The sequence below is a fragment of the Burkholderia sp. AU16741 genome (assembly GCF_002223345.1).
GTDB classification, from domain to species: domain Bacteria; phylum Pseudomonadota; class Gammaproteobacteria; order Burkholderiales; family Burkholderiaceae; genus Burkholderia; species Burkholderia sola.
In genome coordinates this window covers 1,089,838-1,147,508 of record NZ_NKEZ01000008.1, presented here as the reverse complement: position 1 = coordinate 1,147,508, position 57,671 = coordinate 1,089,838, and the positions used below count along the sequence as shown (strand labels likewise).

Here is a 57,671-nt window from a genome sequence, read left to right as displayed (position 1 = left end):
TGGCCGTCGTCGCGTGCGCCTGGGCCGCGGCGGCGGCCGCGATCGTCGTCCATGGCATGCGGATGCCGAGCGCCCCGGCGGACGTCGCCGTGATCTTCGGCAACGCGCTCGACGAAACCGGCGCGCCGAAGCCCGTGCTCGCGGCCCGGCTCGATGTCGGCGTGCGTTGTTACCGCGCGGGGCAGTGCCCGGCGTTTCTGGTCAGCGGCGCGATCGACGGCCCCGGGCTGAACGAGGCGACGGCCATGCGCGACTACCTCGTGGCGCGCGGCGTGCCGGCGGACCGGATCGCCGTCGACGACCAGGGCGACAACACGCTCGCGACCGCGCAGCACACGCTGGCCTACCTGCGCGCGCATCGCCTGTCGCGCGTGCTGATCGTCAGCCAGTATTACCACCTCGCGCGGGCGCGCCTCGCGTTCGAGCGCGTCGGCATTGCGCCGTCGAACATCTCCGCCGCGTATCCGCGCCGCTTCCAGTGGCGCGATGTCTATTCGAGCTGGCGCGAGGTGCCGGCCTACGCGGTGTATGCGGTGCGGTTGTGGGTGAATCCCGAGGCGCGGCCGGTTTCGTTTCGGCCGATGCTTTATCTGATGCGCCTGTTTTCGTGACGGGGCGGCCCGCAAGCGTGCGCTTCCGGTGCGGGCGGTTTCGTTGTTTTTTCCGGTTTCCTGTCGTCTCGCGCCGGCCGCGCGAATTTCATCGGCACCGAATAAATAATAACGATTCGCGTTTCAGATTTCTTGCGAGTCGAAAAATCAAAACAATTCCGCCGACAGTTCCATAATCCGGATCCGATCGATTAATTAAGTGGATGTGGATTATCTGAATGGATCATTCATCGCGGTAAAAATATTGCGCCGCAAAATCCGCGTGTATTGAATCAGGGCGATATATCGGTGTTTCCACCGATGCGGTACGGCCGTTGTCTTTGCGAAAAATCAAGGAAAGCCGGCGGAGAGCGTGTCGCATGTCATTGCTGCGCATCTGTCAGAAAGTAAAAAAAGTACATAATCGTCGGCCATTGATCCGATGGGAAAATATCGACTGGAAAACGGTTCGGGTTTGATATAGCCTAGTCTGACGAAAGAGGGTAGTAATCAAATCAACCAGAAAGTCGCTGCATAAACCAGGGGCCGTCGGCATGTCATTCGACTAGTTTCGCAGCTGCATTCCCGGGCCGATCAAAAAATCATCACGAATAAACCGACAGCGCATCGCGATTGCCGGGGAGGACGCTTTTATCCGCGATTTTCTGCTGCGTGCCGTTCGCTGCGGCCGCAATACCAATACCAAATCCGAAATCAATAAAGAGGGAAAGCATGAACCCTGTCCGTCAGAGAAAAGCGATTGAGCCGTTTCCGCGACTGTTGTTGCCCACCGGCGTGTTTCTGGCGCTGTCGGGCGCGGGCATTGTCCCCGCCTATGCGGTCTGCAGCACGGCGGGCACCACGGTGACCTGTTCCGGCGTCGCGAATCCGCTGGCGCCCAGTTATTCGAACAGCGCCAACAACGTGAACGCGACGGTCAATCCCGGTGCAAGCGTCGGCGTGCTGCTGGGCGTCGGCGGCACGGCGATGTCGTTGACCGGCAGTAACGTCACGCTGACCAACAACGGCACGATCGACCCGTCGGTGCTCGGCTCGGGGCTCGGCGTGCTGTCGAGCGGTGCGGTGGTCGGGAACGCGGCGGCGAGCACCACGACCGTGACCAACAACGGCACGATGAAGGGCACGACCGGCGTCGCGATCAGCGGCGTGACGGGCATGGCGCTGGCGGTTCAAAACGGCACGGGCGGCACGTCGACCATTTCGAACACGGGTACGATCGGCTCCTCCGCACTGGTCGGTGCGACGCTGACTGGCGCCGATGCGCCGGTGGTCGCCGCCTACGGCGGCGGCACGGTCAACATGACGAACAGCGGAACGATCACCGGTCGCGTGTCGCTGGGTTCGAGCGGCACACCGGGGCAGGGCAATACGTTCACCAACTCGGGCACGATCAACGGCAGCGTGTCGATGGGGGCGAACAGCACGAATACGTTCAATGCCGTGACGGGCTCGGCGGTCAACACGGCCGGCGGCACCGGCGTCGCGTTCAACATCACGGTCGGCCCGGTCACGCTCGGCGTGGCGGCAACCGGCGTCGTCGACGGCGGCGCGGGCGGCAACAATACGCTCAACCTGCAGCAGGGCGTCGCGGCGAACGGCACGATCGCGGTCAACAACTACATCAACTTCAATCACCTCGACGTCACGAGCGGCAACTGGACGATCAACGGCGCGTCCACCGCGCAGGACGCGACGCTGACGGGCGGCGTGGCGATCATCAACGACAACGCGTCGCTCGGCACCGGTACCGTCACGGGCAACGGCGGTGCGTTGCAGGCCGGCACGGCAGGGCTCGACGTGTCCAACAACGTGTCGCTTGGCGCGGGCGGCCTGACGGTGCAGGGCGCGACCGGGCTGACGCTGTCCGGCGCGGTGTCGGGTGGCGGTGCGCTGACGAAGAACGACGGCGGCACGCTGACGCTGTCCGGCGCGAACAGCTACACGGGCGACACGAACCTGAATGCCGGCGGCCTGGTGGTCGGCAACAATTCGGCGCTCGGCACCGGCGCGCTGAACGTCAACGCGTCGGCGTCGCTCGACGCGAACACGAACGTGACGCTCGCCAACACGGTCAATCTCGCGACCGGCTCGACGCTGACGCTCGGCGGCAGCAACGATCTCGGCCTGACCGGCACGATCAGCGGAAGCGGCGGCCTCACGAAGGACGGCGCGGCAACCACGACGCTGAGCAGCGTGAACACGTATACGGGCGACACGACCATCAACAGCGGCACGCTCGCGCTGAGCGGGGCCGGCAGCCTGTCCGCGACCGGCACGGTCAATCTGACCGGTGCGGGCGCAACGTTCGACCTGAGCACTGCGTCGGGCGCGCGGACGATCGGCGCGCTGGCCGGCGCGGCCGGCACGAACGTGGACCTCGGCGCCAATTCGCTGACGCTCGACGGCAGTGGCAATGCGACCTATGCCGGCACGATCGGCGGATCCGGCAGCGTGACGCTGTCGGGCAGCGGCACGCAATCGCTGACCGGCACGAACACGTACACGGGCGGCACGAACCTGAACGGCGGCAACCTCGTCGTCGGCAGCAATACGTCGCTCGGCCTCGGCGCGGTGAATGTCAACGGTTCGTCGACGCTCGATGCGACTGCCAACGTGTCGCTCGCGAACGGCGTCAACATCGCGACGGGCACGACGCTGACGCTCGGCGGCAGCGCCGATCTCGGCCTGGGCGGCCTGGTCGCGGGTGGCGGCGGTCTCGTGAAGAACGGCGCCGCGGCGCTGACGCTGTCCGGCGCGAACACCTATGCGGGCGGCACGGCGCTGAACGCGGGCAGCCTCGTGCTCGGCGACAACGGGGCGCTGGGCACCGGCGCGCTGAGTGTCGGCGGCGCGGCGACGCTCGATACGACCACGAGCCTGTCGGTCGGCAATGCGATCACCCTCGGCACGGGCGCCGCACTCACCCTGGGCGGCAGCAACAGCCTCACGCTCGGAGGCGCGATTTCCGGCGTGGGCAGCCTCGTGAAGGACGGCGCCGCGACCACGACGCTGACCGGCGCGAACACGTACACCGGCGGCACGACGATCAATGCCGGCACGCTCGCGCTCGGCGCGGGCGGCAGCCTGTCGTCCACGGGTACGGTGAACCTGGTCAACCCGGGCGCCGCGTTCGACATCAGCGCGGGCAGCGCGCAGTCGATCGGCGCGCTGTCGGGCGGCGTGGGCACGAGCGTGAGCCTCGGCGCCAACGCGCTGACGCTGGGCGGGACGGCCAGCGGCACGTTCAGCGGCACGATCGGCGGCACCGGGAGCCTGACGCTGGCGGGCACCGGCACGCAGACGCTGACCGGCGCAAATGTCTACACCGGCGGCACGAACCTCAATAGCGGGAGCCTCGTGCTCGGCAACGGTGGAGCGCTCGGTTCCGGCGCGCTGACCGTCGGGGGCGCGGCGACGCTCGATACGAATGCCGCGTTGTCGGTCGGCAACGCGGTCAATCTCGGCACGGGCGCCGCGCTGACGCTGGGGGGCAGCAACAGCCTCGCGCTCGGCGGGGCGATTTCCGGCGCGGGCAGCCTCGTGAAAGACGGTGCGGCGACCACGACGCTGACCGGCGCGAACACCTATACGGGCGGCACGACGATCAACGCGGGGACTTTGGCACTCGGCGCGGGCGGCAGCCTGGCATCGACCGGCACGATGAACCTTGCCGGTGCCGGTGCAGCGCTGGACCTGAGCAGCGCGACAGGCGCGCAAACGCTCGGCGCACTGTCGGGTGTCGCTGGAACGAACGTCAACCTGGGCGGCAACGCACTGACGCTCGGCGGCACGGCCAGCGGCACGTTCGGCGGGGTGATCGGCGGCACGGGCAGTCTCACGTTGTCGGGTACCGGCACGCAGACGCTGACCGGCGCGAACACCTATACGGGCGGCACGAACCTTAATAGCGGGAGCCTCGTGCTCGGCAACGGTGGAGCGCTCGGTTCCGGCGCGCTGACCGTCGGGGGCGCGGCGACGCTCGATACGAATGCCGCGTTGTCGGTCGGCAACGCGGTCAATCTCGGCACGGGCGCCGCGCTGACGCTGGGGGGCAGCAACAGCCTCGCGCTCGGCGGGGCGATTTCCGGCGCGGGCAGCCTCGTGAAAGACGGTGCGGCGACCACGACGCTGACCGGCGCGAACACCTATACGGGCGGCACGACGATCAACGCGGGGACTTTGGCGATCGGCGCGGGCGGCAGCCTGGCGTCGACCGGCACGATGAACCTTGCCGGTGCCGGTGCAGCGCTGGACCTGAGCAGCGCGACAGGCGCGCAAACGCTCGGCGCCCTGTCGGGTGTCGCTGGAACGAACGTCAACCTGGGCGGCAACGCACTGACGCTCGGCGGCACGGCCAGCGGCACGTTCGGCGGGGTGATCGGCGGCGCCGGCGGTCTCACGTTGTCGGGTACCGGCACGCAGACGCTGACCGGCGCGAACACCTATACGGGCGGCACGACGATCGGCGGCGGCAGCACGCTGGCGCTCGGCGCGGGCGGCAGCCTCGCGTCCGGCAGCGCGCTGAACCTCGCGGGCGCGGGGGCGACGTTCGACGTGAGCGGCGCGACGGCCGCGCAGACGCTCGGCACGCTGACCGGCGCGGCCGGCACGAACGTGAACCTCGGCGGCAACGGGCTGACGCTGAACGGCAACGGCAGCAACACGTTCGGCGGCGCGATCGGCGGCGCCGGCGGCCTGACGCTGGCCGGCAGCGGCACGCAGACGCTGACGGGCGCGAACACGTATACCGGCGGCACGACGATCGGCGGCGGTGGCACGCTCGCACTCGGCGCGGGCGGCAGCCTCGCATCGACCGGCGCGATGGACCTCGCCAGCGCCGGTGCGACGCTCGATCTGAGCGGCGCGACCGGCGCGCAGACGATCGGCACGCTGACCGGTGCGGCAGGCACGAACGTCGACCTCGGCACGAATGCGCTGACGCTGAATGGCGGCGCCAACGGTACGTTCGGCGGCACGATCGGCGGGACGGGCGGTGTAACCGTCGCCGGCACGGGCACGCAAACGCTGACGGGCGCGAACACGTATTCCGGCGGCACGACGATCAACGGTGGCAGCACGCTCGCACTCGGCGCGGGCGGCAGCCTCGCGTCCGGCAGCGCGCTGAACCTCGCGGGCGCGGGGGCGACGTTCGACGTGAGCGGCGCGACGGCCGCGCAGACGCTCGGCACGCTGGCCGGCGCGGCCGGCACGAACGTGAATCTCGGCGCGAACGCGCTGACGTTGAACGGCAGCGGCAACGGGACGTTCGGCGGCGCGATCGGCGGGACGGGCGGCGTGACGTTCGCCGGCACGGGCACGCAAACGCTGACGGGCGCGAACACGTACACGGGTGGCACGACGATCGGCGGCGGCAGCACGCTGGCGCTCGGCGCAGGCGGCAGCCTTGCGTCGACCGGCACGGTGAATCTGGCGGGCGCAGGCGCGACGTTCAACCTGAGCGGCGCGACGGGTGCGCAGACGATCGGCACGCTGACCGGCGGGGCCGGCACGAACGTGAATCTCGGCGCGAATGCGCTGACGCTGAACGGCAGCGGCGACAACACGTTCGGCGGCACGATCGGCGGAACGGGCGGCGTGACGCTGGCCGGCAGCGGCACGCAGACGTTGACGGGGGCGAACACGTACACGGGCGGCACGACGATCAACGGCGGCAGCACGCTCGCACTCGGCGCGGGCGGCAGCCTCGCGTCGACCGGCGCGGTGAATCTCGCGGGCACGGGTGCGACGTTCGACGTGAGCGGTGCGACCGGCGCGCAAACGATCGGCGGGCTGTCGGGTGCGGCCGGCACGAACGTGACTCTCGGTGCGAACGCGCTGGCGCTGAACGGCAGCGGCAGCAGCACGTTCGGCGGCACGATCGGCGGCTCGGGCGGCGTGACGGTGACGAGCGGCACGCAGGTGCTGACCGGTAGCAACACGTACACGGGCGGCACCACGATCGCAGCGGGCGGCACGCTGCAACTCGGCAACGGCGGCACGTCGGGCAGCGTGGCCGGCGACGTCGTCGACAACGGTGCGCTGATCGTCAATCAATCGGGCAACGTGACGATCGCGAGCGTGCTGTCCGGCACCGGCTCGCTGACCCAGGCCGGCAGCGGGCAACTGACGCTGACCGGCACGAGCACGCTGAGCGGTCCGACTACGGTCGGCGCGGGCACGCTCGCCGTCAACGGTTCGCTCGGCCAGTCGACCGTCACCGTGCAGAGCGGCGCGACGGTGACCGGCACCGGCACGATCGGCGGCCTCGTGGTGCAGGGCGGCGCGACGGCGGCCGCCACGCAACCGGGCGCGGCGCTGAACGTGGGCGGCAACGTCACGTTCCAGCCGGGTTCGACGTTCCAGGTCGCCGCCACGCCGCAGCAAAGCGGCAGCCTCGCGGCCAGCGGCACGGCGACGCTGAACGGCGGCACCGTGCAGGTGCTCGCGAACCAGAGCACCTATCAGCCGGGCACGACATACACGATCCTGAGCGCGTCGTCGGGCGTGCAGGGCGCGTTCACCCAGGTGAGCGCGAACTACGCGTTCCTGACGCCGACCCTCCGCTACGATCCGGGTCACGTGTATCTGCAACTGGCGCAGAACGGCACGTCGCTGCCCGACGTCGCGACGACCCCGAACCAGCGCTCGGTCGCGACCGCGGTGGCTGCACTCGGCACCGGCAATCCGCTGTACGACACGGTGCTGACGACCGACGCGCCGACCGCACGCCGCGCGTACGGGCTGCTCGGCAGCGAATTGCAGGCGAGCCTGAAAAGCATGCTGCTGCTCGACAGCCGCTATGTGCGCGACGCGGTGACCGATCGCGTCCGTCAGGGCCTCGCGCCCGGATCGGGCCCGCTCGCGGCCCTGTCGTCGGGCGGCGCCGCGCTGTGCGGCGACAACACGGCCGGTGCGGTCGATCCGACGTTGCCGCCGGAACGCCGGATCGGTTCGCGCGCCGGGTGCTACGGCGGGACGCCCTATCAGCCGGTCGTCTGGGGGCAGGCGTTCGGCGGCCGCAGCCGGCTCGCGGGCGACGGCAACGCGTCGTCGATCAACCGCAGCATGACGGGCTTCATCGCCGGCGCCGACATGGCGCTCAACGACAAGTGGCGCGCGGGTCTGGCCGCGGGCGTCACGCACAGCTCGCTCGACAACGACCAGAGTTCGTCGGCAGCGGTGAACAGCTACTACGTGTCGCTGTACGGCGGCGCGCAGTATGGCGCACTCGGCGTGCGCGGCGGCGCGTCGTACACGTGGTATCGGATCAACAGCGACCGTTATCCGGGCTTCGCGGGCTTCTCCGATCACGATTCGGCCGGCTACGACGCGAATTCGGCGCAGGTGTTCGGCGAAGTCGGCTACGCGCTGCCGGTCGGGCCGGTCGCGATCGAACCGTTCGCGGGCCTCGCGTACGTGAACCTGCATACCGACGGCTATACGGAAACCGGCGGCGCGGCCGCGCTGCGCGCCGGCGGCGAGACGACCCACGTCGGCTTCTCGACGCTCGGCTTGCGTGCGGCGTCGCAGCTCGGCTCGATCGCGAGCGGCACGTTCACCGCGCGCGGGACGGTCGGCTGGCGGCATGCGTTCGGCAACGTGCGGCCGTCGTCGGCGTTCACGTTCGCGAACGGCGGCACGTCGTTCCAGGTGTCGGGCGTGCCGATTGCTCGCGACAGCGCGGTGCTCGAAGCCGGCATCGACGCGAACATCACGAAGCGCCTGACGCTCGGTCTCACGTACAGCGGCCAATACGGCAGCGGCGTGCGCGACAACGCGATCCTCGGCAACATCCTGTGGAAATTCTGACCGGCAACTGACGTGGCCGTACGCGGCGCGAGGCGACGAAGCAACGTCGTCTCGCGCCGCGGCCGTTTCGTCGCTGCGCACGTTCGCCGTTCTGGCCTATCCTGTGCGAAACACGCGACGCGCGCCGCGCGTTGCGCCTCGACACAGGAGCATCGATGCCGAATCACGCCGAAGCCACGACGACGCAGGCGCCGCAAGTCGCGCCGATTGCCGCGACCCCCGCGTCGGGTCCCGCCTTCATCGCGCCCGAAGCCGATCCGCAGGTCCTCGCGCGCAACAACCAGTACGTACTGAAATCCGGCGACGCGTTCGTGGTCAGCGACGCGCTCGGCGACATCGGCGGGCATGACGACGGCCTGTTCGTCGACGACATGCGCGTGCTGTCGACCTGGCGCCTGACGTTCGGCGGCCGTGCGCCGTCGCTGCTGTCGGGCGCGACGAGCGCCGACAACGCGTCGTTCACCGCGCACCTGACGAACCGCCCGCTGCCGCCGCTCGGCGGCAAGGAGACGCCCGAGGGCGTGATCCATATCGAGCGCATGCGCGTGCTCGCGGGCGACGTGCTGTACGAAGCGCTGACGCTGACGAACTACGGCGCGAGCGAAGCCGAGGTGCCGCTGTCGCTGTCGTTCGCGGCCGATTTCAAGGACATGTTCGAAGTGCGCGGCACGCGGCGGCCGAAGCGCGGCACGGTGGGCGCGCCGCGCGTCGACGCGGGCGCGGTGCGGCTGCGCTACGACGGTCTCGACAGCGTGGAGCGCAACGTGACCGTGCATTTCTCGCCGGCGCCCGACGCGCTGTCGGTCGATCGCGCCGACTACACGCTGACGATCGCCGCGCAGGCGTGCGTGTCGATCTACCTGACCGTCGATGCGACGCTCGGGCCCGCGGAGGCCGAAGGGCCCGGATGCGGCCGCGTCGCGCTGCGCACCGCGCTCGTCGGCGTGCATCGCGAGATGCGCGCACGGCGCGAATCGATGGCACGCGTGAACACCGGCAATCCGCTGTTCGACGCCTGGCTCGATCGTTCGCTCGCGGATCTCGGGCTGCTCACGACGCAGCTCGACACGGGGCCGTATCCGTATGCGGGCATTCCGTGGTTCTCGACGCCGTTCGGGCGCGACGCGATCATCACGTCACTGCAGATGCTGTGGCTGCAGCCGTCGCTCGCGCGCGGCGTGCTGCGTTTTCTCGCCGAGCATCAGGCGCGCGAGACCTCCGCGTTCCGCGACGCGGAGCCCGGCAAGATCATGCACGAGTTCCGCCGCAGCGAGATGGCCGCGACGGGCGAGGTGCCGTTCGCGCTGTACTACGGCGGCGTCGATACGACTCCGCTGTTCATCGTGCTCGCGGGCGCCTATGCCGAACGCACCGGCGACGATGCGCTGATCGACGAGCTATGGCCCGCGCTCGAGCGCGCCGCGCAATGGGTGATCGACAAGTGCGACCGCAACCCGTACGGGCTGCTCGATTACCAGCGCACGTCGGAGCGCGGCCTCGCGAACCAGGGCTGGAAGGACAGCCACGATTCGGTGTTCCACGCGGATGGCCATTTCCCGGACGGGCCGATCGCGCTCGTCGAAGTGCAGGCCTATGCGTGCGCGGCGCTCGACGCGATGTCGGCGTGCTCGCGCCGGCGCGGCCATGCGGCCGACGCGACGCGCTACGCGTTGCGTGCGAAGACGCTGCGCGAGCAGGTCGATGCGCTGTTCTGGATGCCGGAAGGCGATTTCTACGGGATCGCGCTCGATGGTCATGGCGAGCTGTGCCGTGTGTTCGCATCGAACGCGGGCCACCTGCTGGCGTTCGGGCTGCCCGACGCCGAGCGCGGCGCGGCGGTCGCCGGCGTGCTCGGCTCGGCGCTGTTCCAGACGGGCTGGGGCATCCGCACGCTGGCGGCCGGCCAGCCGCGCTTCAACCCGATGGCCTATCACAACGGTTCGGTATGGCCGCACGACAATGCGCTGATCGCGCGCGGCCTGGCGCGCTACGGCGACAAGACGGCCGCGGTGAATCTGCTGCGTGCGCTGTTCGAGGCGGCGGTGAGCTTCGAGATGCGCTTGCCGGAGCTGTTCTGCGGGTTCCCGCGCCGGCGCGGCGAACCGCCGACCGCGTATCCGGTGGCCTGCCTGCCGCAGGCGTGGGCGGCCGGCGCGCCGTTCATGATGCTGCAGGCATGCCTCGGCGTGAGCATCGACGCGTCGCGCCACGAGGTGCGCGTCGAGCGGCCGGCCTTGCCGGAAGGCGTCGACTGGCTGCGGATCGATGCGCTGCGCGTCGGCGACGAAACCGTGTCGCTGACGTTCCGCCGGGTCGACGGCCAGGTCATCGCGGCGGCGGAGCAGCCGGGCCGCGTGCAGGTGGTCGCGGTGCTGTAGCGCGGGGCCGCGCGAACGTTGCGCGATGTCGCGCCACGTTCGCGCGCGGCGGCATAGAATCGTGACATGACCCTTGAACGATGGCGGAGGTAGACGATGACGACCGACAACCGGCCCGACGACGGCGAGCACAAGCTCGAGAATCTCGAAGCGGCGGTCGACCACCTGCACAAGTCGATCGAATCGCAGAGCATCGCGGTCGGCGCGGCGAAGGGCATCCTGTTCAGCCTGATCGAAACGCTCGGCGCGCTGATCGGCGATCCCGATCTGCCCGAGCATGCGCGTTCGGGCTACGAAGCGCTGCGCGACAAGGCGAGCGAATTGCGCGGCGGCCTCGACCGTCACTGATGCAAGGGCGGCGCACGCGCTGCCCGATTCGGCGGACGCGGCACAAAACCCCGTGCGCTCAATCAGTTAGGTGCCCGATACGCAGGATATCCACAAGCTTGCCAACACAATCTGTGGAGAACCGCCCGGCTTTGGGCCGGGCGCGTCGCACGTGCACGGCGTGCGGTTCGGCAACCGTTCCGGTGCCACACCATTGACCGGTCAAGGTCCGTGAATCGAATCCCCTTGTGTATCAAGATGTTACGCGTCCGATCTGACGGATATCCACAGGCTTGCCAACAAAATCTGTGGACAACTTGCAATCGATTGCGTCGCCATGGTTGACGATCCGATCGGCGGGCAATGCGTGCGCGAGGCCCGTGCGCCGGGGCTGCCCGCCGCGTGCACCGGCACGCTAATGCGTGCGGGATCAAGGGCTTAGGCTCCGGGTACCCAGGATATCCACATCCTTGCCAACACTTTCTGTGGACAAGCGAGGCCGCGTTACCCGGCCGCCGCCGCGCCGGCCGCTTCCGCGAGGATCCAGTCGCGAAAGAGCGTCATCGCGGGCGTCAGCGGTTTCGATTTCAGCGACGTGAGCCAGTAGCCGCCCGCGCGCACGTCGATGTCGAGCGGCCGCGCGAGCTGGCCGAGCTGCAGTTCGCGCGCGAACATGCACGCGGGTGCGAGCGCGACGCCCGCCCCCTGCATCGCGGCCTCGACCATCAGCCGCGACGAATCGAACACGGGCCCGTTGACGGCCCACGGTTCGAGCTGCGCGGCGTCGAACCAGCCGAGCCACTCGTCGGTGCGGTACGAGCGCAGCAGCGTTTCGTTCGCGAGATCGACCGGCTGCGCGATGCGCCGTGCAATGTCCGGCGTGCACAGCGCGGTGAGCGGCGCATCGAGCAGCCGCTCGTTGCGTGTTGCGGGCCAGTTGCCTTCACCGAAGCGGATCGCGAAATCGAGGCCCTCGGCGGCGAGATCGACGACGTTGTTGTTGGTCCGCAGCCGCAGCTCGACGAACGGGTGCGTGTCGCCGAACTGCTTCAGCCGCGGCATTAGCCAGCCTAGGGCAAAGGTGCCGACGACGCCGAGCGTCAACACCTCGTGGAAACGGCCGCCGTCGAACTGCTTGAGCACCGTCTCGATGCGGCTGAACGCGTCGCTCAGCACCGGCAGCAAGGCGCGGCCCTCGTCGGTCAGCCCGAGGCCGCGCGGCAGTCGCGTAAACAGCGCGCAGCCGAGCCGCTCCTCGAGCGAGCGCACCTGTTGGCTGACGGCGGCCTGGGTCACGCTCAGCTCGAGGCCGGCGCGCGTGAAGTTCAGGTGGCGCGCCGACGATTCGAACGCGCGCAACGCATTGAGCGGAAGATGAGGGCGGAGCTTAGTCATAAGAATTTCTTTTGTCAGCGCTCAATTATCGTTGCTTGTCGGGCAACCGTAAAGTCTCGATAGTGCTGTCTCGGCGGCCGGCTGTTTCCAACACGTCGACAACGTTGCGCCGCCATTCCACCACGAGACAACCGACATGACCTATTCATCGAAACGTCGAACCCTGTTGCTGGCCGCCGCGACGGCGCCGCTCGTTTTCACCGTCACCGCGTGCGCGTCGCGACAGGCCGCCGCGCCGGACGACGCCACGGTGGCAGCGGCGGCTGCCGCGGATGCCATCGCGCCCGCCGCGGCGGCGGCGACGCTTGCCGACCTCGAACGCGACGCGGGTGGCCGTCTCGGCGTGTGTGCGATCGACACGGCGAGCGGCCGGGTCATCGAGCATCGCGCGGGCGAGCGCTTCCCGTTCTGCAGCACGTTCAAGGCGATGCTGAGCGCGGCGGTACTCGCGCGGAGCGTCGAGCGGCCGGGTTTGCTGCAACAGCGCGTGACGTATACGAAGGCCGACCTCGTCAACTATTCGCCGGTGTCGGAGAGGCATGTCGGCGCGGGCATGACGGTCGCCGCGCTGTGCGAGGCCACGATCCAGTACAGCGACAACTCGGCCGCGAACCTGTTGATGAAGCTGATCGGCGGCCCGCCGGCGGTGACTGCCTACGCGCGCTCGATCGGCGACGACACGTTCCGGCTCGATCGATGGGAGACCGAACTGAACACCGCGCTGCCGGGCGACCTGCGCGACACGACGACGCCTGCCGCGATGGCGGCCAGCCTGCGCGTGTTGACCCTCGGCGACGCATTGCCCGCCGCGCAGCGTGCGCAGCTCGTCGCGTGGCTGCGCGGCAACAAGGTCGGCGACAAGCGGATTCGTGCGGGCGTGCCGGCCGGGTGGACGGTCGGCGACAAGACCGGCACCGGCGACTACGGGACCACGAACGACGTGGGCGTCATCTGGCCGACGTCGCGCGCGCCGATCGTGCTGGCCGTGTACTACACGCAGGCTCGCGCCGATGCGCGGGCGAAGGACGACGTGATCGCGTCGGTCGCGCGCATCGTCGCGCAGACGTTCGGTTGAGCCGCGCGGCACGGCGCGCGTGGCGAGATCCGCAGGCGCGTCGTGCCGCAGTCGTGACCCGCGCGATCAAACGTTGTGCGATCAACGACTTAGGTCGCGCATGCTCAGGATATCCACATGCTTGCCAACAAAAATTGTGGACAAGCACGCGCGCCGCGGCGCCCGGCATCGCTCGCGCCGTCGTGCCGCGATTGAAGCAGCGCGAACAAAGTCTTTTGGATCAAGCGCTTGGCTGCGGTATGCGCAGGCTATCCACACGCTTGCCAACAAAAATTGTGGACAAGCCCGGCAGGCAGTGTGGCAGGCGGCGCGTCGCGCGCCGAGGCGACACGCAACCGGCGCTTGCGCGGCCGTGTGCCGTTTTCGAGGCGGCGCGAACAAAGTCTTTCGGATCAAGCGCTTGATCGCGGTATGCGCAGGCTATCCACATGCTTGCCAACACAATCTGTGGACAAGCTTGCGTGCGGCTGCGGCCGCAACAGTCAGGGCCGCCGATCGTCGACGGCGGGCCAGCGCGCAAACGCGAACACCCACAGCATGACGAAGTTCAGCACGGGGACGAACATCGTCAGGATCCACCAGCCCGAATGCCCGGTGCGCCGAACGATGCGGACGTACGGATAGACGACGATGGCGACGAGCACGAGCGAGACGAGCAATTGCCACGCGGTGAAGTGTTCCATGGTCTTCCTCGGATTGAAATGTCGTGATGCGGCGCGCTGCGATCGCACCGAATCGTCCGTGTTCGCGCAGGCTGATGCCGGGCGCTGCCGAAACTGTGACACGTGGCATGAACCCTAGGCCGATCAATGCGTTAGCGCAGGCTTGCGCAGGATATCCACACGCTTGCCAACACAATCTGTGGGTAAGTGGCGCGGCGCGAAGTCAGGCCGGCGTGCTGCGGTTAGGGCGTGCATCGGCCTCACATCGGCGTGGCGTCGTGGCATCGTGATGCGAAGTGCGGCGAAGCGGTGTGCGCGATGGCCATGACGCGCGCCGCGTCTGCATCACGCGTGCCAAAGTCCATCGGATCAAGGGTTTAGCGTCGCGGTGCGCAGGATATCCACAAGCTTGCCAACATTTTCTGTGGAGAAGTCCGCGTTCGCGATTCGGCGGGATGCCACGCGCTGCCACGATTCGCACGCGGGCTTGCGCGGTGCAGATACCGGCCACACCGACCTTCTGGAACAGGTGCGGGCTGACGACCGCGGACGACGGAGAGGCCGACAGCTTCGCGACGAATTCCGGATGCGTGAAGGCTGCGCGAAACGCGGCCGTCGATTCCCGGATCGCGTAGTTCAGGCAGGTCGGGCTGTCGCCGAGCGCGCGATGAAGCTGCGTCGAGATGAATCCCGGCTGCCGCTTCATGAATGCCGCATCGTCCTTCCAGACGGCGAGAAAGTCGGCTTCGTCGGCGGCCGCCAGCGTAAACACGTCGACGAGCACGACCGGCTGCGCGTCGATCGCGATCTGTTGCTGGATCGGACAGGCCGGATCCATTGGCTTGAACTGACGCATGGGCACTCCGGGCGGGGTAGAGGTGAGGGGGCGGTCACGCGCGGCCGTCGTGGCCGTGCACGCCCGACATCGCCGACAGCACGCGAAGCGCGGCGTCGAGGTCGGCGGAACTGAAGCCGCCGGCGATGTCGCGGACATGCCGCTGCCACTGCTCGACCACGGCCTGATAGGCCGCTTCGCCACGCGGCGTCAGCGCATACAACGGCGAGCGCTTGTGCGCCGGATTGGGCAGCGACAGCACCAGCCCTTCGTCGGTCAGCACGTTGATCTGTTTCAGGACAGCCTGCCGCGTGATGCCCATCGCATCGGCGATCTGCGGAATGTTCGGCGCGTCCGGCGCCATCGCGATCGCGCCCAGCACCTGCCAGCGCGCACTGGTCAAGCCGTGCGGCCCGGCGAAGGCGTTGCCCCATTCGATCAGCAGGCCGTTCAACCGGAATACGGACAGCGCGACGGCGGTCAACTTGTCGGATTTGGTCATGTCCGGCTCGAGTCGTAAATTGACAACTACTTTACGTAATGGACAACTGGTTGTCAGTATGAGGGTGCGAGCGGATCGACGACGACAACTGACGCGAGCGCGTGCATGCCGCGGTCCGGCGCATTTGCCGCGCACGCACGACAAACCCTTTCCGATCAAGGGCTTGGTGCGGTTAATGGAAGCTTGTCCACAAGCTTGCCAACATAATCTGTGGACAAGCCGCCCGCCGCGCGCATCAGGCCGGTCGTGGAAAGCGCACCGTGACGGTCAGCCCGCGGCCGCCGCGCGTGGTGCCGAGCGCGACGGTCGCGCGATGCTGTTCGGCGATCCGCTTGACGATCGACAACCCGAGCCCGCTGCCCGACGACGTGACCGCCTGCGCGCCTTCGCCGCGATAGAAGCGTTCCCACACGTCCGTGCGTTCGGCCTCCGGAATGCCGGGGCCGTCGTCGGCGACTTCGAGCATGGGCGTCTCGCCGTCGATGCGCGCCGACACGTCGACGCGCGCGCCGTCGCCCGCGTAGCGGATCGCGTTGTCGACGAGGTTGTTCAGCAGCACGCGCAATGTGTCGGCGTTGCCCGATGCGATCACGGGAGTGTCGACGAGCGCGCCGAGATCGATCCGGTGCGCATCGGCGACGCGCGCGCGGTCCGACACCACCGAGCGGCACAGCGCGGCGAGATCGACCGGCGCCGACGCAGCGGCGGCCGCCTGCGCATCGGGTTCGAGGCGCGCGAGCGTCAGCAACTGTTCGGCGAGGTGGCCGAGGCGTGTCGTGCCCGCCTGGATTTGCGCGAGGATGTGCTCGCGTTCCTCGGCGGTCGCCGCGCGTCGCAGCAATTGCGACTGGATCGATAGCCCCATGATCGGCGTGCGCAGCTCGTGCGCGGCATCGGCGATGAAGTGCCGCTGCAGCGTGAACGAGCGGTCGAGGCGTGCGAGCAGGTCGTTGATCGCCTCGGCGAGCGGGCGGACCTCGTTCGGCATCGACGCGACGTCGACCGGCTCGAGGTTGTTCGCATTCCTGCGTTTCAGGCCGGACGCGATCGCCCGCAACGGCCGCAGCCCCGCGCCGATGCCGAACCACAGGGCGAGCGCGAGCAGCGGCAGCATCGAGAACACGGGCCACAGCAGGTGGACGGCGATGCCCGCGATCGCTTCCCAGCGCGCATGCCGCGCCTGCGCGAGCCGGATCGTCGTGCCGCCGCGCTCGGTCACATAGGTGCGCCACGGCTGGCCGCCGACGTCGACGCTCGCGATGCCCTGCTGCGCGGGCGGCGGCAGTTTCGAATCGCGGTCGGTCGAATACACCAGTGTGCCGTTGCGCCATACCTGCAGCAGCACCGCATCGGGGTCGCTCGCTTCGAAGCCGTGCTTGCCCTCGGCGTCGTTGCTGAACGACAGCTCGCCGTTCGGGCCGACGACGATCTGTTTCGACATGCTGCGCATCTGGTCGTCGAGCAGGTCGTCGAGTTCGCGCAGTGCGCCCCAGTAGGTGCCGGCGCTCGCGACCAGGCCGATCACGCAGGCGGCCGGCAGCAGCCACGTCAGCAGGCGCCGCCGCAGCGACGCGTTGCGCCAGCGCGCGGCCGCGCGTTGCATGCGCGTCACGTGCCGTCCCCGATCCGGTAGCCGACGCCGCGCACCGTGCGGATCATGTCGTGGCCGAGCTTTTTACGCAGGTTGTGGATATGCACCTGCACCGCGTTGCTCTCGATTTCCTCGCCCCAGCTGTACAGCCGTTCCTCGAACTGTTCGCGCGAAATCACCGCGCCCGGTTCGCGCATCAGCTCGTGCAGCAGCACGAATTCCTTCGGCGACAGCGGCACTTCGTCGTCGTCGAGCCAGACGAGATGCTTGACGGGATCGAGCCGCAGCGGGCCGATCGCGAGCGTCGTCTGCGCGCGGCCCGCATGGCGGCGGGTGACCGCGCGGATGCGGGCGAGCAGTTCGTCGAGCTCGAACGGCTTGACGAGATAATCGTCCGCGCCGCTGTCGAGGCCCACGATGCGGTCGGGCACGCCGTCGCGCGCGGTGATGATGATCGCGGGGAGGTTTTCGTCGCGGCGGCGCAGCGCGGCGAGCACCGACAGGCCGTCGCGGTTCGGCAGCCCGAGATCGAGCAGCAGCAGCCCGTAGCCGGTCGTACGCAGCGCGAGCGACGCGGCGTCGCCGTCCTTCACCCAGTCGACCGCGAAGCCTTCCTGTTTGAGGCCCTGTTCGAGCCCGCTGCCGATCAGCGGATCATCCTCGACGAGCAGTACGCGCATGGCTTTCGTGTCTCTCCGACGGGGGCGCTCGCGGCGCCCGGGGTACTCATGATAAGCGCACGCGTCTTAGGCGAAGCTTAAAGGCTGCGGTACGCGGCCCGCTTTCGTACTCGTCCGATGAGGCACCGTGTCACGTCGGCATGCCGTTCAGGTTTGCTTAAGCTTACGGTCCGTAATCTGGCGCCGTCGCGTTCAACGGAGCGCGGCGCCACACCGAAGAAGAGGACCGAGATCATGAAATACCTGGCCAGAATCCTGGCGGTTGCGCTCGTTGCGCTGCCTGCCGCCGTCCACGCGCAATACACGGGGCCGTCCGCGCTGACCACGACGACCGTGAAGGAACTGCTCGCCAACGGCCGGGACGACCAGCACGTGCAGTTGCAGGGGCGTATCGTCAAGCACGTCGGCGGCGAGGATTACGAGTTCGCCGACGCCACCGGCACGATCCGCGTCGAGATCGACCACAAGTTGTGGGCGGCAGGCCAGCCCGTCAGCGATCGGAACGAAGTGAAGCTGACCGGCGAATTCGAGCGCAAATGGTCGGGCCGCGTGAAGGTCGACGCCGATCACGTCGAAGTGCTGCGCTGACCGGTGGGCGCGGGGCCGGTGATACCATGGACGACCGGTTCCCGTTCCCACCAAGATGGCCGCCAATTTCGACGAACTCGCGTCCCGGATCCGGGCGCAATTTTCCGAGCTGAGCCCGCAATTCCAGGCGGGCGCGGCCTTCCTGCTCGATCATCCCGACGAAGTCGCCACGTCGTCGATGCGCAAGGTCGCGCAGCGCGCGCAGGTGCAGCCCGCGTCGCTCGTGCGGCTCGCGCAGCAATTCGGCTTTCCCGGCTGGAACGAGCTGCGCGACCTGTGCGTCGCGCGCGTGCGCACGCGTCCCGAGCCGCTCACGCAGCGCGCGCGCTCGCTGGTGCGGCCCGACGCGAAGGCGTCGCTCGCGCACGATCTGCTCGCCGCGCAGCAGCACAACCTGTCGGCGACCGCCGCGCAGAACGAGCACGCACTCGCGGATGCCGCCAAGCTGATCCGCAAGGCATCGCACGTGCACGTGGCGGGGTTTCGCTCGTGCTATCCGGTCGCGTTCGGTTTCGTCTACGGCTACCGGCTGTTCCGTCCGACGGTGTCGCTGCTCAACGGCGTCGCCGGTTCGCTCGAAATGGAGTTGCGGACGATCGCGAAGCAGAGCGTGACCGTGATCATCAGCTTCGCGCCGTATTCGGCCGAGGCGACGCGTGTCGCGCAGGCGGCGAAAGCGCAGGGCAGCAAGATCGTCGCGATCACCGACAGCGCCGTGTCGCCGATCGCGCTGCACGCGGACGCGCAGCTGATCTTCACGCACGACAGCCCGTCGTTCTTTCCGTCGCTGGTGGCCGCGCATGCGATGGCCGAGGCGCTGGTCGCGCAGTTGCTGGCGCTGGAAGGCGGCGATGCGGTCGCGGCGCTCGAGCGGACCGAGGCGGAGCTGCACGCGAAGGGCGCGTACGTCGTTTGACGGGCGCGAACCATGCAGCTTGTTGGGCCCACATTCATTGACGACCCGATGCAACCGATGACGTTGACCTACGCCGTGACCGACACGGCCGACGCGGACGTGCGCAAGCAGATCGTCGCGCCGCTCGTCCGCTTCAACGAAAGCCAGGCCGGGCCGGTCGATTTCCGGCCGCTGGCCGTGATCGCGACCGACGCGACCGGCTCGGTGGTCGGCGGCCTGTGGGGCGGCACGGCGTTCGGCTGGCTGCATGTCGACCTGCTGGTGGTGCCCGAGGCCGCGCGCGGCCAGGGCGCCGGCACGCGCATCATGGATCTGGCCGAACGAGAGGCCGTCGCGCGCGGCTGCCACAGCGCGTGGCTCGATACGTTCGACTTCCAGGCGCGGCCGTTCTACGAGAAGCGCGGCTATGTGCGTTTCGGCGAGCTGCCGGATTATCCGCTCGGGCACACGCGCATCTTCCTGACGAAGAAGCTCGCGGGCTGAACGGCGCCGCGCGGCGCGGTTGACGATGCCGTCGGCCGTCGCCTACGATACCGGGCAGCGATGCAGGTCGCTTCCGGGTCCGCGGAAAGGGTTCAACCCACCTGTCGCAGCCAATCGAGTCTCCCCATCCTTCGTGCTGGCGGTATTGCGGACCTTCGGCCCTCCATGCACGAGGATCCGCATGAAAAAGCTGCCTCCGAACGCCCATCCCGATCATCTGAAAAAGCAGGCCAAGGCATTGTTGCGCCTGTACCGGCAGGGCGACGCCGATGCCGTCGCGCGCTTCGTCCAGTCGCTGCCCGCCGCCGCGCATCGCACGCATGACGAAACGCTCGCGCTCGGCCTCCGCCTGCACGACGCGCAGTCCTGCATCGCGCGCGAGTACGGTTTTGCTTCGTGGGCCGATCTCGGCGTGTTCGTCGACACGCATGCGCTCGCGCGGCAACCGCGGTCGCGGCTGTTTCGGCGCTGGCTCGATCTCGCCTACGGCGCCGACGTGACCGGCGGCTTCGACGCGGCCCGGCCGCGCGTCGCCGCGCAATTGCTGCTCGATCATCCCGATCTCGTGTCGGCGGACCCGACCGTCGCATGCGCGGCGGGCGATCTCGACGCGGTAAAGGCCGCGCTGGCCGCCGATCCCGGCTGGATCGCGCGCGCCGGCGGTGCGCTGAAGTTGCCGCCGCTCGTCGCCGTCACGCATTCGCGGCTCGCGCAGCTTCCCGAGTTCGCGGCCAGATTGCGTGCGTGCGCACGTCATCTGCTCGATGCGGGCGCCGATCCGAACCAGCGGATCGGCAACCGGTATCCGCCGGCCTCGCTTGCCGAGCCCGACGAGTCCGAACCCTTGTCGGCGCTGTATGGCGCCGCCGGCGTCAATCGCGATCCGGTGCTCACCGCGATGCTGCTGGACGCCGGCGCCGATCCGAACGACGGCGAATCGCTGTATCACTCGGTGGAGAACCCGGCATGCACGCGTCTGCTGCTCGAGCACGGCGCACGGGTGGGCGGGACGAATGCGTTGCGGCGCGCCCTCGACGTGCCGGACCCGGCCGCGCTCGAGCTGCTGCTCGCGCACGGCGGCGACCCGAACGAACCGGCCGGGGAAGGGCCGACGAAGACGTGGGGCGCGCCGTTGCTGCGTGCGATCGCCGTGCGTTGCCCGGCACGCCATATCGCCGCGCTGCTGGCGGCCGGCGCCGATCCCGGCGCGCGGACCGCGGCCGGCGTCAGCGCGTACCGGCTGGCGATGCAGGCCGGGTTGTCCGACGTCGCGGCGCTGTTGCGCGCGGCCGGCGCGGAGGAGGCGCTCGATGCACAAGACGCGTTCATGGCGGCCTGCGCGCGCGCCGATGCCGACGACGCGCGGCGCATCCAGGCGAAACACCCTGAACTCCCCGGTGCGCTGTCCGGCGACCGGCTGCGGCTGCTGCCGGACGCCGCCGCGTGGGGTTCGCGCGACGCGGTGAAGGTGATGGTCGAACTGGGCTGGCCGGTCGCCGCGCGTGGCGGCGACTGGAACGCGAGCGCGCTGAATCACGCGGTGTTCCGCGGCGATGCCGAGCTGCTGGCGTTCCTGCTCGCGCACGGCGCGAGCTGGCGCGACCTGCACCGGTTCGGCAGCGACGCGCTCGGTACGCTGTCCTGGGCGTCCGTCAACGAGCCGGACGGCGTCGGCGATCCCGACTGGGAAGCGTGCGCGCGCGTGCTGCTCGCGTACAGCGTGCCGCCAGCGGTGCGCGATCCGTCGAATCCGGAAGGCGTGCTGATCGACGGTCGCGCGATGCGGTTCTCCGAGGCCGTCACCGACGTGTTGCTCGGCATCGACGACGGGCGGCCCGTATCGGCGTGAACCGACGCGGGCCGTTGAACGCGGCGACCCGCATCCGGCCGGCCCGGGTGTTTCCGGTTGCGCGACGACATTTCGGCAAACGCTGAAACGTCGCGTGCACGGCCGGCGTAAGCTCACCGTCAAACCCTTCCCGGAGTTCGCGATGCCCCATTCCGACCAGCAAGCTCGCCACGCCGAAGCTTTCCGTGCGCTGCACACGCGCCCCGGCGCATTCATCATCCCGAACCCGTGGGATGCCGGCACCGCGCGACTGCTCGCGATGGCCGGCTTCGAAGCGCTCGCCACGACGAGCGCCGGCTACGCGTTTTCGAAAGGGCGGCCCGACAACGCGATCGATCGCGACGCGATGCTGGATCACATCGCCGATCTCGTCGCCGCGGGGGGCTTGCCCGTCAGCGCCGATCTCGAGAACGGCTTCGGCGACGCGCCCGCCACCGTGGCCGAAACGATCCGGCTGGCGGCCGAGGCGGGCGCGGTCGGCGGCTCGATCGAGGATGCGACCGGCCGCGCCGATACGCCGATCTATGCGCGCGACGCGGCGGTCGAGCGGATCGCGGCGGCCGTCGACGCGGCGCGCGCGCTGCCGTTTCCGTTCACGCTGACCGCGCGCTGCGAGAACTACCTGCACGGCCGCCGCGACCTCGACGACACGATCGCGCGGCTCGTCGCCTATCGCGACGCCGGCGCCGACGTGCTGTATGCGCCCGGCATCACCGATGCCGACGAGATCGCGGCGGTGACCCGGGCGGTCGGCGCGCCCGTCAATGTCGTCATGGGGCTGCAGGGCGGGTTGCTGAGCCTCGACGAGCTGGCCGCGCTCGGCGTGAAGCGTGTCAGCGTCGGCGGCGCGCTGGCGCGGGCCGCGTTAGGCGCATTCCTGCGCGCGGCGACGGAGATGAGACGTGACGGCACGTTCACGTTTACCCGGGCCGCCGTGCCGGGCCGCGATATCAACCGCTGGTTCGCGGCGCCGGATAATTCGCCGATTTTGTTCAACGAATGAGCCCCAATAAAATCCGGAATCGTTTCCATTTAAGCATTGATTGACAATAATCAATCGGTTTCGCCTCCGTATTAATCGTCGATACTGACGCGAAAATCGTCGTTTATTCTCCGCATTCCGCCCGATCGACTGCCGTCGGCGTGCAAACCACGCCGAATCCGAGACTCGGCGGGCCGTCATGCGCGACGATGCCGCGCATTGTTGCAGGTTCCCGTTCAGAACGTTTCAGTGCGCGGGAGTTGCCGGATGATTTTTTGATTGATAATCTCCGGCACGTTCCAATGACCGGTGAGTGCGTTGCCGGGAATATCAATATATAAAAAGCTGAGAGAGCGATGACGATCCGAGAAAATCACCGCGTCGGATTTCGCGTGGGCGATGTCGTGACGCTGAAAACGGGCGGGCCGCGCATGACCGTCACGTATGCCGGGCCGGTCGTGTTCGACGACGGCGATTGGCTGATCTGCCAGTGGTTCGACGAAAACGGCGAGTTCCGGCAGGAAATGTTTCATCACGACACGGTGGTGCCCGAGCCGCGTGCGATTTCGGCCGGGCGGGTCCGGCTGCGCATGCAGTCGCACCGCTGCCGGTCGGCGGCCTGACGCCGGCCGGCCGCCGCGATGCCGCGACGTGCGGCGTCCTGCGACGACATTTCACGCTACCCCGAAACATGCGGCGGCGCGCTGCGCCGATACTGAACGCATGAACCCGACCGATCCAATTGCCGCGGTCACGCACCGCGATCCCTATCCCTATTACACCGCGCTCGTCGACGGGCCGCCGCTTGCGTTCGACGCCACGCTCGGCCTGTGGATCGCGAGCCGCGCGGCGGCCGTGACGGCCGTGCTCGGCCATCCGGCCTGCCGCGTGCGCCCGCTCGATGCGCCGGTGCCGCCCGTGTTGCGCGGCACGACGGCCGGTGCGCTATTCGGCGAGCTGGTGCGCATGAACGATGGCCCGTCGCGACACGACGTGCCGAAGCAGGCGTTGCGCGCGGCGTTCGCGCCGATCGACACGGATGCGCTGCGCGCTCGCGCCGACGCGCTTGCCGCGCGGCGGTTGCCCGCGGCCGGCGATGCCGATGCGCTGAACGCGTGGTGCATGACGGTGCCGGTGTGCGCGGTCGCCGATCTGCTCGGCTTCGACGAAACGCAGCTCGACGACATCGCGGCGCGGGTCGTCGCGTTCGTCGCCGCGCTGTCGCCGCTGTCGGATGCCGCGGCGCTGGCGCGTGCGAGCGACGCGGCACCTGCTCGACCGGATGACGGAACGCGTCGCGCAGTCGCACGCGCACGACGGCACGCTGGTCGCCGCGGTGCAGCAGGCGGCCCGCGCGTCCGGCTGGCACGCGAGCGGTGCGCTGGTCGCGAATCTCGTCGGGTTGCTGTCGCAGACGTGCGAGGCGACGGCCGCGTGGCTCGGCAATGCGCTCGTGGCATGGGACGGCGAAGCCGGCGCGGCGCCGGACGCGGCCGCGCTCGACGCATTCGTCGCCGAGGTCGGGCGTTTCGATACACCGGTGCAGAACACGCGCCGTTTCGTCGCGGCGCGCACGACGATCGAAGGCGTGAGCGTCGAAGCCGGAGACGCGATCCTCGTCGTGCTTGCTGCCGCGAATCGCGATCCGGCCGTGCATCGCGATCCGCACCGGCTGATGCCGGGCCGCCCGGCCGGGCCGAATTTCGGCTTCGGCACGGGGCCGCATGGGTGTCCCGGCGAGCGGATCGCGCGGGCGGTGGCGGTGGGGGCGTTCGCGGCGTGGTTGCGCGCGGACGGCTGGCCGCCGCGCGATGCACTTAAGTGGGATTACCGCGCGTCGACCAACGTCAGGATGCCGAAGTTCGACGCGATGCGGTGAAGGGGAAAGAGGGACTTAACGGCAGCCTTGTTTTTCCGCCCATCGTTCCTGGGCGGCAACGCGGCGCTGCACGCGTTCGACGAGGCCGGTCGAGAAAGTGCGCATGCTGACGCCGCGGCGCTTCGCGAGGATCGTCTGCGCGACGTCGGTGCGCGGGTTCGGCTGGCACGCCCAGTACAGCGTCATCAGCCAGCCGATGACCGTCCACGCGAACAGCGCGTTGAACATCGCGATCGTCAGCTTGTCGTGCCGGCCGCGCCGATCGGCGATGACGGCCGGCAGGAAATAGAGCGCGATCGCCGCGACTGAACCGGCCACTTGAATCAGGACTGCATCATGCATGGTGCTGCTCCGTCCGAACTGCAATGCGGTTGATTGTCGCGCTTTTTCCGTTCGCGTGCAGGCAATTGATTGTTGCGCTTTTGGTGACGATCAGGCGGCTTCGGCGTCCGCCGGCTGCACGTCGTTGCTCAGCGCGAAACCTTCGTCGCGCCAGCCCGTCACGCCGCCGATCATCAGCTTGACCGGTCGGCCGAGACGCGCGAGCTGGAGCGCCGCGCGCGCGGCGCCGTTGCAGTGCGGCCCCGCGCAGTAGACGACGAACAGCGTATCGGCCGCGTAACCGGCGAGCTTGCTTTCGATGATCTTGCGGCGCGGCAGGTTGCGCGCGCCGGGCACGTGGCCGGCGGCGAACTGATCGGGGCCGCGCACGTCGAGCAGCACGAAATCGGGCGTGCCGGACGCGAGTGCGTCGTGCACGTCCCAGCAATCGGTCTCGAAGCGCAGCGAGGCCTCGAAATGCGCGAGGGCGGCGCGGCTGTCGGCGGCGGGGACGTCGGTGACATAGGACATGGTCGGGCTCCTGGTCGAGCGGGCACGGAATGCGCCGCGATGAAGGGCAGTATCGCGGTTCGGCCGGTTTCGCGGCAGTGGCGCGATCGACAAGTTCCGGTAACATCGCGCCATGAACAATCATCTCGTCGTCGCGCTCGCCTACGATCGTCTCTGCACGTTCGAATTCGGCTGCGTGGTCGAACTGTTCGCGCTCGAGCGGCCCGAACTCGGCGTCGACTGGTATCGCTTCGCGGTATGCGCGAGCGAGCCGGGGCCCGTGCGCGCGGCGGGCGGCATCACCGTTGCCGCGCCCTACCGGCTCGCGACGCTCGATCGCGCGGACACCATCGTGATTCCCGGCTGGCGCGATCCGGACGAGCTGCCGCCCGAGCCGTTGCTGAAGAAGCTGCGGGCCGCGCATCGGCGCGGCGCGCGGCTCTGTTCGATCTGTTCGGGCGTGTTCGTGCTGGCGGCGGCCGGCGTGCTCGACGGTCTCACGGTGACGACGCACTGGCGATATGCGGAACGCCTGCAGGCGCGTTATCCGGCGCTGCGCGTGAATCCCGATGCGCTGTACGTCGACGAAGGCCGGATCGTCACGTCGGCCGGCTCGGCGGCGGGGCTCGACATGCTGCTGCATCTCGTGCGCCGCGATCATGGCGGGGCGATCGCGAACCGCGTGGCGCAGCGCCTCGTGCTGCCGCCGCATCGCGACGGCGGCCAGGCGCAGTTCGTGCCGCGTCCGGTTGCACCGGGCGGCACCGACCGGCTCGCGAAGCTGATCGACTGGATGCGCGCGCATGCGGCCGAGCCGCACACGCTCGCGTCGCTCGCCGCGCAGGCCGCGATGAGCACGCGCACGCTGCAGCGTCAGTTCGCGGATGCGACCGGGATGTCGCCGCTCGCATGGCTGATCCGCGAACGCGTGAACGTCGCGAAGGACATGCTCGAAGCACAGCCCGCGTTGCCGCTTGCGCAGGTCGCGGCGCGTGCCGGGTTCGGTTCCGAGGAATCGCTGCGCCGGCATTTCCGGCGCGTCGCGGCGACGAGCCCGGCCGCGTACCGGCGCGGGATGGATCGCGGCGGCACGTAGCAGGCGCTCTCGGTGCGGCCGCTCGTGCGCGACGATGAAAAACACCACCCATGTGGCGAGGGCCGCTCACACTGAAAGGGATTCCGATGACGATGCTGCCTTCCCGTTTGCCGTTGATCCAGGCCCCGATGGTCGGCTCGCCGAGCCCGCTCGCGATTGCCGTGTGCGAAGCCGGCGGCCTCGGTTCGCTCGCGTGCGCGGCGCTCGGCCCGCAGCAGTTGCGCGACGCGCTCGCCTGCGCGGCCGGGCTGCGCGACGCGTTTTCGAAGGCTGGCTGAACGGCCAGGAGGGGCGCCGGCGGGGGAGCATCGGCGTATGATCTGGATTTTCGTCAGCCCGATCCAGGCACCCCCACCATGACTTCCGTCGACACTACCCCCGTCCTCGACCATGACAAGCTCGTTACCTTCATCGAGCGCAAGTGGAACGATGAAATCCTCCATGCACTGACCGACTACATCGCCATCCCCGCGAAAAGCCCCGCATTCGACCCCGACTGGGCGAAGCGCGGTTATCTCGAACGCGTCGTCACCGATGCCGCGCAATGGGCCGAACGGCAGCCCGTGAAGGGCCTGAAGCTCGAAATCGTGCGGCTGCCGGGCCGCACGCCGGTGATCTTCTTCGAGTCGCCGGCCACGCGTTCGGGCAGCACCGACACGATCCTGCTGTACGGCCACCTCGACAAGCAGCCCGAATTCGACGGCTGGCGCGCGGATCTCGGCCCGTGGACGCCGAAATTCGAGAACGGCAAGCTGTACGGCCGCGGCGGCGCGGACGACGGCTATGCGATCTACGCGAGCCTCGCGGCGCTCGGCGCGCTCGACGAGCAGGGCATCGAGCGGCCGCGCTGCGTCGGCCTGATCGAGACCTGCGAAGAGTCGGGCAGCTACGACCTGCTGCCTTACGTCGACGCACTGCGCGACCGGCTCGGTCAGGTATCGCTCGTCGTGTGCCTCGATTCGGGCGCCGGCAACTACGACCAGATGTGGCTCACCACGTCGCTGCGCGGCCTCGTGTCCGGCGATCTGCAGGTCGAGGTGCTCGATGAAGGCATCCACTCGGGCGTGTACGGCGGCATCGCGCCGTCGAGCTTCCGCGTGATGCGCCAGTTGTTCGAACGCCTCGAAGACGCGAAGAGCGGCAACCTGCTGCCGGGCGTGTTCCATTGCGAGATTCCGTCGAGTCGCGTGCGCGAAGCCGAAGCGGCCGCCGCGATTCTCGGCGACACGGTGTGGAAGGGGCTGCCCTGGGCGTGCGGCCAGGACGGCAAGCCCGTGCTGCCGACCACGACCGATCCGCGCGAGGCGCTGCTGAATTCCACGTGGCGGCCGTCGCTGTCGGTGACGGGCGCGGCCGGCCTGCCGGCGCTCGCCGATGCGGGCAACGTGCTGCGTCCGCGCACCGCGTTCAAGCTGTCGCTGCGGCTGCCGCCGCTCGTCGACGCCGCGCAGGCCGTGCAGCAGTTGAAGGAGTTGCTCGAGCTCGATCCGCCGTACAACGCGAAGGTCACGTTCAAGCCGGACGCCGGCGCCGCGACGGGCTGGAGCGCGCCGGATCTCGCGCCGTGGCTTGCGTCGTCGCTCGACGCCGCATCGCGCCGCCACTTCGGCGCCGACTGCGCGTACATGGGCCTGGGCGGCACGATCCCGCTGATGAACGTGCTGCAGGAAGGCTTCCCCGCCGCGCAATTCATGGTGTGCGGCGTGCTCGGGCCGAAGTCGAACGCGCACGGCCCGAACGAGTTCCTGCACGTGCCGTACGCGAAGAAGCTCACGGCGGCGGTGGCCGACGTGATCGCGACCGCGCGCTGAGCGTCGCAGCGTTCGACGTACCGATTGCCCGCCTCGAACCGACTGGATGGAGTGTCGCCGATGACCGCACTGCCGACGCCCGATACCGAACCGCTGCGCATGCGCGCCGAACCGCTGTATGCGTTCGTCTCGGCACTCTGGGAACGGGCCGGCAGCAATTCGCGCGAGGCGGCGCTCGTCGCCGACCACCTGGTGGGCGCGAATCTCGCGGGCCACGATTCGCACGGGATCGGGATGATCCCGAATTACGTCGCATCGTGGCGGGAAGGGCAGTTGCAGTTGAACGCGCACGCGTCGATCGTCCGCGACGGCGGCGCGGTGCTGACGATCGACGGCGGGCGCGGCTTCGGCCAGGTGATCGCGTTCGAGGCGATGGTCGAAGGGATCGAGCGCGCACGGCGCATGGGCATCTGCGCGATCGGGCTGCGCGACGTCCATCACCTCGGCCGTATCGGGCACTGGGCCGAACAGTGCGCGCGCTCGGGGCTCGTGTCGTTCCATTTCGTCAATGTGCCGGGCGACCTGCTGGTCGCGCCGCTGCACGGCACCGATCCGCGTTTCGGCACGAACCCGTTCTGCGCCGCGTATCCGCGTGCGGGCAAGCCGCCGCTGCTGCTCGATTTCGCGACGAGCGCGATCGCGTACGGCAAGACGCGGGTCGCGTACAACCAGCGCAAGCGCGTGCCGGCCGGGGCGCTGATCGACCATCGCGGCGAGCCGACCGACGATCCGGCCGTGATGCACGAGCAGCCGTTCGGCGCGCTGCTGCCATTCGGGCTGCACAAGGGATATGCGCTCGCCGCGATGTGCGAGATCTTCGGCGGCGCGCTCGTGGGCGGGCATACGACGTACGGCGATACGCTGCAGAAGACGAGCGCGATCGTCAACGGGATGCTGTCGGTGCTGATCGATCCGAAAGCGTTCGACGCGGCCGATGCCGAGCGCGAAGCCGATGCGTTCGTCGCGTGGGCGAAGGCGTCGCCGCAAGCTGGCGATATGCCGGTGCGGATGCCTGGCGAACCTGAAGAAGCGAGCCGCGCCGCGCGCGGCACCACCGGCATTCCGGTCGACCGCGCGACGTGGCGGCAGATTCGCGAGAGCGCGGCGGCCGTCGGTGTCGACGCGGCCGAACTCGATGCATGGACGCGGCGCTGCGAGGTGTCCGCATGAGCTGGCAGGCGGAGAAGGCGCACGGCGAGGAAATCGCGTATCAGCTTGCGCCGCTCGGCACGGTCGCCGTTGTGCGCTTTTTCAGCGGCGCGGCCTTGCGGCTCGACGGCGTGATGTTCGGCTTCATGTCGCGCGGGTCGCTGTTCCTGCGTGTGGACGACGTGAACCGGCCGGCGTTCGTCGCGGCGGGCATGGGGCCGTTCTCGTACGCGCGGCCCACGCGCACCGTCTCGCTCGAGGGCTATTACGAAACGCCGGCCGACGTGCTCGAGGATGCGGGCGCGCTGTTCGACTGGTGCCGCGGCGCGTATCGCGCGGCGCTGCTGGCCGGGGCGCCGAAGCGCAAGGCGGGGGCGGCGTCGAAGAAGGCATCCGGGGCGGGGCCGACGGCCGCATCGAAAGCGGCATCGAAGGCCGCGCCGAAACGTTCAGCGAAACCGGCAGCGAAGCCTGCGACGAAACCTGCGTCCGCGCAGAAAACGAAGCTGGCGGCGAACGCAGCATCGAAACCCGCGTCGGCGCAGAAAGCGAAACCGGCATCGAAATCGTCGCCCGCGCCGGCACCGAAACCCGTGACGAAGCGCAAGCAGGCGTAGTCCCGATCACTGTCCCGATCACGAGAAGCGACAGCCTCGCGATTTTCGCTTTCCTGGCTGTCAGGCGTGCCCGTCGCGACCGACCAGCACGCTGCGCGACCAATTTGCCCGCACGATCCGGCGCACGAATGCATCTACCTTGACGCGCCGCACGTCCTGCATGCTTCACAACGGCGGCCCCGGCGTTTATGATCGGCGCGGGTTGCGTCCGTGCCTTGCGCGACCCGCGTCGGCCTCGTCGCCGGCCGGCCCCCGCGAACGGCGCACCTTACGCCGCGCGGAACGCTTCCCCCCAATCATCATTCCAGACGGAGACAGCCGATGCTCGTCCTGATTCTCGGTTTAGCGATCTTTCTCGGTGTGCACTCGATCCGGATCGTCGCCGACGGCTGGCGGTCCGCGACGATCGAGCGGATCGGCGAGAGGGGCTGGAAGGGCGGTTACGCGATCGCGTCGATCGTCGGCTTCGTGCTGATCATCTGGGGGTACGGGATCGCCCGCGCGGGCGCGACGCTGCTGTGGGTGTCGCCGGTCGGCGTGCGCCACCTGACGGGCATGCTGACCGCGGTCGCGTTCGTGCTGATCGCCGCCTCGTACGTGCCGCGCAACCGGATCAAGACGCTCGTCGGGCATCCGATGCTGGCCGGCGTGATGGTCTGGGCGGTGGCGCACCTGCTCGTGAACGGCACCGTGCATGCGGTCCTGCTGTTCGGCGCGTTCTTCGTGTGGTCGATCGTCGATTTTGTCGTGTCGCGTGCGCGGGATCGCCGCGACGGTGTCCGCTATCCGGCCGGCGCGCTGGCCGGCGACGTCGCGGCCGTTGCGGTCGGACTCGTCGCGTGGGCCGTGTTCGCGCGGTTCCTGCACGGTCCGCTGATCGGCGTGCGGCCGTTCGGCTGAACGCAATGCGTGCGCCATAGACCTTCCGCCAGTCAACGACCCTTCGCGCTGGCGGCCGGCCTGAACGACGGCTGCCTCCTCCGCGAGCAATACGCCACGACGATCGCGGGCGTCGTCAGGACCGCGAACCAGAACGGGAAGCGCGAATCCGGGTTGAACGCCGGCGACCTCACGGCGACAAGCGTCGGTAGCGCGACCCGGTTCGGCATCGGATTGCCAAAGACGTCTTGCGGTTGACACGTCGATTGCCGCGATGCGGCCGCCACGGCGTGCGTGCGTCAGATGGGCTTGACGAACAACCCGACGGTCAGCAGCGCGCCGATGCAGACGATCGCGATGCGCAGCACGCGTTCGTTCACGCGATGCAGCGCCCACGCGCCGAGCAGGCCGCCGACGATCGCGCCGGCGCCGAGCGCGATCGCCGCGCGCCAGTGCAGTTGGGGCGACGTCACGAACAGCACGACGGCCGATGCGTTCATCACGCCCGCCAGCGCATTCTTCGTCGACATCGCATGACGCGGCGGCAGGCCGGCCATCGTCAGCGCGGCCATCATCAGGAATCCGATGCCGCCGCCGAAGTAGCCGCCGTAGATCGCGATCAGGAACTGCGAGAGCCCGGCCGCGACGGGGCCGAGATGTTGCGCGCCGGCGCCCGGTTTGCGAAAGAAACTGCCCCACGCGAACACGACGGTCGCGAACAGCACGAGCCACGGCACCAGGTGCGAGAAGATCGACGACGGCGTTTTCAGCAGCAGCAGGCCGCCGAGCGCGCCGCCGGCCACGCTGATCGCGAACAGCGCGCGAAATGGCAGCCTGCCCACGCCGCTCACCATTTTCCGGCTCGCCCAGCCCGTCGCGACCTGGCCGGGGAACAGTGCGACCGTCGACGTGATGTTGGCCGCGAGCGGCGACATGCCCGACACGATCAGCGCGGGCAGCGTGATGAACGAACCGCCGCCCGCGAGGGCGTTCTGCAGGCCGGCCCAGAGGCCGGCGAGGATGATGAGGGCAAGCATCGGTGCGCAACGAAAGAGGTGGCGGGGGCCGCTTGCCGGGACGAGCGCAGGCGTGGTGGTCGCACGATGGTAATGCAGGATCGCGGCCGCCGGAAGCCGGTGCGCAGGCGTGTGCGTGACGTCACGCGTCCGACGGGGCGCCGCGCACCGGCGCGGTATCGTCATGGTCATCGTCGACATTCGGGTAGACGATCGTGCCGTCGTCCCGGATCACGGCGGCGGCCGTGAGCCGCGCGGGTTCCACGCGGTTGCGCCCCATGATGTGCAGTACCGTTTCGCCGCGCGCGATCAGGTAGTCGGACACGATGCGTCGATGACAGCGCCACCACACGGCTTCCGAACACACGATCGCGCAGCGCTGCTCGTGCCCCTGGGCGATCAGTCGGTCGAGGCCGCGCGAAATTCGGGCGACAGCGCGTAATCCGCGTAGCGGGAGCGTCATGCGCGGTCCTTGCCGGTGATGCGTTCGAGCACGCGGCCGCGATGCACGGCGACGTGGTCGGTCCGGTCGCTCTTGATCTCGTACTGCGGATCGTCGGGCGACGCGCGATGGCGATGGCCGTTGTAGTCGAAGTCGGCGGTGTGGATCGCGACGATCGTGCCGGTCACGTAGCCGGCCTCGGAATTCCAGCGGACGTGGTCGCTCAGCCTGAAGGGCGTGGTCATGGCGGGGTGCCTCCTTGGGTTGATGCGCGACGGGGTAGCCCTCGCGGCGTGCGCGAAAGCCGCGACGAAGCGAACGTAGAGGTAGCGAGCGTCGCGCCAGTCAATACCAGGATTCGAGCCCCCTTTCTACCGTTCGAGCGAGTCCAAGTGCCGGATGCACCTTATCGACGGCAGCAAGGTCCGCACGCATTTCCGCGATAAGCCAGTCGCGAACTTCGGCGACGATCGGCCGCAACGGTCTGCTGGATGCCCACGCGAGGCAGCACATCCGATCCGTCGTAACCAACTCGTCTTCGCCGGGCACGAGCGCGCGTTGCGCAAGCCAGTGCATGACCACATTGACCCAGCCGAGCGCGAGTCCCTGGCCGAGCAATGCGGCCTGGAGCACGATAGCGTAATCGTTGAAACTCAAAACGGTGGCTGCATGACGCGTTGCGTTCTTGAACGCCGAGAAGCGCGTATGCCAGCCGCGTTCTTCGTCATCCATCACGATCACCGTGTCTCCGTGCACATGCCAATCGTCGGCGTGGGTTTTCTCCTGGTAGGCCGGATTGCAAACGGGCAGCAATATCTCTGGCATGACGGGGACGCTGTTCTCGCGCATTTCCCCTTCTTGTACGAAGCGCATGCCAAGATCGACGTCGCCGAGCGGCCCGCCGATGCGGCCGGAGATCAACTGGAACCGCAGATCGACCGACGGAAAAGCCTGATTGAGCCGGCTCATCCTGGGCATCAGCCAGTGTGTCGTGAAGGCGGTCGAGACCGACAGCGTAACGGGCTCTACGCCGGTTGAACGCGCTTCGATTTCGCGAATCGCGCCTTCGATTCCGTTCAGCCCCTCCGAAATCTTCCGATAGAGAATCCGGCCGTTCTCGGTCAACTCGATGCCGCCGTGCACGCGCTCGAACAGGCGCACGCCGATGTGTTCTTCCATGCGCGACAGCATCCGGCTGACGGCAGGCTGGCTCACATACAGCTCCTGCGCCGCGCGCGTGAAATTCCCGCAGCGTGCGGCGGCCTCGAAGACGAATAGCGCGTTCGCGCTGGGCAGTTTCCTGCGTAGGCTAGGCATGACCTGATGTTATGCCCAATCCAACAATTTGTGAATTGCCGCCAAAAAAGCCGACGCCTATATTTTTGACATCACACAGCGATACGAGCAGGAGACAACGATGGATGCACGAGCGAAGGCAGGCGTATCGATTCGATCCGCGGCAAAGCGCTATGGTCCGGTGGTGGCGCTCGACGACGTGTCGCTCGATGTGGCAGAAGGCGAATTCGTGTCGCTGCTGGGCCCGTCCGGGTCCGGCAAGACGACGTTGCTCGGGATTCTCGGCGGATTCGTGCAGCCCAGCTCGGGCAGCGTCTGGGTCGGCGAGCGTGACATTACATTTGCGCCGCCGCACAAACGCAACATCGGGATGGTGTTCCAGAGTTACGCGCTCTTTCCTCATATGAGTGTTGGCGAGAACGTGGCATTCCCGCTGCGGGCCCGGCGTGAACCGAAGTCCGGCTGGACCGCAAAGGTGGCCGACGCGCTCGCGATGGTCGAACTGCGCGGCTACGAGCACCGCAGGATCGGCGAGCTCTCGGGCGGTCAGCGACAGCGCGTCGCGCTCGCGCGGGCGATGGTGTTCGAGCCGCAGCTCATTCTCATGGACGAGCCGCTTTCCGCGCTCGACAAGCAGTTGCGCGAAACGATGCAAATCGAATTGCGTAGGCTGCACCGCCGGCTTGGCGCGACCATCATCTATGTCACGCACGATCAGCGCGAGGCGCTGACGATGAGCGACCGGGTTGCCGTTTTGAAAGACGGCCGGCTCGTGCAAATCGATGCGCCGGAGCAGCTCTACGATCGGCCCTGCAACGCATTCGTCGCGAGTTTTATCGGCGAGGCAACGCTGTTGCCGGTGGTGCGCGTGGGCGCCGACGCCGTCTCGCTCGGCGATGCGGTGCTCCGCACGGCCTACCCGTTACCGAATGCCGCGAGCTTGCTGCTCGCCGTGCAGACGGAGAAGCTCGTGATCGATGCCGGTAACGCTCCGTCCGATGCCAATCGGCTCACTGCCCGCGTGACCGAGGTGCTGTACCAGGGCGAGAGCTTGCGCGTGTTCGCGCAGCTCGCCGATGGCACGACAGTCAGCCTGCGTCAGCCGGGCAATCACGAGGCCCGGCAGCGCGTGCCTGTACCGGGCGCCTCGATTTCTGTCGCACTGTCGCCCCGCGACACGATCGTCGTACCAGCGTAAACAAACTCGAGTTCGACTTTTTCACACCCAACCGTAACGCAATCGAGGGATGAATCCATGAAGCTTACCGATTTCAAGGTGCTGACATTCGATGTGGTCGGCACACTTATTGACTTCGAGCGCGGCGTGCTTACGTCGGTGCGCCGCCTCGGCGGCCCCGCCGCGAAAGATCTTACCGACGACCAGATCTTCGAGCCGTACATGCGCGGTCGTGCTGCCTTCCCGGGGCGCTCGAGCTGCGCGATGGCGAACGTTTATCTGTCGCTCGCCAAGGAACTGGGGTTGCCCGACGACGAGCAATCGGCCGCCGCGTTCCAGCGGGACGTGCTCGACTGGCCGGCGTTCCCCGATTCGGTCGAGGCGCTCCGGCGACTGCGCAAGCACTTTCGGCTGGTAGCGATGACGAATGCCGATCGCGTCGCACTGTCGGCCTATGCGCATACGCTTGGAGATCCGTTCGACGATACGGTCTGCTGCGACGAAACCGGCACCGCCAAGCCCGATCCGCAATTCTTCGCGTACAACCGCGGACGCCAGGCGGCCTTCGGCTTCAAGTTCCGCGAAATCCTGCACACGGCTCAAAGCCAGTATCACGATATCGGCATCGCGACGGAACTGGGGTATGCCACCTGCTGGATCGAGCGTCGCCGCGGTCAGGAGGGCTTCGGTGCGACGCCGGCACCCGGAAAGGTGACTGCACCGACGTTCTGCTACTCGACGCTCGCCGCGCTTGCGGATGCGGTCGAGGCCGAACTCGCCGCGGCCTGACCATGCTGGCGCCGCTCGTGTCAACGTCGCCGCAGCCCGAGTCGCTTTGGCGCCACCTCGCCGCACGCGCCGGTTCGCTCGATTCGCCCGTCGGCGGTGGGGCACTCGCGTGCGATGTCCAGGCCGAGGTCGCCATCATCGGCGCGGGTTATTCCGGGCTGGCGGCCGCGTGCGCATTGAGCAAACGCGGTGTGTCGTGCATCGTGCTCGATGCCAACCCGGTCGGCTGGGGGGCGAGCGGCCGGAACGGCGGTGTCGTATCGTCGAAGTTCAGGGTGTCGTTTCCGGATATCGCCGCGCGCCATGGCCTGGACGTCGCGAAGCGGATGCATCGGCTGGCCCACGATGGCGTACGCGCGGTGGAATCTTTTATCGACGAGTTTGCCATCGCACGCGCCGAATTCGAACGCACCGGTAGCCTACGCTGTGCCCATACCGAGCGGGCACTCGCCTCATGCGCCGCGGAGGCGGACTGGGTGCGCACTGCGCTCGGCGATCGAACGATGAAAGTGCTCACGCGCGGCGAGACCGAGGACGAGACGGGGTCGAAGAATTTCGTCGGCGGGGTGCTGAGCGAAGATGCCGGCACGATCCTGCCGCTCGAATACGTGCTCGGCATGGCGCGTGGCTTGATCGCGCGCGGCATTCCAATTCACGAATCGACGCCCGTCGTCGCGATCGAGCGTACGTGGGGTGTTCCGGGCGTCGTGCTGCGCACGCCGGCAGCCACGGTGCGCGCCAAGCAACTGATCGTTGCGACGAACGCCTATTCAGGCATTACGCGCGCTACGGCACCGTATCAGCGCGAACTCGTTCCGTTTCGCAGCGCGATGATCGCGACTCAGCGCTTGCCGGCAGACCTCGACGCGACACTGATGAAAAGGCGGCGCAGCTATACCGAAACGCGCCGGATGATGAAATGGTTTCGCCGCGCCGACGGCCGCATGCTGTTCGGCGGCCGCGACGCCTTTGGCAAGGAAGGGCAGGATACCGGCTTCGAAGCGCTGCGCCGCGCGATGATTGCGCTATTTCCCAATCTCGTCGACGTGCCTGTCGAGTTTCGCTGGTCAGGCTACGTCGGCATGACGTTCAATGCGCTACCGCACGTCGGCCGCGGCGACGACACCACTGTGTTCTGCCTCGGCTACAACGGCGCGGGCATTGCAATGGCAAGTCTCGTCGGCCAACATGCGGCCGCGCTCGCCGTCGGCGAAACGCCGGATCTTGCGCTGCTCGCGCAAGACGGACTGCGGCCGGTCCCGTTCCATTCATTGCGCGAGCCGGGCGTCCGGCTCGTCGCGGCGTGGTATCAGTTTCTCGATACGGTGGGGGTATGATGACGACTGCCAGAGGGATCGTCCCGGAGTATGAAGTGACGCGGCCGTCCGATACAACAGATTTGGCGCGGCGCTATCAACGTCGCGAGGACCGTGCGATGCTGTGCTTGATGATGCCCGCACTGGCAGTTGTCGTGATTTTGCTCGTCGTGCCGCTCGCATGGCTGTCGTGGCAGTCGATTCACCAGGACGGCGGCTTGACGTTCGCGAACTACCGGCGCATTTTCAGCGGCACGTACCTCGATACATTCCTGCTCACCTTCAAACTAAGCGCAATCGTCACAGGTGTGACGTTGCTGCTCGGCTATCCCGTCGCGTATCTTGCGGCGTCGGTGCGCCCCAAGCTGGCTGCACTGATCCTCGGGATGGTCATCCTGCCGTTCTGGACGAGCGTGCTGGTGCGTACCTATGCGTGGCTCGTGCTGCTGCAGCGCACCGGCCTCGTCAGCAAGGCGTTGGTTGCATCGGGCCTAATCGATCATCCGGTTCAGCTGGCCTATAACCAGTTCGGCACGATCATCGCGATGGTTCATATCCTGTTGCCGTTCATGGTGCTGCCGCTCTATTCGGCGATGCAGAAAATTCCGACGAACTTGTCGCACGCCGCCGCAAGCCTCGGTGCTTCGCCCATCCATGCATTCCTGCGCGTATTCCTGCCGTTGTCCATGGGCGGGGTGCTTGCGGGTGCGACGCTCGTCTTCGTGCTCTGCCTCGGTTTTTACATCACGCCCGAACTGATGGGGGGCGGCAAGTCAATCATGGTGTCGATGGTCGTGAGCCGAAACGTCGAAATTTATAACAGTTGGGGCGCGGCAAGCTCGGTGAGCGTCGTGCTGTTGCTTTGCGTGTTCGCGATCTTTTATGCGACGAGCCGCCTCATTCCGCTCGACAAGACCCTGGGGGCAAAGTGAAGCCGAATCCATTCACGCGCGGACTCCTGATTACGTTGGTCGTGCTGATCCTCGCATTCCTGATGATTCCGGTGATCATCGTCGTACCCCTGTCGTTCTCCGATACGCGCTTCATGACCTTTCCGCCACCCGCGCTATCGTTGCGCTGGTACGAGGCATTCTTCGGCAACCCGGATTGGCTGGCGGCTGCTCGAACGACACTCGCCGCATCGTTCCTTGCAACGGCAATCGCGACGCCCGTGGGCATTGCCGCGGCGTACGGGATCGAACACGGCACACATGTGTGGATCCGTCGGCTGCGGACGGTTTTGATGCTGCCGTTGATGGTGCCGATCATCATCGTCGCGATAGGCGTGTTTTTCGTCTATTCGCAACTCGACTACGTGAATACGCTGGGCGGTCTGATCCTTGCCGATACGATGCTCGGACTGCCGTACGTCGTGATCGCGGTGGGTGCGGACCTGCGCTCGTTCGATCATGCGCAGGAAATGGCGGCGCGTAGTCTCGGGATGAATCGACTGCGCAGCTTCCTGACCGTCACGCTGCCGCAGATCCGCTCGAGCGTGATCTCGGGCGCGGTGTTCGTGTTCATCCAGGCGCTCGACGAGACGGTCGTTGCGTTGTTTGTATCGGGCGGCCCAAATCAGACGCTGACGCGGCGGATGTTCGTGACGTTGCGAGACGAGATCGACCCGACGATCGCCGCTATCAGCACCATGTTGACGGCGCTGACGCTGATGCTCGTATTGATCGTCGTCGTTAGCCGGCGTGGCGGTGGTTCGGCGCAGGCGGCACGGGTATGACGCCATCCGACATCCTTCATATCGAACGGGAACCTGCATGAGAAATGCGTTGAACTTCTACATCGACGGTGCGTGGGTCGCGCCCGCCGGCAACGAGCGGCTTGCAGTAACCGATCCTTGCACCGAAGTGCCGTTCGCCGACGTCGCGCTTGGCGATGCCCGCGATGTCGATCGGGCGGTGGCCGCCGCGAAGCGCGCGTTCGCGACATTTTCGCTGACGGAACCAGCGGAACGCGTCGCGCTCGTGCGTCGGATACTGGACGTGTATCTGACTCGCTACGACGACATCGCCGACACAATCTCGCGCGAAATCGGTGCGCCGCGCCAGTTCGCGCGCGAATGGCAGGCGGGACTCGGCCGTCGGCATCTCGAGGAATTGCTGCGTACGTGCGAAACCTTCGCGTGGCAGCGCCGCAAGGGGACGACGCTCGTGCGCTATGAACCCGTCGGCGTCGTCGCGCTGATCACGCCGTGGAATTGGCCGATGAATCAGATCGTCTGCAAGGTCGCGCCGGCGCTCGTTGCCGGCTGCACGACAGTGCTCAAGCCCAGCGAGATTTCTCCGCTGAACGCAACGATCTTCGCCGAGGTGCTCGATGAGGCAGGCGTGCCGGCCGGCGTGTTCAACCTTGTGCAGGGGGATGGCCCGACGGTCGGCTCGGCGCTTTGCGCGCATCCGGACGTCGACATGGTGTCGTTTACGGGCTCGACGCGAGCAGGCGTTCAGATTGCCGCGGTCGCGGCGGCGAGTGTGAAGCGCGTCCATCAGGAACTGGGCGGAAAATCCGCGAATCTGCTGCTGGACGATGCCGATTTCGAGATCGCCGTGACGAAGGGGGTGAATAGCTGCTTCAGCAACAGCGGCCAATCGTGCAATGCGCCGACGCGGATGCTCGTGCCCGCGTCGCGGCATGAGGAAGCAATCGCGATTGCCCGTCGCGCGGCAGCTGCGCATCGTGTCGGGCCTGCCGATGCAGCGGGCGTTACGATGGGGCCTGTCGTCAGCGACGTGCAGTTCGAGCGTATCCAACGGTCGATCGCGGCCGGTATGGCCGAGGGGGCGACGCTGGTCGCGGGCGGCCTTGGCCGGCCCGACGGGCTCGAGCGTGGGTACTACGTGCGACCGACCGTATTCGCCGGCGTGCGTCCTGACATGACGATTGCACGCGAGGAGATTTTCGGCCCCGTGCTGGCAATCCTGCCGTACCGGAACGACGAGGACGCGATCGCCATTGCGAACGACAGTCCCTATGGCCTTGCCGCCTACGTCCAGTCAACCGATATCGAACGGGCACGTCGGGTGGCGTTCAGGCTGCGCGCAGGCGGTGTCTATCTGAACTATCCTGAGTGGGATCCGGGCGCTCCGTTCGGCGGCTACAAGCAGTCCGGCAATGGACGCGAGTACGCCGAGTGGGGAATCGAATCGTTTCTCGAGGTGAAGGGCATCGTCGGGTACGGACATTGAGCCTATCGCCGGCTTCGGCGTGGTCTGCCGCCGCAACTGTCCGAACGTTATGCGGTCCGTCCGCGCAAGCCATCTGCGACCCGCTCGGCGATCATGATCGTCGGCACATTCGTGTTCGCGCACGGGATCGACGGCATCAATGATGCGTCGCAAACGTACAGCCCCTCGACACCGTGTACCGAACCGTCCGATGCCGTGACGGCGAGCGGATCGTCGGCCGCTCCCATCCGGCACGTACCCGACGGATGCCATGTTCCGCCGACCGATCGCACGACGAATTCCGTCATTGCGGCGTCGTCCATCAGCAGTGTGTCGAGTGAAATGCGCGCCGTGACGACACGTTCGATGAGCGTTGCCCGCAGCGGTCCGGCGAAGTCGAGTAGTGCGCTCAGTGTCCCGCGCTGTATTGCGTTCCATGCGCCCGGGCGCGCTACGGATGCAACCCGCGTCGAGTAGCTCGAAGGAAAGTGTGGCCCGAGGGCTGCGGAAAAATTCGCGTCCGCCAGGGTGGCAGCCCCGAAGCGTACGGCACCCTTCAGCCGTTCGAGGTCGCGGGAATCCGAAAGCATCGAGAAGTCGACCGTCGGCTCGTCCTTCGCATGCCGCGACGCAAGCGTCACGCGGCCCCGCGAATACGACTTGTTCACCCAGAAGAACATCGTGCCGAGCCGATAGCCGACCGAGTGCCAGCCTGAGCGGGACAGAATCGCGCCGTGCATATCGCCCGCAGGCGTGCCGGGTAGTCCAGACGAGTACCGAACGATCGCTTGTTCGTGATGCTCGTCGGGAAACGGCGTGCGCATCGCGCGCGGCAAGAATGCCGACACGGCAATGGACGGATGCTCCATCAGATTGCGGCCCACGCCGTCGCGTGCCGCGACTATATCAATGCCTAACGCGGCGAGATTCTCCGCGGGACCGATGCCGCTGCGCATCAGGAGCGCCGGACTGTGCAGTGCACCGGAGCAGACGATGACTCGTTGTGCGCTCAACGTAATGTGTGTGCCGTCGGCGCCGCGCAGCTCGGCACCCGTCGCGCGGCGTCCTTCGAACCGCACGCGCTCAACGAACGAATCCGTGAGGACGGTCAGGTTGGAACGAGCGCGGGCGGCTGCATCGAGGTAGCAGACCGAGGTCGGGATGCGTTCGCCGGCGTCGCTGACAGCGATCGCGCCGACGAACGTGCCGTCCTCCCAAGCGCCATTCTGATCGGCGCGCAGCGGAAAACCGCGCCGCTCCAACGCGCCGATCGCACCCCGTACGAACGGCGAGAGCCGATTGTCGCGCGCGCGCCGAATCCGTATTGGCCCGTTCATGCCGTGTAGCGGGCCGGCGAGATCGCAGTCGGTCTCGAGTTTGACGAAGTAGGGCAGGCAGCTCGCCCAGTTCCAGCCCGATGCACCGAGCGATTCCCACTCGTCATAATCGCCGGGTGCCCCGCGATTGGCCATCAAAGCGTTGATCGCCGATCCACCGCCGAGCAACCGTCCCTGCTCGTAGCGGCGCGGCGCGGCGGGCCGGCTCATGCTCGCGTGCAGATGCCGCCAGATGTTGCGAGGGTCCAGGTATGCGCGTCCGGGATAGCGGCTTCGGATAGCGGTGGGCATCGACGCGTGTGTGAGGTCCCGGCCGGCCTCGACCAGACATACGGTTCGGTTTGCGTCCTCGGTGAGTCGAGCCGCAAGGACGCAGCCGGCCGAGCCGCCGCCGAGTATCAGATAGTCGTACATCGTGACGCTCGAAAAGGGGCAAAGCGGCCGCGCCCGGCGCGGCGGTCATCGCACGGCGCGCGGCAGGGCACGCCCACCGTCGCCACGTGTCGACTGGTTTATTGCTGCATGAACTTCAGCCAGCGCGCCTTTGCCTGGACACCCTGATCGGACGCCCACCAATCCTCTGACATCAACGCCTGCTTGCTCGCATTCTCGGGCGAGCTCGGCAACTCGCTTGCGCGTTTGGCCGAAATCTTGCCGGTCTTGTAGGCAGCCGGATTGCCGGGGCCGTAGTCGATATAGGTCGGAAGGTTGGCCTGCAGGTTCGGCGATACCGCAGCGTCGACGAAACGCACCGCATTCGCGAGGTTCGGCGCGTTCTTGAGGATGCACAGCTGCGTATTCTGCAAAATGCCGTCGTTGTAGGTGAACCCGATGTCGGGATTGTCTTTTGCGATCGAGCTCGCACGTCCATTCCAGATCATCTCCATATCCACTTCGCCGTCATGGAGCAGTTGTGCGGACTGGCCACCCGAGGTCCACCACACTGCGATACTGGGCTTGATCTGGGCGAGCTTCTTGAATGCACGATCGACATCGAGCGGATAGAGCTTGTCGCGCGGCACGCCGTCGGCGAGCAGCGCGGCTTCGAGCACCGTCTGCGGGTCGTTGCGCAGCGCGCGCGTTCCGGGAAAATCCTTCACGTTCCAAAAGTCTGCCCAGCTTTGGGGCGGCTTCTTCAGAGCTTTCTTGTTGTAGCCGATGACCGTCGAATAGAACTCGTATGCGACCGAATAGGGCGTTCGATATTTTTCCGGGACCGACGCGGCATTCGGCATCTTCGAAAAATCGAGTTTCTCGAGCAGTCCTTCACGGCCGCCGCGCAGGCAATTCGAAGTGGGCGTGTCGACGACATCCCAGATCGGCTTGCCCGTCGCGCCCTGTGCTTTGATTTGCGGCCACGCATCCGGAATGCTGTCCTGCTTGATCGTGATACCCAGCTCTTTTGCGGCCGGATCCAATATCGCTTTTGTCTGCGCTTCCTGATAGGCGCCGCCTTGCGATACGAACGTGATTTGCCCGGCGGCAAGCGCGGAAACGCTGGTCGCACAACCGAGCGTAAGTGTTATGGCAACCGGACGCAGCTTCATCAGTTTTTTCACGGATCTTCCTCGACGCAGTTGAGCGAAAACATCGTTCGTAGTCTTGCCTGACCTGTCGGTGCGGATGTGCGCCGCAAATCGGCACTTCATGTGTCGAATATAGTGAGCAAAATTGATGGCTACAACATCGAAATTGTTTGAGCCGGTATGCCAAAATGTAATGGCTGACGCGGGCTCATTCAGGCGTAAACCCGAACACGTCGAGTACCTATGGCAATAGCCGCGACGGCAATTGGTGGTGCTCGGTACGCACATTGATCCACCGGTGGCCGGTCGACGTTGTCGATCAGTCCGTCGCCGTAGGGCAAATTAATTCTGTCATTCCAGAATCTCCACTGTTCAAGGCATGTGGCACCGGAGTTGACGACTTTATTGACGATGTCACCAAAATAATGTCGTCAATTCGCATATGTCCGCATTAAATTTTTCAATTGGCGCCGTAGGCTTCGAAGCCCGACCGTAAGGCCCTGATCTTATGGACGATTCCCGGCACGCGATGCGGCCGGTTACGACGCCGCGCCTCCGAACTGTGGCTGCTCATCGAAGCGGATCCGGCGGTCCAATCGTTTTGTGAGCGGCCGGGTTACGCGCAGCTCAGCGGACGGTGCTACCTCGCCGACTTTTGGTCCGCTATGCCAACCGCGAAGAGTTAGTCATCCTTTTAGATTCGCTCGCGGAAATGCCGCAGCCAGTTGCGCGACCTAATGACGAACTCAAGGGCATACCGATCCGTTTGGTGACATCAGCCGACCTCGCGGCCGCGCGCGCCTGGCTCGACAACTGGCGGCACATATTGCCCTGTCTGGTCGCGGCGCGCGGGTTGGTCTCGACTTCGCTCCTACGCGCAGTCGAAATTTTCGTGACGATACCGCATACCTTGCTCGAGATTGAGCGCGAGCGCAAAGCGATGGAAGCGGCGCTCGAGCCGCATCGAGGCCGGTCCGTAACGATTTGCGAACTTGGCTACGGTCCCATGGATGGTACCCGTCTCAACGCATGCCGGAGCTGGCGTATGTGACGTGGGAGCACATCAAGCTCGATAACGCGAAGGCGAATCTCGCTACCGAAACGCTGGCCGCTTTATGTGAGTTCGTTGGCTGTCAGGTCTCGGCCGGACCGAAGCACAGTCCGGATGAGCGCCCTTACATCGAGCGGTTCTTTGGCACGATCGCCACTCGGTTGTCCTCGCGCTTGCCGGGCTACACCGGCAGCCATCCTCGCGATTTGCGTCGCGCTTTGTCGGACTCAAAGGGCAATCTGCGCCTGTTCGTGTCCTTCGACGAGCTCGAAGAGTTGGTCGAATACGCGATCGCGAGCTACAACGGCACGCCGCACACAGGACTCAACAACGTCACGCCGCTCGAGGCGATGGAATCGTTCGTCCGTGGCCGACATACGCTCGTGAACTGGTTGCCGGAGCCCCGCCGTCGCACGCTGTGCCTGATGCAGTCGGCGAAGCGTTGTCGTGTCCACGCCTATCTGAATCAGGGTACCCGACCGCATATCAACCTCTACGGTGTGCGTTATTCGAGTTCCGTTCTGGCTTGCAGCACCGGGCTCATCGGTAAGCAGCTGCTCGTCTACCTGAACGTGGATGATTTGCGCAGTGTCCGCGCGTTCCTGCTCGACGGCACCGAATTAGGTGTCCTCGACGCGCAAGGTGCATGGCGCGTCGTGCCGCACAACCTGACCTTGCGACAGGAGATTCGCAAGGCCCAAGGCCGCAAGCGTCTGCGGGCATCACTTGATGCCAGCGGGATCGAGAGGTACATCCGCGCCAAGCTCGATCAGGCCGGGAAAACCCGCCGGGCCGCATCCGATTTGGCGCAAGCGGCTCGCATTCTGGCAGCTGCGCCGATCGTTCGGACGCCGCCGGGACCGGTGTCGACATCGATGTCCACGACGACCGCCGTGGCCTACCCGGCTACCAGTGTAGTGCAGCCCGAAGTCCTAGAGGTGCGGGCGCATCCGCGCGAGCTGAAGATCGGCATCGGTCAGGTAGGGCAGCGGCTATGCGTGGCGGATGAGCGCTGCAGGCAGTGTGACGGTGACCAACCATCCAGTCATGGCCAATAATCAGGAATACGCCATCCTGCACGTTCGTCATGAGGCCGTGAACGATTACACGGAACACAACGCGAAACTGCCGTACCGCAATACATTCTCTCTACTCCCAAAGAAGTTTCCGTATCGTTCGCCCAGAAATACGCCGAAGCCCGTCATTCACGGCACGCAGTCGGCAATCGTGGTCGGCCCAAAGGGCGAAGAAATTCACACGAACGGCAGTGCCGTGAAGGTGCACTTCCTGTGGGATCGGCGCGGCAAGTTGGACGGCTCGGATTCGATGTGGATCCGCGTGTCCCAACCTTGGGCGGGCGACGGGTGGGGGGCGGCCGCCATCCCACGGATCAATCAGGAGGTCTTGGTCGCGTTTAATCAGGGGGACCCCGACAATCCGGTCATTGTGGGCCGCGTCTACAACGGCGAGCAGGGCAATCCTTATCACGGGGCTGCCGGGCAGACGATGGGGATCAAGAGTCAGACGCACAAGGGCGCCGGCTCGAACGAACTGCGGTTCTCAGACGTGAACGGCGCGCAAGAGGTCTTTCTGCACGCGCAGAAAGACATGAACACGGTCATCAAGGATTCGGAAACGCACACGGTCGAAGCCGGCGGGCGCACGGTGTCGCTGCTCAAGGGCAGCGAGACGAAGCAGATCGCGCAGGGCGGACTGAAGGAAACCATCGCGCTGACGCGCGACACCACGGTGAACGTGATCAATACGAAGGCCATCGCGAGCAAGGCCGGGCCCGGCATGCAAAGCCATCAGGCGAGCGACGGCATCGAGCATCGTGTCGGCGATGGCGTCGTGACGATGATGCCGGACAGCATCAAGCTGACCTTCGGTCCGTCAACGATGAACGGCATCTATCTCGACGGGCCGGTCATCCATTTGAATCGCGGCAGTGCGCAATCCGCGGAACAGGCGCTCGCGCTCGAGTGGGCGGCAGAGCAGGTGACGATCGCGAAGGGGCTGGCGAGCCCCGATCCGGCGACGCGCGCGGCGGCGGCCAAGCTGGCGAGCTCGCTGAAGGCGCAGCAACTGGCGAAACTCGCGGATCACGTGTATTACCCGAACGATCCGCCGCCGACCGGGTGGAAGATGGCGACCAACGATCCCCTGATGTAGGCCGGTTCATTAACCACGATCCGATCGGGCTGCTGGGTGGCGACAATTTGTATGCGTATGCTCCCAATCCTACAGGATGGATCGATCCGTGGGGCTGGTTTGGGGAGAAGCCGTTGAACTCTCCGGATGTGACGAAATGGCTTGAAAAAGGTGGTACCGTTCACGTCGAGGTGGAGTCGGGGACGTGGGTATATACCAACGCAAAAGGTACGGTTGTCCGTTATCCAAATGGTTATCCTGATTTCAAGCCGTATGAGGTCAGATCTGTAGACGTTGAGGGGCTGAAAGGAAATCACAGTAGGGCGCCAACAGGAGACTTTGGATTGGCGGATGCAAAGGCAGGAAGCGCTGCCGACTACACGAAAAATACTTGGCACCACCACGAGAACATGGTAACGATGCAGGAAATTCCGAAGGATATTCACAGTGAATTCACCCATAGGGGTGGCGTCTCTAATTTGAAGAATCAATCGTCGTGTTAAGGAGGTAAGGTGCCAGTTCTGTATGGAGCAAAACCTGCACAGCCGCTCCTCGGTAAATTGGAGGCGGAACTCGGATTCGTTCTTCCGACGGATTACAAGGATTTTTTGAAGAAGTGGAACGGCATATTCATTGGTGGCGCCGACTATCTCGATTTTGATTTTCCTGGTGTCGATAATGGAATGATTTCGTTTGCTTCGCTTTTTGGAATCGGAGCGAGTAACGAGAATTTTGATTTAATCGAGCAAAACGAACGTGTCAGAGGTGAGGTCGATTTTCTAAACGATTTCTTTGTGATTGGAGATGATCCGAGCGGTAATTACTACGCGCTGGCGCGACTCGATAACGTTGAAAAGGTCCTGTATTGGGATAGAACGCATCTGCATGCGGATGACACAGCGAAGCCGGATATTGCAGAGGTGTCAGAATGTGGCAACCTCTACAATGTAGCCGATGGATTCTCGGCATTTCTGAATATGATCGTCGCGGGAACAAAACAAATGCAGTTCGTCGCGGTCGACGACTGGCCTGGCTAAAATATAGATGTCATCGTCGCTGAGGTCTCGCACTAGGGCGGTATTTTCAATGATTAAGGGTTGAAGGCGATGAATGACGATTTTGAGCAGGCGCGAACGGCATTGCGATCATTCATGTTGGAAATGAATCAATGGGAAAATGATTTTTATAAGAAAAAACATAGCGCTCTGAAAATTGGTGGCGATGTTTCTGAAATTGATGGCCGCGCACGGAAAGATCTTTCGGCTATTTTAGAGAAATGGGCTTTCCAAGAAAATACAAATCAAGGTCGCTTGATTGACTTGGGTTGTTCGGATCCACCGACATACGATCCTGAAACGGATGTCGAAGATAACGTGGAATCCACCGACGGGGAGGTGGTTTTCACCATCCGTCAGACATTAGGAATGTTGACGATATCCCGATTCACGATGAAGAAAAAGGCAGGTAAATGGATGGTGAAGAAAAAAGAGTTCCTTAATTTTAAGGATAAATGGCAGCGTTCGGTTCTCTAACAACGTCGCTCGCCCCGTTTTTGTGATTAGGTGTTGTCAAGGCCGACGGAATGGGACACCCTTTGGTTCCGTGCAGAAAGGTAAATAGTATCGGTCTGGATGCCGTGGGTTCTGAGAGTAACACGCTGACATTTTTTCTTGAGCCGTGTGAGGCCGGGATGCGCGAGGGGTTGCACCGCGCCATAATCGCTGATGGATTCTCGGTATTTATGGAATTTGGATGTGAGGGCGGTGCGTGAGTAACGTTTACGGTTTGAGGCAGGACGAAGAATTTCAGCCGCTCGTTCAAGTCGATGATGGCGTTGAAATTGCATATGACAAGAGCATAGCTGTACGAGCAACCGCCCTATGCGGCCGTGGGCTTGGTGAAGACTATGACCCCGTTAAGCTTACGTGGGGTACTTCGCGCAGAAAAAAGACGAGCGACGTTCATACGATGCTATCTCCGTTTCTCGTGTTTAGTGACAGGGCGCTTGATGTATTGGCGCCGGTACTTCGTGACAGCGGGGAGATATTGCAGGTCGAGGCCCCGATAAAAGACATGTTCGGATTTCATGTAACCCGAGTGATCGAGAATGCTCTCGATATAGATGCATCCAAATTCAAAGTCTACCCTCAGGCGACGGTTTTTAATAAAATATTTATTCTGAAGAGTCGCATTGAAGGGGCTGATATATTTCGCCTAAAAGAAAGTCCTGCTACAGTATTGGTATCCGAGCGTTTTAGAGGGCTTGTAGAGCAAAATAAATTAAAAGGATTCGATTTCGGAGAGGTCATTTCGCAATCTGAGAAGTAGGATTTCGCAACTCCCGGTGACTGGTCAGAGAATGGCCCGGGTGGCCTCGATTTCACGAGAGTAACGTGTGGGAATCATACATTGGGGGTGGTCGACTTCTAAGCCTCTATGCGCGGGTACGCCAACGAAAGGAATTTAGCGGAGCAGCAACGTTGTCACTCGATCAGTTGAAGCGAATGCGAGAGGCTCTGACCTGCCCCCTTCAATAGAGCCAATGGGCTTCTAGCAAAGTCCCTTTAAACCAACTCCTGGAAAGCGGCAGGAGCATCCGCGGTCGCCCGATGTTTCGCCGCAAACTCTGACGGCGTATGGTAGTTCAGTGCGCTGTGCGGCCTTTGCTCGTTGTAGTCCTGACGCCAGCCGCGATGACAGCCCGAGCGTGCGCGAGCGTCGTGAACTAGTGCTCGTTAAGGCATTCGTCGCGGAACTTGCCGTTGAACGATTCGATGTACGTATTCTGCGTTGGCTTGCCCGCCTGAATCAACTTCAGCGTGACGCCGTTCGCATATGCCCACTGGTCAGCGCGCGGCTCGTGAATTCGGGTCCCTGGTCGGTTCGCACCGCCTTGGGATAGCCACGGAAGCGAGCTGCACGGTCCAATGCCCGAGCGACATACAAGCCAGAGATGCCATGGTCGACGACGATGTCGACAGCCTCTTTCGTGAAGTCGTCGACGACGGTCAGGCACTTCACGCGCCGGCCGTTGGAAAGCGCATCCATCACGAAATCGATTGACCACACCTCGTTGGGCGCGCCCGGCAATGCCAGTTGCTCGCGCTCAATCATGACGCCATGGCGCTTGCGACGGCGCCGCACAGCCAGCCCTGCCTCACGGTACAGGCGATAGATGAGCTTGTGATTGGCGTGCGTGCCTTCGCGCTCCATCAGGGCGTGCAGTCGACGGTAGCCGAATCGACGACGTGCGTGCGCCAACTCCACCAGACGCGCCGCGAGCACCTCATTCTCGTGGTCCGGCTTCGCGTCGTAATGCAGCACGCTGCGAGAAAGCCCGACAAGCCGGCAGGCGCGGCGCTCGGAGATGTTGACCTGCTCCCGAATCGCCGACACTGCTTCGCGTTTGGCTTGCGGGCTCAGGGCTTTCCCTTGACGACGACCTTCAACGCTTCCATATCGAGCATTGCTTCGGCCAGCAGCTTCTTCAGCCGGGCATTCTCCACCTCCAGGTCCTTGAGCCGGCGGGCTTCCGAGACTTCCATGCCGCCGAACTTCGCGCGCCAGATGTAGAACGACGCGTCACTGAACCCGTACTTCCTGCACAGTTCCTTGACCGCCATACCGGCTTCGGCTTCCTTCAGAAACCCGATGATTTGCTGTTCCGTAAAGCGCTTCTTCATGTTCGTCTTCTTCTCCGAAAACGAACTTTACTAGACTCCGGGTGGCCCTGTTTGTTGGGGGCAGGTCAACGTCATGCCGGAATTTTCCACTTCCAAATGGGACAGTCTTGTGGACTCAGGTTAGGGTCGGTTTCAACTCGAACGAAAAAGATTCCAAGTTGGATGCATCTCGACAGTCGATCCCCCGCTTGCTCGTGTGAAATTGTCATGCTAGTTTTTCATGAAATTTCTCTGTAGAATTTTCACGGGAGTCCGCATGTTCGTGCAGTCCGACCGTCACGTCGCAAGCTACTACGCCGGCACCTACCCGGCGCCGATCCCGCATCGGCCGGCGCTGGACGAACGCGTCGACGCCGACGTGCTGGTCGTCGGTGCGGGCTTCAGCGGGCTGCATACGGCGCTGCGGCTCGCGCTTGCCGGCAAGCGCGTCGTCATGCTCGAAGCGAGCCGCGTCGCGTGGGCCGCATCGGGCCGCAACGGCGGACAGGCGCTGCTCGGCTGGTCGTGCGACATGCAGCCGCTCGAGGATGCGCTCGGCCGCGACGGCGCGCGCCTGCTGTGGGACAGCATGCGCTGGGCGGCGGCCGAGGTGCGCGAACTGCCGGCGCGGCACGGTTTCGACATCGATTACCGGCCCGGCAGCCTGTGGGCCGCGGTGCGGCCGCGGCGCGTGGCGATGCTCGCGCAGGCACGCGACGAGGCCGCCGAGCGGCGGGGCTACGACCGGCTGCGCATGATCGGCCGCGACGAGATGCCCGAATGGATCGGCGGCACGCGCTATCTCGCCGCGCTCCACGATCCGGAGGCCGGCCACCTGAACCCGCTGAAGCTCGCGCTTGGCCTCGCGCAGACGATCGAGTGCGCGGGCGGCCGCATCTTCGAGCAGAGCCGCGTGCTCGACTGCCACGAGATGGCCGGCGGCCACGTCGCCCGCACGGCGCGCGGCGAAGTGCGGGCGGACGTGCTGGTGCTCGCCTGCAATGCGTACGTCGACCGGCTCGATCGCGACCTCGCGCGCCGGCTGCTGCCGGTCGGCACGTACCAGATCGCAACGGCGCCGCTCGCGCCCCACGTCGCGCATGCGCTGCTGCCGCGCAACAGCTGCGTGATCGACAACCAGTTCGTGCCCGACTATTTCCGCCTGAGCCCCGACAACCGGCTGCTGTTCGGCGGCGGCTGCACGTATCTCGGCGGCATCCCGGCCGATATCGCGGCGGCGACGCGCCCGCATCTCGAACGCGTGTTTCCGCAACTGGCCGGCGTGTCGCTCGACTACGCGTGGGGCGGTCACATCGACATCAGCATGCGCCGCACGCCGGACATCGGCCGCCGCGGGCAGCGCTTCTGGCTGCAGGGTTTTTCGGGGCACGGCGTGCTGCCGACGCTCGCTGGTGCGCGCGCGGTGGCCGACGCCGTGCTCGGCGACCCACACCTGCTCGCGCAGTACCAGCGCATCCGCAACCCGCGCTTTCCCGGCGGCGACCGGCTGGCCGCGCCGCTGGAGGCGATCGGCAAGGCCTGGTACCGCTTGCGCGATACCGTTTGATTGCACCGGAATCCATCATGAACGAACAGGAAGAGATAGAAAGTCTGGCGATCCTGATCCGCGACCTGCGCAAGCATCGCAAGGTCACGCTGAGCGATCTCGCCGAGCGGATCGGCCGCTCGGTCGGCTTTCTGTCGCAGGTCGAGCGCGGGCTGTCGCGTCCGACGGTCGCGGATCTCACCGCGATCGGCGAAGCGCTCGGCGTGCCGACCACGTATTTCTACAGCCTGAGCAAGCCGCGCAGCGTGCCGTGGGTCACGCGGCCCGACGAACGCCGTACCGTGCATTACGCGGCCGGCATTACCGACATTCTCGTGTCGCCGAACATGCGTTCGCGCTTCTCGATCCTCGAAAGCCATCTTGGGCCAGGCGCGAGCAGCGGCGATCGCCCGGTCGACGACAGCGACGAGCAGGGCGGCTTCGTGCTCGAAGGAGAACTGACGATCTGGATCGACGGCGACGACACGCCTGTCACGCTCGGCCCGAACGATGCATTTCAGCTTCCCGCGCACAAGCGCTTCCGGTATGCGAACCTGACCGACGCGCCGACGCGCGTGATCTGGGTATTCACGTGAGTTGAGCGCTCGACGGGGCGGGCGGCGTCGCCAGCCGTCGCGCCGTGCGCCCTTTTTGCAGTACTGATCGACATGCGGCGTGCGTTGCGCCGTGCGCCACATGAATCCGGTTCGCCGCGTTGCGGCACCGCTCTACAAGACATGGAAAGGATGAGACATGGCTGACGTCGTTCCCGCGCTGGTCAGTGAAGTCCGCGCATTCCGGCAGGCGCACCCCGAGATCCGTTATGTCGACCTGATCTGCCTCGACCTGCCCGGGCATTTCTACGGCAAGCGCTATCCGATCGATGCGCTCGAAAAAGTCGCGTCCGGCTCGCTGCTGAAGCTGCCGCAGAACTGCGTGCTGCTCGGCACGCAGGGCGGCCTCTACAAGATCGGCGATTACTGTTTCAACGACGGCGATCCCGACGCGCCGCGCCGCCTGATTCCCGGCACGCTGAAGCCCGTGCGCTGGGAGCGGCAGCCGCTCGCGCAGATGCTGATCAGCTCCGACGGCACCGATTCGCCGATCGAATTCGAGCCGCGGGAGGTGCTCGCGCGCGTGCTGCGTCGGTTCGCGGCACGCGGCATCCGGCCGGTCGTCGCATTCGAGCTCGAGTTCTACCTGTTCGCCGCGCAGCTCGAAGACGGGATGCCGCAGTATCCGCGCGACCGCCTGAGCGACGACCGCGACGACCAGCCCAACATGCATATCGAGCGCCTGTCGCGCTTCTCCGACGTGCTGCACGAGATGGTCGACGCCGCGTGCGAACAGGGCGTCGATGCGACGGTGATCACCGCCGAGCTCGGGCCAGGCCAGTTCGAGATCAACTTCGGGCATACCGATGACGCGCTGCGCGCGGCCGACTGGTCGGCGCTGTTCTGCCGCAGCACACGCGGCGTCGCGTTGCGGCATGGCTATCGTGCGAGCTTCATGGGCAAGCCGTATCTGCATGCACCGGGCAGCGGGATGCACGTGCACGTGAGCCTGTATGACGACGCGGGGCGCAACGTGCTTGCCGCGGACGGGCAGCGGCCGCTGCGGCACGCGGTGGCCGGCTGTCTCGCGTTGCTGCCGCATTGCATGCCGGTGTTCGCGCCGAATCACAATGCGTTTCGCCGTTACGGGTCGATGGTGAATGCCGCGAGCCGCGCGAGTTGGGGCTTCGAGGATCGCGACGCGTGCATCCGGATTCCGGAATCGGATGCACGCAACCTGCGGATCGAGCACCGGCTCGCGAGCGCGGATGCAAACCCGTACCTGGTGCTGGCGGCGATCCTGAGCGGGATGGAGCACGGACTCGACGCGCGGCTCGAGCCGATTGCGCCGCTCAACGACGATCGCGGCAGCGGCATCGATTTTCCGAAGGAGATGCTGTCGGCGGTCGCGGCGATGCAGGATCATCCGGCCGTGCGCGAAGGACTCGGCAGCGAATTCGTGATGGTGTATTGCGAGAACAAGCGGCAGGAGGAAGTGGATTTTCGCAACGAGATCGGCGCGCGGGAGTATCGATGGTTTCTGTGACGGCCGTGTGCGTCGAAGCAGCCGGCTAGGGAAGTGCGCGCCAGTAGCGCACTTCCTCGATCGACATACCGTCGATCTCGAACGTCTTGATGTCGCGTTCGGCGACGAAACCTTCGCGTTCGTAGAACGCCCGTGCCCGACAGTTTCTGACCAGCACCCACAGCGACACCCACGCATGACCCGTGTCGTGCAGCGCTCGGCATGCATGGTCGACCAGCAACGCGCCGATACCTTGCCCGCAATGCGACGGATGCAGATAAATCGCTTCGATTTCGCCCCAGGCGCGATCCTTGTCGGTGTCGCGCGTCGGACCATATGCGATCCAGCCGGCCGGTGCGTGGTTCGTGAACGCGAGCGCGACGCGCGGCCGTCCTGCGTCGAGTGCCTGGCGCCACGCGGCCGTGCGCTTTTCGACCGACAGGCCGGCGAGGAACGGCGCCGGCATGATGTCCGTGTAAGTGGCTTGCCACGACGCGACGTGGATGTCAGCGATGGCCGATGCATCGGCGACGGTGGCCGTGCGGATGTCGATCGTCGCCGTGTTCGGTGTCATGCGTGCTCCGTGATCGGTTGCCGTCTGCCGCGTGGCTGCCCGCCGGATTCATGCCGCTGGATCGAGACTGCCGTCGATGGCGAAACGGTAGTGGATGTCCACGCGCGATGCGTCGCCCGGGGCATCGGTTTTCTTCAACACGAACTCGAACGCGGGTTCGAACCAGCCGTCGCGCGCGATTTCTCCGCCGAGGATCTCGACGCCGTACCAGCCGTTGTCGATTTCAATGACGGGCCGGCCCGGTTCGCGATAGCGCGCAAGCAACGCATTCACCGTGTCGTCGGTGAAACGTTCGAGAATGCGCCACGTGTAGAGCATCACCGCACGATGCTCGACGCGCAATACGTAACCGCCGCGCCGATGCTGCAGGCGACTGCCCGCTTTCAGCAATTCGGGCGGGTCGTCGTCCAGCGTGAAGATGATCGTATATGGATGATTCTCGATGCCGGCCAGCGGAATGACGATGCCTTCCAGCACCGCGTGGTCGCCGCTGTCGCCGGTCGTGAACGCCGACGCGACGTCGTCCGGCAGCCCGTGTTCGTCCTTGTAGCGCTTCAGCAGCAGAAGATCGCCGACGAGAAAGTAGTCGATCAGATCGTTGAGGACTTCGGAGAATTCATGCCGCATCGTCGTTCCTTTCGAGCGGTGTGCCGTGCCGCGACATGCTTCGCGGCGCGGCACGCGTAGCGACCTTACTCCCCGAGCTTCGACGTCACGCACCCGGTGCTCGAGCATTCGCGCTCACGCTCGCGCAGGAACGACAGCCGCGACTGCGTCATGTCGTTCGCGCACTGGATATCGACGAGATAGCTGCTGCCGCGCGTCTCGCTGCACTGCGCGTCGCGTTGTTTCAGCCACGCGAGCTGGCCGGCCTTCAGCGTTGCCTGCTGGTCGCCGCTCAGTTGCTTGCGCAGCCGGCCGTATTCGTCGTTGAGATCGCGGTCGGATTGCGAGAACTGCGTGCTCGTGCAATACACCTGGTCGAACGCGCTGCGCGGCTTCCCGCAGCCGGCCGCGTGCGCGGCGAACGGAACGGCAAGCGCGAGCAATGCACAGGATGCGAGCAGATTCTTCTTCATGGTGAGTCTCCTGACTGGGTGAAAACCGGTGGATCCGACGGGCGATACCGTCGTTTATCTGGGTGTCGTACACGCGTCGATGCCGCCCGCGATCGCGGCGGACAGGCGCTGGATCGTCTCGCGCCGCGCGAGCCGCGCTTCTTCGTCCGGATTGACGATCACGCCGGCCTCGACGAGCACGGCCGGAATCGGCGCGGTGCGCAGCACGACGAGATCGTCGAAGCGATGGATGCCGAGTGGCGGGTCGATCAGCGGACGGTTCTCGCCCTTGATCGGCTGCGCGTGATACAGCGACGGCCGTTCGCCGGCCGCCACCAGCCGTTCGGCGATCGCCTTCGCGCAACGCAGGCTTTCCGCATAGTGCGGATTGCGTTCCGACACGAACACCGAGAAGCCACGGAATTCGCGCTGCCGGCCCGCGTCGATGAACTGCTGCTGCATCGAGTCGTGATGGATCGACACGAACAGGTTCGCATCGGGCGCCTGTGTCGAGCGCTGTTCGAGCTTGATCTCGCGGCCGTCGGCCGACGTGCGCAGCACGCGGTCGCCGTGCGCGGCGAGTTGGGCCGCGACCGCGCCGGACAGGTCGAGGTTGTACAGATATTCGACGCGGCCGCTCGCGCCGGTGGAGCCCGGGTGCGCTGGCGTATGGCCGGTGTCGACGACGATGTAGCGCCCGCTCGCGGGTTCCGTAACGGAAGCGCCGGCAGCACCGCGAATATCGGCGGTGTCGGCCGCGTGCAGCGCCAGCGGTGCGCCTAGCAGCGGGGCGCACGCGAGCACGCGCGCGGCGGCGCGCACGAGCGGGTGAAGGCGTCGGAAGGTTCGGTTCGTCATTGTTGTTGTCGAGAAGGGCGTGCGGCGCGTCGAACGGCGCGCCACCGTCGGCCTGCTCAATGCAGTCGGAATGTCGCGCGATTATAGCCGGTGGCGGCGACGCCGCAATGACGAACGGCGGTCGTCAGGCCAGCACGCGCCGGGCCGCCAGCATGCCCCAGTACGACGCTTCCTCGAACAGCGACAGCCCGGAGAGGTCGGCATGCGCGAACACGACGGGGCCGTCGGCATCGCGCAGCGCGAGCAGCCCCGGCCGGCTCAGGAAGCCGACGTCGGGCGTGGCCATCGCATGGCCGCGCACGGTGATCTCGAGCGCACTCGCGTGCTTCCACAGCTCGCGGCCGTACACGGCCTGCAGGTCGGTTGCCGCCTGCTCGCGCAACGCGTCGGGCTTCGCCTGCGCGAGCCAGCGGCGCGTGTCGTCCGGCGTTTGCGTGCTCAATGCCTGATAGGCGGAGAACACGGAGCGCGTCGGCGGCGACATCCGGATCAACTGGTGCGTCGACACGACATAGCCGAGACCCGCGCCGTCGTAGACGACGTTGTCCCACGCGAGCGGCACGCCGGCTTCCTCGGCCGGCATGCCGTCGAGCAGGAAGTTGGACACGAGCCACGGTGCGCGCGGCGGCAGGTCGCGCGCGGGTTCGAAGCCGTACGCGGCAAGCTGCGGAAACACGCGCGCCGCGACGAACAGCGGCATCGCGCATACGACCCGGCGGGCCTTGAGCGTGAACGTCGACAGCGCGCCGTCGTGGCCGACGCGGGCGCACAGCACGTCGACGCCGCCCGCGCGTTCGGTCGCGCGCACCGCGAAGCCGTCCCGCGACCATGCGTTCGAGCCGGTGCGCGCGGCGATCGAATCGCTCAGCTTCGTCACCATCGTGTGCAGCCCGTCGGGCCAGGTCAGCACCGCGCCGTCGCCCGCATCGCCCGCATGGCCGCCGCGCGAAGAGAAATAGTGCAGGCCGGCCCACGCGGACACGTGCTCGTATCCGGCGCCGTAATCGTCGCGGCAGCAGTAGTTCAGATACCAGTGCAGCGCCTTCGCGGTGTAGCCCTCGTCGCGCAGCCACTGGCGAAACGAGCGCCGGTCGAGTGCGCGCCAGCGCGGGTCGCGCGACGATTCCGCGATCGGGATGCAGAACACCTTGCGGCCGTCGGCGCCGCGCGCGGTGCGCAGCCCGTCCGTGTACGCGAAGAAGCGCGCCTGCTGCGCGAGTGCGTCGGCGTCGAGGCCGGCAGTCGGCACGATGCCGTCCTGCCACTGCCCGCCGATGAACAGCCGTTCGTCGGGGGCATGGACGAGGGCCCGCTCGTCGTACACGGGCCGCGCGGAGAACGGCGCGGATTCGATCACGCCGAGATCGGCGAGCATGTCGCGCAGATGCGCGGATTCGAGCGACGGCAGCGGCAGATAGTGCGCGCCCTTCGGATAGCCGATCCCGCCGAAGCGGCCGCCGGCCGCGTTGCCGCCGAATTCGGGGCCGGCGAGCACCGTGAAGCGCTTGTATCCCGCGCGCGCGAGCTGCCATGCGCACGACAGCCCGGCCGCGCCGGCGCCGAGGATCGCGACATCCGTCTCGATCGTGGCGGACGGCGGCGGCAGCGTGGCATGGTCGCGCAACGCGTGGCCTTCGCGCATGCCGGGATAGCCGACCTGCGGCGTCGT

Annotated in this window: 46 protein-coding genes and 8 pseudogenes (2 of these 54 only partly in view); 33 read left to right on the top strand and 21 right to left on the bottom strand. The window is 66.3% G+C overall.

Features of this window, described 5'->3' with window-relative positions:
• Positions 1 to 611, top strand: the 3' portion of a protein-coding gene (locus tag CFB89_RS25600) for a YdcF family protein (protein ID WP_089470292.1). Its footprint begins 49 nt before the window's first position; 611 of the gene's 660 nt are visible here — the last part of the coding sequence; the start codon falls outside the window, past its left edge; the stop codon is at positions 609 to 611.
• Between the two features lie 584 nt (positions 612 to 1,195).
• Here the strand turns inward: CFB89_RS25600 and CFB89_RS35505 are convergent.
• Positions 1,196 to 1,324, bottom strand: coding sequence for a hypothetical protein (locus tag CFB89_RS35505; protein ID WP_256979760.1), 129 nt, complete (start codon positions 1,322 to 1,324; stop codon positions 1,196 to 1,198).
• Here CFB89_RS35505 and CFB89_RS25595 point away from each other — a divergent pair.
• The 3 genes from CFB89_RS25595 (at position 1,323) to CFB89_RS25585 (ending at position 11,146) form a co-directional block, all read left to right on the top strand.
• Positions 1,323 to 8,420, top strand: a complete 7,098-nt coding sequence (locus CFB89_RS25595) for an autotransporter-associated beta strand repeat-containing protein (protein ID WP_256979759.1) — start codon at positions 1,323 to 1,325, stop codon at positions 8,418 to 8,420. The genes CFB89_RS35505 and CFB89_RS25595 overlap by 2 nt on opposite strands.
• Before the next feature lie 155 nt (positions 8,421 to 8,575).
• Entirely contained in the window at positions 8,576 to 10,798 is a 2,223-nt protein-coding gene (locus CFB89_RS25590; RefSeq protein ID WP_089470291.1) for an amylo-alpha-1,6-glucosidase, read from the top strand.
• A 96-nt stretch (positions 10,799 to 10,894) separates the two neighbouring features.
• Positions 10,895 to 11,146, top strand: coding sequence for a hypothetical protein (locus tag CFB89_RS25585; RefSeq protein WP_006482135.1), 252 nt, complete (start codon positions 10,895 to 10,897; stop codon positions 11,144 to 11,146).
• Positions 11,147 to 11,629: 483 nt separating this feature from the next.
• Here the strand turns inward: CFB89_RS25585 and penR are convergent, their stop codons facing one another.
• Positions 11,630 to 12,520, bottom strand: coding sequence for a beta-lactamase transcriptional regulator PenR (gene penR / locus CFB89_RS25580; RefSeq protein ID WP_089470290.1), 891 nt, complete (start codon positions 12,518 to 12,520; stop codon positions 11,630 to 11,632).
• Between the two features lie 136 nt (positions 12,521 to 12,656).
• Between penR and blaPEN-B the strand changes: the two genes are divergently transcribed.
• Positions 12,657 to 13,595: a PEN-B family class A beta-lactamase gene (gene blaPEN-B / locus CFB89_RS25575; RefSeq protein WP_089470289.1), complete on the top strand. Its 939-nt coding sequence runs from the start codon at positions 12,657 to 12,659 to the stop codon at positions 13,593 to 13,595.
• Between the two features lie 482 nt (positions 13,596 to 14,077).
• Here blaPEN-B and CFB89_RS25570 read toward each other — a convergent pair whose 3' ends face one another.
• The 5 genes and pseudogenes from CFB89_RS25570 to CFB89_RS25550 form a co-directional block, all read right to left on the bottom strand.
• Positions 14,078 to 14,278, bottom strand: a complete 201-nt coding sequence (locus CFB89_RS25570) for a hypothetical protein (protein WP_089470288.1) — start codon at positions 14,276 to 14,278, stop codon at positions 14,078 to 14,080.
• 469 nt (positions 14,279 to 14,747) lie between these two features.
• A pseudogene (locus CFB89_RS25565) lies at positions 14,748 to 15,113 on the bottom strand (antibiotic biosynthesis monooxygenase); the annotation flags it as partial.
• A 34-nt stretch (positions 15,114 to 15,147) separates the two neighbouring features.
• On the bottom strand, positions 15,148 to 15,594 hold the full coding sequence (locus CFB89_RS25560; RefSeq protein ID WP_089470287.1) for a MarR family winged helix-turn-helix transcriptional regulator: 447 nt from the start codon (positions 15,592 to 15,594) through the stop codon (positions 15,148 to 15,150).
• Positions 15,595 to 15,829: 235 nt separating this feature from the next.
• Positions 15,830 to 17,197, bottom strand: coding sequence for an ATP-binding protein (locus tag CFB89_RS25555; protein WP_373559873.1), 1,368 nt, complete (start codon positions 17,195 to 17,197; stop codon positions 15,830 to 15,832).
• 5 nt (positions 17,198 to 17,202) lie between these two features.
• Positions 17,203 to 17,865, bottom strand: a complete 663-nt coding sequence (locus CFB89_RS25550) for a response regulator (protein WP_089470285.1) — start codon at positions 17,863 to 17,865, stop codon at positions 17,203 to 17,205.
• A 234-nt stretch (positions 17,866 to 18,099) separates the two neighbouring features.
• On the opposite strand from CFB89_RS25550, the gene CFB89_RS25545 reads away from it, so the two are divergent.
• The 7 genes and pseudogenes from CFB89_RS25545 (at position 18,100) to CFB89_RS25515 (ending at position 24,562) form a co-directional block, all read left to right on the top strand.
• Positions 18,100 to 18,453, top strand: coding sequence for a YgiW/YdeI family stress tolerance OB fold protein (locus CFB89_RS25545; RefSeq protein WP_089470284.1), 354 nt, complete (start codon positions 18,100 to 18,102; stop codon positions 18,451 to 18,453).
• A gap of 55 nt (positions 18,454 to 18,508) precedes the next feature.
• Complete coding sequence (locus tag CFB89_RS25540; RefSeq protein ID WP_089470283.1) at positions 18,509 to 19,369, top strand: MurR/RpiR family transcriptional regulator; 861 nt, start codon at positions 18,509 to 18,511, stop codon at positions 19,367 to 19,369.
• A 57-nt stretch (positions 19,370 to 19,426) separates the two neighbouring features.
• A complete protein-coding gene (locus tag CFB89_RS25535) occupies positions 19,427 to 19,852 on the top strand; it encodes an N-acetyltransferase (RefSeq protein WP_089470623.1) in 426 nt (141 codons plus the stop codon).
• A 181-nt stretch (positions 19,853 to 20,033) separates the two neighbouring features.
• Entirely contained in the window at positions 20,034 to 21,701 is a 1,668-nt protein-coding gene (locus CFB89_RS25530) for an ankyrin repeat domain-containing protein (RefSeq protein WP_089470282.1), read from the top strand.
• 142 nt (positions 21,702 to 21,843) lie between these two features.
• A complete protein-coding gene (locus CFB89_RS25525; RefSeq protein WP_089470281.1) occupies positions 21,844 to 22,704 on the top strand; it encodes an oxaloacetate decarboxylase in 861 nt (286 codons plus the stop codon).
• 335 nt (positions 22,705 to 23,039) lie between these two features.
• Positions 23,040 to 23,306 (top strand): YodC family protein, encoded by a 267-nt coding sequence (locus tag CFB89_RS25520; RefSeq protein WP_089470280.1) that lies wholly within the window; start codon positions 23,040 to 23,042, stop codon positions 23,304 to 23,306.
• A 100-nt stretch (positions 23,307 to 23,406) separates the two neighbouring features.
• Positions 23,407 to 24,562 (top strand): annotated as a pseudogene (locus tag CFB89_RS25515) (cytochrome P450).
• Between the two features lie 15 nt (positions 24,563 to 24,577).
• Here CFB89_RS25515 and CFB89_RS25510 read toward each other — a convergent pair.
• Both CFB89_RS25510 and CFB89_RS25505 read right to left on the bottom strand, forming a co-directional pair.
• Positions 24,578 to 24,904, bottom strand: coding sequence for a superinfection immunity protein (locus tag CFB89_RS25510; RefSeq protein ID WP_089470279.1), 327 nt, complete (start codon positions 24,902 to 24,904; stop codon positions 24,578 to 24,580).
• Between the two features lie 90 nt (positions 24,905 to 24,994).
• Entirely contained in the window at positions 24,995 to 25,414 is a 420-nt protein-coding gene (locus CFB89_RS25505) for a rhodanese-like domain-containing protein (RefSeq protein ID WP_089470278.1), read from the bottom strand.
• Between the two features lie 112 nt (positions 25,415 to 25,526).
• Between CFB89_RS25505 and ftrA the strand changes: the two genes are divergently transcribed.
• The 6 genes and pseudogenes from ftrA to CFB89_RS25475 all read left to right on the top strand — a co-directional run bounded on the left by ftrA (position 25,527) and on the right by CFB89_RS25475 (position 30,966).
• Positions 25,527 to 26,489, top strand: coding sequence for a transcriptional regulator FtrA (ftrA, locus tag CFB89_RS25500; protein WP_089470277.1), 963 nt, complete (start codon positions 25,527 to 25,529; stop codon positions 26,487 to 26,489).
• An 86-nt stretch (positions 26,490 to 26,575) separates the two neighbouring features.
• Positions 26,576 to 26,725, top strand: a pseudogene (locus tag CFB89_RS25495) (2-nitropropane dioxygenase); the annotation flags it as partial.
• A 120-nt stretch (positions 26,726 to 26,845) separates the two neighbouring features.
• Entirely contained in the window at positions 26,846 to 28,300 is a 1,455-nt protein-coding gene (locus CFB89_RS25490) for a M20 family metallopeptidase (protein ID WP_089470275.1), read from the top strand.
• Between the two features lie 60 nt (positions 28,301 to 28,360).
• Positions 28,361 to 29,470: a malate/lactate/ureidoglycolate dehydrogenase gene (locus tag CFB89_RS25485; protein ID WP_089470274.1), complete on the top strand. Its 1,110-nt coding sequence runs from the start codon at positions 28,361 to 28,363 to the stop codon at positions 29,468 to 29,470.
• Positions 29,467 to 30,066, top strand: coding sequence for a TfoX/Sxy family protein (locus tag CFB89_RS25480; RefSeq protein ID WP_089470622.1), 600 nt, complete (start codon positions 29,467 to 29,469; stop codon positions 30,064 to 30,066). Before CFB89_RS25485 ends, CFB89_RS25480 begins: the two co-directional genes overlap by 4 nt.
• 321 nt (positions 30,067 to 30,387) lie before the next feature.
• The gene (locus tag CFB89_RS25475) at positions 30,388 to 30,966 is read left to right on the top strand and encodes an NnrU family protein (protein WP_089470273.1); all 579 of its coding nucleotides are present in this window, start codon (positions 30,388 to 30,390) and stop codon (positions 30,964 to 30,966) included.
• A gap of 278 nt (positions 30,967 to 31,244) precedes the next feature.
• Here CFB89_RS25475 and CFB89_RS25470 read toward each other — a convergent pair whose 3' ends face one another.
• From CFB89_RS25470 to CFB89_RS25455, 4 genes and pseudogenes are all read right to left on the bottom strand, one after another.
• Positions 31,245 to 31,982, bottom strand: a complete 738-nt coding sequence (locus CFB89_RS25470) for a sulfite exporter TauE/SafE family protein (protein ID WP_089470272.1) — start codon at positions 31,980 to 31,982, stop codon at positions 31,245 to 31,247.
• 121 nt (positions 31,983 to 32,103) lie between these two features.
• A pseudogene (locus CFB89_RS25465) lies at positions 32,104 to 32,414 on the bottom strand (DUF488 family protein); the annotation flags it as partial.
• Between the two features lie 6 nt (positions 32,415 to 32,420).
• Positions 32,421 to 32,648: a DUF2945 domain-containing protein gene (locus CFB89_RS25460; protein ID WP_089470271.1), complete on the bottom strand. Its 228-nt coding sequence runs from the start codon at positions 32,646 to 32,648 to the stop codon at positions 32,421 to 32,423.
• Between the two features lie 100 nt (positions 32,649 to 32,748).
• A complete protein-coding gene (locus CFB89_RS25455; protein WP_089470270.1) occupies positions 32,749 to 33,720 on the bottom strand; it encodes a LysR family transcriptional regulator in 972 nt (323 codons plus the stop codon).
• A 100-nt stretch (positions 33,721 to 33,820) separates the two neighbouring features.
• Here CFB89_RS25455 and CFB89_RS25450 point away from each other — a divergent pair, with 100 nt between their 5' ends.
• From CFB89_RS25450 to CFB89_RS25425, 6 genes are read left to right on the top strand one after another with little or no spacing between them, the layout of a single operon-like run.
• The gene (locus CFB89_RS25450) at positions 33,821 to 34,897 is read left to right on the top strand and encodes an ABC transporter ATP-binding protein (RefSeq protein WP_089470269.1); all 1,077 of its coding nucleotides are present in this window, start codon (positions 33,821 to 33,823) and stop codon (positions 34,895 to 34,897) included.
• A gap of 57 nt (positions 34,898 to 34,954) precedes the next feature.
• Positions 34,955 to 35,665 carry an HAD-IA family hydrolase gene (locus CFB89_RS25445; RefSeq protein WP_089470268.1) on the top strand — a complete coding sequence of 237 codons (711 nt, stop codon included), beginning with the start codon at positions 34,955 to 34,957 and terminating at the stop codon, positions 35,663 to 35,665.
• Positions 35,666 to 35,667: 2 nt separating this feature from the next.
• On the top strand, positions 35,668 to 37,002 hold the full coding sequence (locus CFB89_RS25440; RefSeq protein WP_089470267.1) for an FAD-binding oxidoreductase: 1,335 nt from the start codon (positions 35,668 to 35,670) through the stop codon (positions 37,000 to 37,002).
• Positions 36,999 to 37,913: an ABC transporter permease gene (locus CFB89_RS25435; RefSeq protein WP_089470266.1), complete on the top strand. Its 915-nt coding sequence runs from the start codon at positions 36,999 to 37,001 to the stop codon at positions 37,911 to 37,913. Before CFB89_RS25440 ends, CFB89_RS25435 begins: the two co-directional genes overlap by 4 nt.
• A complete protein-coding gene (locus tag CFB89_RS25430) occupies positions 37,910 to 38,716 on the top strand; it encodes an ABC transporter permease (RefSeq protein WP_089470265.1) in 807 nt (268 codons plus the stop codon). Before CFB89_RS25435 ends, CFB89_RS25430 begins: the two co-directional genes overlap by 4 nt.
• 37 nt (positions 38,717 to 38,753) lie before the next feature.
• Positions 38,754 to 40,181, top strand: a complete 1,428-nt coding sequence (locus CFB89_RS25425) for an aldehyde dehydrogenase family protein (RefSeq protein ID WP_089470264.1) — start codon at positions 38,754 to 38,756, stop codon at positions 40,179 to 40,181.
• A 47-nt stretch (positions 40,182 to 40,228) separates the two neighbouring features.
• Here CFB89_RS25425 and CFB89_RS25420 read toward each other — a convergent pair whose 3' ends face one another.
• The gene (locus CFB89_RS25420; RefSeq protein WP_089470263.1) at positions 40,229 to 41,911 is read right to left on the bottom strand and encodes a GMC family oxidoreductase; all 1,683 of its coding nucleotides are present in this window, start codon (positions 41,909 to 41,911) and stop codon (positions 40,229 to 40,231) included.
• A gap of 98 nt (positions 41,912 to 42,009) precedes the next feature.
• Positions 42,010 to 43,044, bottom strand: coding sequence for an ABC transporter substrate-binding protein (locus CFB89_RS25415; RefSeq protein ID WP_089470262.1), 1,035 nt, complete (start codon positions 43,042 to 43,044; stop codon positions 42,010 to 42,012).
• A 913-nt stretch (positions 43,045 to 43,957) separates the two neighbouring features.
• Between CFB89_RS25415 and CFB89_RS25405 the strand changes: the two are divergent.
• The 6 genes and pseudogenes from CFB89_RS25405 to CFB89_RS25380 all read left to right on the top strand — a co-directional run.
• Positions 43,958 to 45,132 (top strand): annotated as a pseudogene (locus tag CFB89_RS25405) (integrase); the annotation flags it as partial.
• Positions 45,059 to 46,237 (top strand): annotated as a pseudogene (locus tag CFB89_RS25400) (type VI secretion system Vgr family protein); the annotation flags it as partial. The pseudogenes CFB89_RS25405 and CFB89_RS25400, both read left to right, overlap by 74 nt.
• Positions 46,237 to 46,728: pseudogene (locus CFB89_RS35690) on the top strand (HNH endonuclease); the annotation flags it as partial. The pseudogenes CFB89_RS25400 and CFB89_RS35690, both read left to right, overlap by 1 nt.
• Before the next feature lie 9 nt (positions 46,729 to 46,737).
• Positions 46,738 to 47,262 (top strand): SMI1/KNR4 family protein, encoded by a 525-nt coding sequence (locus tag CFB89_RS25390; protein WP_089470261.1) that lies wholly within the window; start codon positions 46,738 to 46,740, stop codon positions 47,260 to 47,262.
• 69 nt (positions 47,263 to 47,331) lie between these two features.
• Positions 47,332 to 47,757: an NTF2 fold immunity protein gene (locus CFB89_RS25385; RefSeq protein WP_089470260.1), complete on the top strand. Its 426-nt coding sequence runs from the start codon at positions 47,332 to 47,334 to the stop codon at positions 47,755 to 47,757.
• Between the two features lie 235 nt (positions 47,758 to 47,992).
• Positions 47,993 to 48,553: an imm11 family protein gene (locus CFB89_RS25380; protein ID WP_089470259.1), complete on the top strand. Its 561-nt coding sequence runs from the start codon at positions 47,993 to 47,995 to the stop codon at positions 48,551 to 48,553.
• Between the two features lie 236 nt (positions 48,554 to 48,789).
• On the opposite strand, the pseudogene CFB89_RS25375 reads toward CFB89_RS25380, so the two are convergent.
• Positions 48,790 to 49,908, bottom strand: a pseudogene (locus CFB89_RS25375) (IS3 family transposase).
• 256 nt (positions 49,909 to 50,164) lie between these two features.
• Here CFB89_RS25375 and CFB89_RS25370 point away from each other — a divergent pair.
• The 3 genes from CFB89_RS25370 (at position 50,165) to CFB89_RS25360 (ending at position 53,533) form a co-directional block, all read left to right on the top strand.
• Positions 50,165 to 51,454 carry an FAD-binding oxidoreductase gene (locus tag CFB89_RS25370; protein ID WP_089470258.1) on the top strand — a complete coding sequence of 430 codons (1,290 nt, stop codon included), beginning with the start codon at positions 50,165 to 50,167 and terminating at the stop codon, positions 51,452 to 51,454.
• A gap of 17 nt (positions 51,455 to 51,471) precedes the next feature.
• Entirely contained in the window at positions 51,472 to 52,029 is a 558-nt protein-coding gene (locus CFB89_RS25365) for a helix-turn-helix domain-containing protein (protein WP_089470257.1), read from the top strand.
• Positions 52,030 to 52,186: 157 nt separating this feature from the next.
• Complete coding sequence (locus tag CFB89_RS25360; RefSeq protein ID WP_089470256.1) at positions 52,187 to 53,533, top strand: glutamine synthetase family protein; 1,347 nt, start codon at positions 52,187 to 52,189, stop codon at positions 53,531 to 53,533.
• Between the two features lie 25 nt (positions 53,534 to 53,558).
• Here the strand turns inward: CFB89_RS25360 and CFB89_RS25355 are convergent, their stop codons facing one another.
• The 5 genes from CFB89_RS25355 to CFB89_RS25335 all read right to left on the bottom strand — a co-directional run.
• Positions 53,559 to 54,086 carry a GNAT family N-acetyltransferase gene (locus tag CFB89_RS25355; protein ID WP_089470255.1) on the bottom strand — a complete coding sequence of 176 codons (528 nt, stop codon included), beginning with the start codon at positions 54,084 to 54,086 and terminating at the stop codon, positions 53,559 to 53,561.
• Between the two features lie 48 nt (positions 54,087 to 54,134).
• Positions 54,135 to 54,713: a hypothetical protein gene (locus tag CFB89_RS25350; protein ID WP_089470621.1), complete on the bottom strand. Its 579-nt coding sequence runs from the start codon at positions 54,711 to 54,713 to the stop codon at positions 54,135 to 54,137.
• Positions 54,714 to 54,778: 65 nt separating this feature from the next.
• Positions 54,779 to 55,165: a lysozyme inhibitor LprI family protein gene (locus tag CFB89_RS25345; protein ID WP_089470254.1), complete on the bottom strand. Its 387-nt coding sequence runs from the start codon at positions 55,163 to 55,165 to the stop codon at positions 54,779 to 54,781.
• Between the two features lie 54 nt (positions 55,166 to 55,219).
• A complete protein-coding gene (locus tag CFB89_RS25340) occupies positions 55,220 to 56,002 on the bottom strand; it encodes an N-acetylmuramoyl-L-alanine amidase (RefSeq protein ID WP_089470253.1) in 783 nt (260 codons plus the stop codon).
• Between the two features lie 124 nt (positions 56,003 to 56,126).
• Positions 56,127 to 57,671 carry the 3' portion of an NAD(P)/FAD-dependent oxidoreductase gene (locus CFB89_RS25335; protein WP_089470252.1) on the bottom strand. The gene runs 75 nt beyond the window's last position, so only the last 1,545 of its 1,620 coding nucleotides appear in the window; the start codon falls outside the window, past its right edge — the gene reads right to left on this strand; the stop codon is at positions 56,127 to 56,129.

Coding starts and splice junctions, on each gene's coding strand:
- CFB89_RS25425 (WP_089470264.1), top strand. CDS start 38,754: ATGAGAAATGCGTTGAACTTCTACATCGACGGTGCGTGGGTCGCGCCC.
- CFB89_RS25415 (WP_089470262.1), bottom strand. CDS start 43,044: ATGAAGCTGCGTCCGGTTGCCATAACACTTACGCTCGGTTGTGCGACC.
- CFB89_RS25385 (WP_089470260.1), top strand. CDS start 47,332: ATGAATGACGATTTTGAGCAGGCGCGAACGGCATTGCGATCATTCATG.
- CFB89_RS25525 (WP_089470281.1), top strand. CDS start 21,844: ATGCCCCATTCCGACCAGCAAGCTCGCCACGCCGAAGCTTTCCGTGCG.
- CFB89_RS25450 (WP_089470269.1), top strand. CDS start 33,821: ATGGATGCACGAGCGAAGGCAGGCGTATCGATTCGATCCGCGGCAAAG.
- CFB89_RS25570 (WP_089470288.1), bottom strand. CDS start 14,278: ATGGAACACTTCACCGCGTGGCAATTGCTCGTCTCGCTCGTGCTCGTC.
- CFB89_RS25505 (WP_089470278.1), bottom strand. CDS start 25,414: ATGTCCTATGTCACCGACGTCCCCGCCGCCGACAGCCGCGCCGCCCTC.
- CFB89_RS35505 (WP_256979760.1), bottom strand. CDS start 1,324: ATGCTTTCCCTCTTTATTGATTTCGGATTTGGTATTGGTATTGCGGCC.
- CFB89_RS25370 (WP_089470258.1), top strand. CDS start 50,165: ATGTTCGTGCAGTCCGACCGTCACGTCGCAAGCTACTACGCCGGCACC.
- CFB89_RS25545 (WP_089470284.1), top strand. CDS start 18,100: ATGAAATACCTGGCCAGAATCCTGGCGGTTGCGCTCGTTGCGCTGCCT.
- CFB89_RS25365 (WP_089470257.1), top strand. CDS start 51,472: ATGAACGAACAGGAAGAGATAGAAAGTCTGGCGATCCTGATCCGCGAC.
- CFB89_RS25550 (WP_089470285.1), bottom strand. CDS start 17,865: ATGCGCGTACTGCTCGTCGAGGATGATCCGCTGATCGGCAGCGGGCTC.
- CFB89_RS25520 (WP_089470280.1), top strand. CDS start 23,040: ATGACGATCCGAGAAAATCACCGCGTCGGATTTCGCGTGGGCGATGTC.
- CFB89_RS25440 (WP_089470267.1), top strand. CDS start 35,668: ATGCTGGCGCCGCTCGTGTCAACGTCGCCGCAGCCCGAGTCGCTTTGG.
- CFB89_RS25510 (WP_089470279.1), bottom strand. CDS start 24,904: ATGCATGATGCAGTCCTGATTCAAGTGGCCGGTTCAGTCGCGGCGATC.
- ftrA (WP_089470277.1), top strand. CDS start 25,527: ATGAACAATCATCTCGTCGTCGCGCTCGCCTACGATCGTCTCTGCACG.
- CFB89_RS25595 (WP_256979759.1), top strand. CDS start 1,323: ATGAACCCTGTCCGTCAGAGAAAAGCGATTGAGCCGTTTCCGCGACTG.
- CFB89_RS25420 (WP_089470263.1), bottom strand. CDS start 41,911: ATGTACGACTATCTGATACTCGGCGGCGGCTCGGCCGGCTGCGTCCTT.
- CFB89_RS25460 (WP_089470271.1), bottom strand. CDS start 32,648: ATGACCACGCCCTTCAGGCTGAGCGACCACGTCCGCTGGAATTCCGAG.
- CFB89_RS25485 (WP_089470274.1), top strand. CDS start 28,361: ATGACCGCACTGCCGACGCCCGATACCGAACCGCTGCGCATGCGCGCC.
- CFB89_RS25530 (WP_089470282.1), top strand. CDS start 20,034: ATGAAAAAGCTGCCTCCGAACGCCCATCCCGATCATCTGAAAAAGCAG.
- CFB89_RS25490 (WP_089470275.1), top strand. CDS start 26,846: ATGACTTCCGTCGACACTACCCCCGTCCTCGACCATGACAAGCTCGTT.
- penR (WP_089470290.1), bottom strand. CDS start 12,520: ATGACTAAGCTCCGCCCTCATCTTCCGCTCAATGCGTTGCGCGCGTTC.
- CFB89_RS25350 (WP_089470621.1), bottom strand. CDS start 54,713: ATGCGGCATGAATTCTCCGAAGTCCTCAACGATCTGATCGACTACTTT.
- CFB89_RS25590 (WP_089470291.1), top strand. CDS start 8,576: ATGCCGAATCACGCCGAAGCCACGACGACGCAGGCGCCGCAAGTCGCG.
- CFB89_RS25355 (WP_089470255.1), bottom strand. CDS start 54,086: ATGACACCGAACACGGCGACGATCGACATCCGCACGGCCACCGTCGCC.
- CFB89_RS25445 (WP_089470268.1), top strand. CDS start 34,955: ATGAAGCTTACCGATTTCAAGGTGCTGACATTCGATGTGGTCGGCACA.
- CFB89_RS25540 (WP_089470283.1), top strand. CDS start 18,509: ATGGCCGCCAATTTCGACGAACTCGCGTCCCGGATCCGGGCGCAATTT.
- CFB89_RS25435 (WP_089470266.1), top strand. CDS start 36,999: ATGATGACGACTGCCAGAGGGATCGTCCCGGAGTATGAAGTGACGCGG.
- CFB89_RS25480 (WP_089470622.1), top strand. CDS start 29,467: ATGAGCTGGCAGGCGGAGAAGGCGCACGGCGAGGAAATCGCGTATCAG.
- CFB89_RS25360 (WP_089470256.1), top strand. CDS start 52,187: ATGGCTGACGTCGTTCCCGCGCTGGTCAGTGAAGTCCGCGCATTCCGG.
- CFB89_RS25585 (WP_006482135.1), top strand. CDS start 10,895: ATGACGACCGACAACCGGCCCGACGACGGCGAGCACAAGCTCGAGAAT.
- CFB89_RS25345 (WP_089470254.1), bottom strand. CDS start 55,165: ATGAAGAAGAATCTGCTCGCATCCTGTGCATTGCTCGCGCTTGCCGTT.
- CFB89_RS25470 (WP_089470272.1), bottom strand. CDS start 31,982: ATGCTTGCCCTCATCATCCTCGCCGGCCTCTGGGCCGGCCTGCAGAAC.
- CFB89_RS25455 (WP_089470270.1), bottom strand. CDS start 33,720: ATGCCTAGCCTACGCAGGAAACTGCCCAGCGCGAACGCGCTATTCGTC.
- CFB89_RS25340 (WP_089470253.1), bottom strand. CDS start 56,002: ATGACGAACCGAACCTTCCGACGCCTTCACCCGCTCGTGCGCGCCGCC.
- CFB89_RS25475 (WP_089470273.1), top strand. CDS start 30,388: ATGCTCGTCCTGATTCTCGGTTTAGCGATCTTTCTCGGTGTGCACTCG.
- CFB89_RS25560 (WP_089470287.1), bottom strand. CDS start 15,594: ATGACCAAATCCGACAAGTTGACCGCCGTCGCGCTGTCCGTATTCCGG.
- CFB89_RS25535 (WP_089470623.1), top strand. CDS start 19,427: ATGACGTTGACCTACGCCGTGACCGACACGGCCGACGCGGACGTGCGC.
- CFB89_RS25555 (WP_373559873.1), bottom strand. CDS start 17,197: ATGCAACGCGCGGCCGCGCGCTGGCGCAACGCGTCGCTGCGGCGGCGC.
- blaPEN-B (WP_089470289.1), top strand. CDS start 12,657: ATGACCTATTCATCGAAACGTCGAACCCTGTTGCTGGCCGCCGCGACG.